Source organism: Pseudomonas sp. ME-P-057, assembly GCF_030208975.1.
GTDB lineage: Bacteria > Pseudomonadota > Gammaproteobacteria > Pseudomonadales > Pseudomonadaceae > Aquipseudomonas > Aquipseudomonas lutea.
Genome location: NZ_JARVSX010000011.1, coordinates 1 through 57671 on the forward strand (window position 1 = coordinate 1; position 57671 = coordinate 57671).

The following is a 57671-nucleotide window of genomic DNA, read 5'->3' on the forward strand; positions in this document are numbered from 1 at the left end:
GCGCCAATGCTAACGGCCGTTAAAAAACTCGGCGAATTATGAACTAAATCAGTAGGTTATATTTTGTTTGATGGGAGCGCGCTTGCCCGCGAAAAATCGAACACCCGCCAAAGATGTGGTGACTGAACCGGCCATTCGCCAGCAAGCCGGCTCCTACAGAGGTCCGGGGTGTCGCAGCAAATGCAATCCCCTTGTGGGACCGGCTTTAGCCGGGAAGCTTTTCCAGCGAGTGCCGCTGAGGCCTCCCTCACGCCTGCCGCCAGTACCCCGGCCGGTTGTACACCTCTTTCAAAAACGCGATGAAGAACCGCACCTTTGCCGGCAGGTAATGCTGTTGCGGGTATACCCCCTGGATGTCGTAGCTGGGCAAGGCAAACTCGTCTAGCACAGTGAGCAGTTCGCCGCTTTGCACTTCATTCTGAATTTCCCAGGTCGAGCGCCAGCTCAAGCCCAGCCCGCGCCTGGCCCAGTCAAACAGCAACTCGCTGTCGTTACAGTAGAGATTGCCCGTCACCTTGATGGCCACCGGTTTGCCGTCGCGCTGAAACGTCCAGCCCCGGTGCTGTCCGCCCTGCAGGTTGAAGGACAGGCAATTGTGCTGCGCGAGGTCTTCAAGGGTCTGCGGGAAACCGTGCCTGGCGAAATACGCCGGTGACCCACACACCACGCGTTTATTGGCGTATAGCCTGATGGCCACATAATTGGGGTCGAGCACCTCGCCGATGCGGATGCTCATGTCGTAGCCCTCACGCACCAGGTCCACCACGTTGTCGGTGAGGTTGAAGGACAGCTGCAGGTCCGGGAACCGCGCCTGAAATTCCGGGGCATGGGGCGCGACATGCCGGCGTCCGAAACCGGCCGGTGCCGACACCACCAAGTGCCCGCGAACGCTGCTCTCGTTCTCGCTGATGCTGGCGTCCAGCTCTTCAAACGTCTGCAGCACCCGCCTGGCGTTCTCAAGGTACGACTCGCCAGCGTCCGTGAGGGTCAGGCCGCGCGTGGAGCGATGGATCAGCTTGACCCCCAGCCGATCCTCCAGCGCGCTCAGCCGCCGCCCCATGATCACTGGCGTGACACCCTCCACCAGCGCGGCGCCGGCAAAGCTGCCGCGCGTAGCGACAAGAACATAACTGCGCAACTCGGTGTAACGGTCCATTCGATACTCCAGATACCGATAGAACGGATTAAAACAGCCATTCACAACCAGGCGGTTTCAAATCACGCTGTTCACATACAAAAACTATCGAGTTCAGGAGAATACCCAATGCCCGTCATGAGAGCTATTGAGGCCGCCGTTCTGGTCATGCGCCGTGAAGGCGTCAGCGCCGCGTTCGGTATTCCCGGCGCCGCCATCAACCCGCTGTACGCCGCACTCAAGAAACTCGGCGGCATCGATCATGTCCTGGCGCGTCATGTCGAAGGCGCCTCGCACATGGCCGAGGGCTACACCCGCGCAGTGGCCGGCAACATTGGCGTGTGCATCGGCACGTCAGGGCCCGCGGGCACCGACATGATCACCGGTCTGTATTCGGCGTCGGCCGATTCGATCCCGATCCTGTGCATCACCGGCCAGGCGCCGCGTGCGCGCCTGCACAAAGAAGACTTCCAGGCGGTGGACATTGCCAGCATCGCCGCACCCGTCGCCAAGTGGGCGACCACGGTGATGGAACCCGGTCAGGTGCCGTACGTGTTTCAGAAGGCCTTTCAATTGATGCGCAGTGGCCGCCCCGGTCCGGTGCTGATCGACTTGCCGTTCGACGTGCAAATGGCCGAGATCGAATTCGACATCGACGCCTACGAACCTTTGCCGGTGATCAAACCCCAGGCCAGCCGCAGGCAGATCGAAAAAGCCCTGGCGATGCTCAACGCCTCCGAGCGTCCATTGATCGTCGCGGGCGGCGGGATCATCAACGCCGACGCGTCGGCCGCGCTGGTGGAGTTCGCCGAACTCACCGGCATCCCGGTTATTCCGACACTGATGGGTTGGGGCGCCATCCCTGACGACCACCCGCAAATGGCCGGCATGGTCGGCCTGCAAACGTCCCACCGTTACGGCAATGCCACATTGCTGGAGGCCGATCTGGTCCTCGGCATCGGCAACCGCTGGGCCAACCGGCATACCGGCACGGTTTCGGTGTACAGCGAGGGGCGCACGTTCATCCACGTTGACATCGAACCGACACAGATCGGCCGGGTTCTGACCCCGGACCTGGGGATTGTCTCTGACGCAGGCGCGGCGCTGGCGATGTTCATCGACGTGGCGCGTGAATGGCACACGGCAGGCAAGTTGAAAGACCGCAGCGCGTGGCTCGCCAGTTGTCAGGAGCGCAAGCGCACGCTGCAGCGCAAAACCCATTATGGGGACATCCCGGTCAAGCCCCAGCGCGTGTATGAGGAGATGAACCGCTACTTCGGCAAGGACACCTGTTATGTGAGCACCATCGGCCTGTCGCAGATTGCCGGCGCGCAGCTGCTGCACGTGTACAAGCCGCGCCACTGGATCAACTGCGGCCAGGCCGGCCCACTGGGCTGGACCATTCCGGCAGCACTGGGCGTGGTGAAGGCCGACCCGAGCCGCCGCGTCGTCGCCCTGTCGGGTGACTATGACTTCCAGTTCATGATCGAAGAACTCGCAGTGGGCGCCCAGTTCAAGCTGCCGTACCTCCACGTGGTGGTGAACAACGCCTACCTCGGCCTCATTCGCCAGGCTCAGCGCAATTTCGACATGGATTACTGCGTGCAACTGGCCTTCGACAACGTCAATGCCCCGCAGCTGGCGGGCTACGGCGTTGATCACGTTGCGGTTGCCGAAGGACTGGGCTGCAAGGCGATACGCGTTTTCGATCCAGCCCACTTGCAGGCCGCCTTCGCCGAGGCCTCGGGATTGATGCAGCAATACCGCGTGCCGGTGGTGGTGGAGGTGATTCTGGAGCGTGTCACCAACATCGCGATGGGCACCGAAATCAACGCGATCAACGAGTTCGAAGCGCTGGCCGAAACGCGATCCGACGCCCCTACCGCCGTCAGCCTGCTGGACTGATCGCGCTCCCCTTTGCCGCTTACAAACAAGGAGTACGCCATGCCGCGTTTATGCGCCAACCTGTCGATGTTGTTCACTGAGGTGGCTTTTCTGCAGCGCTTTGAAGCCGCCGCCAACGCTGGTTTCAGCGGAGTGGAATACCTGTTTCCCTACGATTTCAGCTCGGCTCAGATCAAAGCCGAACTGGAGCGCAACCGTCTGACCCAAGTGCTGTTCAACCTGCCGGCCGGCGATTGGGCCAACGGCGAGCGCGGGATCGCCTGTCATCCTGATCGGGTTGAGGAATTCTACGCAGGGGTCGATCTGGCCATCGCCTACGCCAAGGTCCTGGGCAACACCCAGATCAATTGCCTCGCCGGGATCAAGCCTCCAGGGGTGGATGAAGGACTGATTGAAAAAACCTTCGTCGACAATCTCAAATACGCCGCCGACCGGCTCCAGGCCCAAGGGATCGGACTGGTCATGGAAATGATCAACACCCTCGACATTCCGGGCTTCTACCTGAACACCACGGCCCAGGCGCTGGCGATTCGCGACAAGGTCGGCAGCCAGAATCTGTCGCTGCAATACGACCTCTACCACATGCAAATCATGGAAGGCGACCTGGCCCGCACCCTGGAAAAACACCTGCCGGTGATCCGGCACGTGCAGTTGGCAGACAACCCTGGTCGACATGAACCGGGGACGGGCGAGATCAACTACGGCTTTTTGTTCAGGCACCTGGATCGGTTGGGCTATCGCGGCTGGATCGGCTGTGAATACAAACCCCTGACCACCACCGAGGCGGGACTGGGCTGGTTGAAGGCACACAATCTGGTGTGACCTGCGCCCTGTCGGCGCGCGCTTGCCGGCAATTGCATGTGTCATGCGAACTCCGGCGTCAGGCGCCAATTGCCCTCGCGGGTAAGCGCGCGCCTACACGAGCCTCACTGCGCAGCCTCACTGCGCAACTGATTCGCGAACACGTCCGAGCGATTAATCCGGGCTATCCAATCCGACCTGTCTCACAAGAGGAACACCTCATGGCCACCATCGGCTTTATCGGCACCGGCATCATGGGCCTGCCCATGGCGCAAAACCTGCAGAACGCAGGTCATCAACTCATTCTTTCCCGGCATTTCAGTTCGCCGCCTGCGCCTTTGGTGGACGGCGGCGCCATGCTGTTGGCCAATCCGCGGGAAGTGGCGCAAGAGGCGGAGTTCATCATCGTCATGCTGCCCGACACACCGCAGGTCAATGACGTGCTGTTCGGCGAAAACGGGCTGAGCGAAGGCTGCAGCGCAGGCAAGTTGGTGATCGACATGAGCTCGATCTCACCATCGGCAACCAAAGGCTTCGCCGAGAAGATCAACGCGACCGGCGCGCGCTACCTTGACGCTCCGGTGTCCGGGGGTGAGGTGGGCGCAAGGGCCGCAACGCTGAGCATCATGGTCGGTGGCGAGCAGGCCGCGTTTGACCGCGCCCTGCCCCTTTTCCAGGCCATGGGTAAAAACATCACCCTGGTCGGGGGCAACGGTGACGGGCAGACCGCCAAAGTGGCCAACCAGATCATCGTCGCGCTGAACATTCAGGCGGTCGCCGAGGCCCTGCTGTTTGCCTCGAAGAATGGCGCTGATCCGGCCAAAGTGCGCGAGGCGCTGATGGGCGGATTCGCCTCGTCGAAAATTCTGGAAGTGCATGGCGAACGGATGATCAACGGGACGTTCAATCCGGGCTTCAGGATTGCCCTGCATCAGAAGGACTTGAACCTGGCGCTTGAGGGCGCACGCGAACTGGGGCTGAACCTGCCCAACACCGCCAACGCGCAGCAAGTGTTCAGCACCTGCGCGGCGCTGGGCGGGAGTGGCTGGGATCACTCGGGGTTGATCAAGGGCCTGGAGCACATGGCCAACCATTCGATTCGCGGTGATCACACGCCAAACTGACTGCGCTCACAGAGGTGTTGCACGTTCCGGCCCCTTCCCGGCTGAAGCCGGTCCTACAATGTTCATGCCGCTGACCGCACGCGTAGCTTTGCTTTGCTTTGCTTTGCTTTGCTGTCAGTGGGACCGGCTTCAGCCGGGAGGGGGCATGCCCTCCTGCCGCATCCCGGAGTGCAGACGATAAAAAGCCAGGCACCTCTCGGACTACCTGGCTTTTTGTCAGAGCGAAACGGTTACATCAAACTGCGAATCCTCAAAAGATATTGATCGGGTAATCGGCGATCAGGCGAAACTCTTTGACGTCGCCGTCGGGCTGATCACCATTAGCGGTGTGCCACGCCTGACGCATGCGCAACGACAAGTCCTTGGCCGGGCCGGATTGCACCACGTACTTGGCCTCCAGGTTAGTCTCATGGTGATCACCGTCATCGCCATAACCGGTGTAAGTGCTGTTGGACGGGATATGCGAACCGTCAATGTCGTCACCGTGGATATACCGCACCATGAAACTCAGGCCGGGCGCACCGTAAGTCGCCATGTTCAAGTCATACCGGGCCTGCCAGGACTTTTCACCCGGACCGTTGAAGTCGGAGTATTGAACAGAGTTGGCCAGCAATATCGAATCGCCCGTATCGCCTGCGCCGTTATTGCCAAACGCCACGTAGTCGAAGGGGGTGTCGCCGTGAACTTTTTGATAGGCCAGCGTCAGCGTGTGGGCGGTGAGAAACGAATACGCGGCAGCCAGCGACCACGTCGTGTTGCTGATATCCCCCGCCTTGGCGGCGCCAGTGTCATTGGTGCGGTAAATATTGAAATCGAAATTCACTGACTGCTGGTCGGACAGCGGTAAGGTGTAATTGGCATTACCGTAGTACTGACGCCAGACATCTTTAAGGTCCGAGCCGTAGAGACTGACCGTGAAGTTATCGTTGATCGCGTATTTGCCGCCAGCGTAATCAATGCTGCTCGCTTCAACGTTGGCGTACGCCGCCCAGATACCATGATCGTTGTTGGTGGTCACCGGGCCGTTGCTGCCGGTGAAGTGGCCGCCGTCCAGTTCCAGGTTGGCGATGTCGCTGCTGCGCAAGTTGAAGCCGGTGGCCGTTTGTGGAAACAACCGGGAGCCCCCGGCCGCGAACACAGGCGCCTCTGGCTGGAGGTTGCCGTAACGCAGTTCGGTCTTGGAGATACGCATTTTCAGCGCGCCGCCTGCCGTGCCGTATTCATCCTGCGGATCGCCATGGCTGTCCACTGGCAGGTTGCCAGTGCCGGTGGTACCGCCACCGCCATCAAGCTTCAGGCCCCAGTAACCGTAAGCGTCGACACCGAAACCTACCGTGCCCTGGGTAAAGCCGGAACTGAAGTTGCCGAGGACGCCCTGGGTCCAGTCCTTGCTGTCGTCCTTGCCATTCTTGTTGTCGCGGTTGAAGTAATAGTTCTTCAGGTGAACGGTCAGGCTGCTGTCGTCGACAAAGCCTTTGGCCTCTGATTGATCACTGACAACCCCTGCCGTTGCCCATTGACTCACACCGAGCGAGACGGCCAGCGTCATCAGATTCCATTTTACGAACGTCATTGTTATCCCCTGTCTTATTAAGGCCCAGCACATCCGCACTTCGATGCGGCGTTCAGTTTCGAGTTCATATGAAAGTTCAACGCCGGGCCGGGCGGTTGGCAGATGGTGACCGCAAAAAATCCAAAGCACGACACACTGTCTTTATAGGTATTGCACGCCCTGGCACTCACCGCAGTACCGGGTTAGAGCGCTCGCGGTCCTGCGGCAGTCTTTTAGCACCGTAAGACGCGGCGATAGCCACACCGCTCTTGATAGTCACTATCGATCTTCGTAATAGTCCAAAGCTTTCAGCCGGTGTTACCGTCGTCGGCGATGAAGAACACGACTCAATTGCTTGATGACTCCGCAGCGTCAGGCGACTGGATCATGCTCCGCTTCATCATTCCTTTGGTAAGACTTTTAGCCACCCACGTCAGTGCGGTGGCTTTTTTTATGCCTGCGCAAGGCAACTACCGTGAATCGCGCGACACAGCTGAATGCAGAAAATTCCCGCTCGATGCCTGAATGGTCTCTATGGGCACGATAGATAAATAACGAGGCAAATGAGAGTGAACTTAGATATAAGGTGCGCCTCATAGTAGCACTCTAATATCACGCAATGTATTTCTCAGGTGCCTCCATGTTCAAAGATCTCACGATAGCCAAGCGTCTTGGCCTGGGCTTCGGGCTCGTCCTCGCACTGATGATCCTGCTGACGCTGGTAGGCGTGAACCGGGTCAGGGTGATTGAATCGACGCTCACAGACGTCAGCGAAGACGCCACCATCAAGCAGCGTTACGCGATCAATTTCCGCGGCAGCGTTCACGACCGCGCCATTGCGCTGCGGGATGCCGTGCTGGTGCGCAACGATGCAGGCCTGGCCACGCACTTGCGCGATATCGAGCGCCTCGACGGGCTTTATCAGGCATCCGCGGCGCCCATGGACCGGATCTTCCAGAGCAAGGGCGCTTCACCTCGTGAACAAGAATTGCTGGCGAACGTGAAGTCGGCCGAGCGCACTGCACTGGCAAGCACCGAAAAACTGCTCAAACTGCGCCAGCAGGGCGATATTGACCAGGCCCAGACGGTGTTAATGGAGCAGGTGTCCGGCGCTTACAAAGACTGGCTCGCCCGCATCAATGCGTTGATTGATCTGGAAGAGTCGACCATTGGTGGGCATATCACTTCGGTACGGGCCACTGCGTCGCAATTCGCCTCGCTGATGCTACTGGCCACCGGCGTTGCCGTGGTGTTGGGCATCATTGCCTCGCTGCTGATCATCCGCAGCCTCAAGTCGACCCTGGGTGCCGAACCCCACCAGATTGCGTCCTCCATCCGCCGCCTGGCAGCCGGCCAGCTGACCGACAGGATCGAAACGGCCTACCCCGACAGCGTCATGGGCGCGCTCAAAGCGACCAATCTGCACTTGTCGGCCACCATCACCGAGGTACGTTCGGCAGCGACAGCGTTGACTCATTCTTCCGCGCAGTTGCTGTCCAGTTCCGACAGCAACAGCGAGCAGATGCGCCTGCAGGCCAGCGAAACCCAACAGATGGCCACCGCGATCAATCAGATGGCCAGCACGGTCAAGGAAGTCGCGGGCTATGCCAGCCAGGCAGCCAACGCTACACAGACGGCCGACGAAGAAGTCGAGAACGGCAAGCGCATGGTCGAAGGCACGGCGCAGGCCATGGACCTGTTGGCGCGCAAGCTGGAAAGCGCTGCCGATTCCGTAGGACAGGTCTCCAGCGACAGCCGGGCGATTGAAAATGTCGTGGCGGTGATCAACTCGATCGCTGAACGCACCAATCTGCTGGCGCTCAACGCGGCCATTGAAGCGGCACGCGCCGGTGAAGCAGGCCGCGGTTTTGCCGTGGTAGCCGATGAGGTGCGCTCGCTGGCCAACCGTACCCAGGAATCGACCCAGGAGATTCGCGAGATGGTCGGCCAACTGCAAAGCGGCGCCGTGAAAACCGCCGATTTGATGCGCGAAAGCCGCGAGATGGCCCAGCGTACCGTCGAGCAGACCACGACGCGCAGACTGCTCTGGTGAAGATCCGCCACGAAGTCGGTGCACTCAACGACATGAACGCGCAGATCGCCAGCGCCGCCGCGCAGCAACGGGCAGTGGCCGACGACGTCAGCGTTAACATCAATCGTATCCACGATTCAGCGCTCGAAACCGCAGTCGGCTCCAACCAGGTAGCACGCTCAAGCCGTGAGCTGTCGACCCTGGCCGACGTACTCACCGAGCGGGTCAGCTTCTTCAAGGTCTGACACAAGAGGCCCGACTCAAGCCTTTCACCCCCACGCCTGCGCCGCCCTGTGGCGCAGCCTGCGATCATCCCATATCAACGCCTCTACGCCCCGATCCGCCCCGTTCCGCAACGCACGCCCTCGCCGCATTCGGCACATTCGCTGGAGTCCATCAGCACTTTCTGCTCTAGTAGCGATCCATTATCGCGAGTCGGCTGCGGCCGACTCCGTCATCCATCCGCTGCAAATCGCTGCCGCCAAACCAAAGGTCCCGCTGATGTCTGCCCAACGTTTCAAGCACGCCCTCTCCTGCCTGTCCCTGCTGGCCTGTCTGACTTCCACCGCCGCCTTCGCCCACGCCCACCTTGAGAGCCAGCAACCCGCTGCGGACAGCGAAGTCACCGCGCCTAAGGAGTTGCGCCTGACCTTCTCCGAAGGCGTCGAGGACAAGTTCACCAAGGTCGTCATCAGCCTGGACGCGGCCGACGCGCCGACAGAAATCATTCAGACGCGCAGCGTGGAAACCGACCCCGCTGACAAAAAAATCCTGATCGTGACCCCCGCCGTACCGATGGTGCCGGGCAAGTACAAAGTGGAATGGCATGCCGTGTCGGTGGACACTCACAAGAGCGAGGGCACGTACCGTTTTCAGGTGACGCCATAACGCCATGCACGAAGGATTGATCCTGTGCCGCTTCATCCACTTCGGCGCAGTCCTGTTGCTGTTTGGCATGGCGCTGTTCCGCAGCCGGCTATTTGGGCCCTGGCTGCGGGCGTTTGACGCCGGGCCGGCCGGCCTCCAATTGCAGCGCAGGACCGGAGTTCTCGCTGGCATTGCCCTGGCCAGCGCGCTCGCATGGCTGATGCTGACCGCCGCCTACCTCAGTGGAGAGTGGGCCAGTGCGGTCGATCCGCAAACCCTTGGGCTGGTGCTCGGCAATACCTGGTTCGGGCACGTCTGGGTCGTGCATCTGATGCTTAATGCGCTGCTGGTCATTTTCTGCCACCGCTCGACGCCCGGCGCTGTCCTGACGCTCAATGCCTTGTTGCTGATGACCCTGGCACCGGTTGGCCACGGGGCGATGTTCGACGGGATCAAGGGCCAACTGCTGATCGTCAACCAGATGCTGCACCTGCTCGGCGTCGGTACCTGGCTGGGCGGGCTGGCCATGCTCGCCGTGCTCCTCAAATCCGCCAAGAGCGTTGATCTCGCGGCGGTGTTACGCCGCTTCAGCGGTATTGGCTATGGGTTGGTGGCCGTGATTATCGCCACGGGGTTGATCAACGTGCGCGCACTCACTGGCGGGCTATGGCCCGTACCGGCATTCGACGGATTTGGTCTGGTGCTGACAGTGAAGGCGACGCTGGTGCTGGGCATGTTGGTGCTGGCGGCACTCAACCGGCGACTGGCGCACATGGCCGAGCTGCCGGTGGCACGCTTGAAGCTGAGCATCTTCGCCGAAAGCCTGCTGGGTGCGGGCGCCTTGGCCGCGGTATCGCTGCTGGGCACCTTGCCACCGATGCTGGCCTGAATTTGAGCGCAAGACTCGGAGTGTGAGGTTGGGGTGAGGCGGCTAGTGTTCAGTGACGTGAGCCGTCCGTGGAAGATTCCCGCAAGGCGCCTCACGTGACGTTCAGATGCGTCCGACACCTGCCCACACGGGCCTTGACCAGCAGCCTTGACCAGCAGCCTTGACCAGCAGCCTTGACCAGCAGCCATGACATGAGTCCTGACATGAACCGCGACATAAGCCGCCCCTCCACCGACACGACACCCCGAAGCGCAGTCCACGATGCGCGCTGGAACGCTGTGGTCACCCGCGACGCCAGCGCCGACACCTCATTTGTTTACGCTGTGCGCACCACCGGCGTTTATTGCCGGCCGGGCAGCGCGTCGCGTTTGCCGCGTGCAGAAAATGTGGTGTTTTTCGATGATGCAGCCCAGGCCGAAGCCGCCGGGTATCGCCCAAGCAAACGGACCACGCCCGACCGCCGCGAGCTCGCTGCCGCGCATGCCGCCGCAGTCGCCGCCGCATGCCGGCTGATCGCCGAGGCTGAGCCGTTACCGTCCCTGACGGAGTTGGCGGCTGAGGCCGGGATGAGCCCGTGGCATTTCCATCGCGTCTTCAAATCGGTTGCCGGGGTAACCCCCAAGGCCTACGCCAATGCTCACCGTGCCGGCAAAGTGCGCAGCAAACTGGCAGACAGCGGGCGCATCACCGACGCGCTGTACGACGCCGGGTTTAATTCCAACAGCCGCTTTTACGAAGCCAGCAGCGGCTTGCTGGGCATGACCCCGACGAATTACCGCAAAGGCGGCGCGAACCTCAAAATTCACTTTGCCGTAGGCCAGTGCTTTCTCGGCGCGATTCTGGTGGCGCAGAGCCCTCGCGGGGTGTGCGCCATCCTGCTGGGTGAGGACCCGGATCGACTGGTGCAGAGCCTGCAGGATCAATTCCACTGCGCCACGCTGATCGGCGGCGATGCAAATTTCGAGCGACTCATGGCCCAGGTGGTGGGATTTGTCGAGGCGCCGAAGCTGGGCCTGAACCTGCCGCTGGATTTGCAGGGCACCGCGTTTCAGCAGCGGGTCTGGCAAGCGCTCAGGCAGATTCCACCGGGGAGCACTGCCAGCTACGCCGAGATTGCCCAGCGCATTGGTGCACCGACCGCCAGCCGTGCGGTGGCCCTGGCCTGCGCAGCAAACAGCCTCGCCGTGGCGATTCCCTGCCACCGGGTGGTGCGCAGTGATGGCGCCTTGTCCGGTTACCGCTGGGGCGTCGAGCGTAAACGCGCCCTGCTCACCCGCGAGCGTGACAGCGTCGTTCATAGCCCTGCCGATTTGACGTGCGCCTCAAACGGGCTACCGGCCGAGGCCGGCCCCACGCAACCAGATTGCCCTGCAAACGCCGGTAACAGCTCGGTGCTTGAGAAACCCTGACAGCGGCGTAAGGTCCTTGCACCTGATCTCACAAGGAGCATGGACGTGCCTTCGACCCTTCACGCGATAACCGACACCGCCCCTTCATTCTGGCTGATCGCCGATCAACTCAACGCGCGCAACGAAACCGAACGGCTGGACTACATCCGCTCGGGCTTCCCTCCCGGCTGGGTCAAAGTGCTGCGCAACGCTTTTCGGCTGAGCAACAGCCAGCTCGAAACGCTGCTGGCCACCTCGGTCTCGACCCTGGAGCGCCGCCAGCGCCAGCAACGCCCGCTTGACGTGGTCGGCTCCGAACGCCTTGATCGGGTCGCGGCCCTCGCCACCCATGCCGCCGAACTCTTTGAAGACCAGAACACCGCACGTCGCTGGATGATCGTGCCCAACCGCGCCCTCAACGGGCTCACGCCCCTCGCCTTGTGCGAGACCGAGATCGGCGCGCGTCAGGCTCGCCGGGTGCTGAGCGCATTGCAGCACGGCGCGGTGGTCTGATGCAGGCCTGGAGAATCTGCAAAGGGCGCGAAGCCCATGACCTGTCCGGAAATGGCGCCGCGAGGTTCGGTGGGCGCTGGAATCACGCCGATCAGCCCGCCGTGTATCTGGCGTTAAGCGCGGCGGGATGCGCGTTGGACACGCTGACTCAATCCACCGGGCTGCCACAGCGGGGCTTTCAGCTCGTGCACGTGCAATTGCCGGACGACCCCGCGTTGTACTGGCAGCCCGCGCTGAGCCACCTCCCGCCCGGCTGGGACCTCATCCCTGCGGACAGGGCGAGCATGGATTTTGGTGGGGCATGGTTGGGGCGGCGTGAGCAACTCGGGCTGATTGTGCCGTCAGCGGCGATCACCCACACACGCAACCTGTTGCTCAATCCGGCCCATCCCGCCATGGCGCATGTCAAAGTGCTTGCTGTGCATCCCTTTACCTAAGGCTGAACCGCCACTTGCACCGGCTTAACGCTGGGTATCAACCACAATGCGCCCGCGCACTTGTCCATCCATGAGCGCGTGCGCGGTGTCGATCACTTCGCTCAAACCGATCTCGCGGCTGATCAACGGCAGCAGTGACACGTCCAGGTCCCGAGCCAGACGCGCCCAGGCGTCAATCCGGTCCTGACGGGGACGCATCACGCTGTCGATTCCGGCCAGGGTCACCCCGCGCAGGATAAACGGTGCCACCGACGCCGGAAATTCCATCCCTTGGGCCAGACCACAGGCAGCCACGGTGCCCCAGTAGCGGGTGCTGGCGCAGATGTTGGCGAGAGTGTGGCTGCCAACCGAATCGATCGCCCCGGCCCAGCGTTCTTTGGCCAATGGACGGCCAGGTTCGGCCAGGGTGGCACGGTCGATGATTTCGGAGGCGCCGAGGGACGTGAGGTAGGCGCTCTCGCTCACGCGGCCGGTTGAGGCCACAACCCGATAGCCAAGCCTGGCCAATAAGGCGATGGCAAAACTGCCGACGCCGCCATTGGCGCCGGTCACCAGCACTTCGCCCTTATCCGGCGTCAGCCCGTTTTTCTCCAGCGCCATGATCGCCAGCATCGCGGTGTAACCTGCCGTGCCAATCGCCATGGCCTGAGCCGCCGAGAATGCGGCGGGTAGCGGGATCAGCCACTTGCCCTGCAGGCGTGCCCGTTGGGCCAGTCCGCCCCAATGGGCCTCACCGACGCCCCAACCGTTGAGCACGACCTGATCGCCCGGCTTGAAGTCGGGGTCGCTGCTGTGCTCCACCGTCCCGGCCAAGTCCACCCCCGGCACCATGGGAAACTGGCGCACAATCGGGCCCTTGCCGGTGATCGCCAGGCCGTCCTTGTAATTGAGCGTGCTATGACTGACGCGCACGGTGACGTCACCCTGGGGCAGCTGAGTGTCATCGATGTCGCTCAGTTCGGTGCAATAGCCGTTGTCGTCTTTGTGGATCAGGATGCCTTTGAACATGCCACTTGCTCCTATTTAGACCGCTCGTCTATGTCCAGGCCTTAAAGCATCAGCGCGGCAAGCCGCGCAGAAACCCGATGATGAAAGTGTCCAGTGGTTGTGCGTTCTGCACCAGGCGTGCGCGCAGCACGGCGCCCTCCCAGCCAATCCAGAAATACGCCGCCAACTCTGCACAGTCAGTGCGGGCGGGCAGTTCACGCACGGTCACCGCCGCCTCAAAGCAGACGCTCAGCCGCGCCTGCCAGTCGAGGAATACGTTTTCCAGTGCTTCGCGAAATCCGCTGGGCAAGACACTGACTTCCTGCCCCATGTTGCCCACCAGACAACCGCGTCTGAACGCATGGCGGGCGATATTGACCTTGGATTCCTGGACGAATCCTGCCAGGCGCTCCAGTGGCGACAGCGACTCATCCAGCAGCCAGCGGTCAAGGCGCCGTGCGAAGTAATGGGCGTAGCTGTCCAGCACCGCGAGGCCAAACGCCTCCTTGCTGGCGAAGTAGTGATAAAAGGAGCCCTTCGGCACGCCGACGCGTTTGAGGATGGCGTCAATGCCGGTAGCCATGAAGCCCTGTTCGGTCAGCACCTCGACCCCGCAGCGGATAAGCGCCTCGCGGGTATCGAAGTCATCAGGGCGTGGCACTTTGGGAGGTCGCCCGGGGCGCCTGGGTTTTGCAATGATCTCGTTCATGGGGTTGCATATTAGACCGAGCGTCTATTAAATCAACCGCAACGTTGCATTCGCTGCCCTCTTTGCTTTGGAGACCCTGCCGATGATCGCCTGGCCCGACACCCGCCTGCTCAAGCTGCTAGACATCGAACTGCCGATTCTGCAAGCGCCGATGGCCGGGGCATCAGGCTCGGCAATGGCCATCGCTGTCGGCAAGGCCGGCGGGCTTCCCTCGCTGCCTTGCGCCATGCTCACCCGCGCGCAGATTCGTGAGGAGATGGCGCGCATCCGCGCAGGCACCCATGCGCCGCTTAACCTGAACTTCTTCTGCCACCAGACGCCCGCCGCCGATCCGCAGGCCGATGCCCGCTGGAAGGATCTGCTCAAGCCCTACTACGACGAATTGGGCGCAGATTTCGAGGCGCCCACGCCGGCGTCCAGTCGCGCACCGTTTGATGAGTCTGCCTGCGCACTGGTGGAGGAGTTGCGCCCGGAAGTGGTCAGCTTTCACTTCGGTCTGCCCGACCCTGCTTTGGTGGCGCGAGTAAAGGCCGCGGGCGCCAGGGTGCTTTCCTCCGCCACCACGGTCGAAGAAGCCAGGTGGCTGGAAGCACGCGGGTGCGACGCCATCATCGCCATGGGTTACGAGGCCGGTGGGCACCGCGGGATGTTCCTCAGTGAGGCGCTGCACACTCAGGTCGGCACCCTCGCGCTGGTGCCACAGATCGTCGACGCGGTGTCGGTGCCGGTGATTGCCGCCGGTGGCATCGCCGACAGCCGCGGGATTGCCGCCGCGTTCATGTTGGGCGCCTGTGCTGTGCAAGTGGGTACCGCTTACCTGTTCACCCCGGAAGCGAAAACCTCGTCCCTGCACCAGGCGGCGCTGAGCCGCGCCCAAGACAGCCAGACTGCGGTTACCAACCTGTTCACCGGGCGCCCGGCACGGGGCATCGTTAATCGGATCATGCGCGAGATCGGTCCGATGGCGGACGCCGCGCCAGCGTTTCCGAATGCGGGTGGTGCGCTGGTGCCGCTACGCAGCAAGGCCGAAGCCCGGGGTGACGACGGCTTCATGAATCTGTGGGCAGGCCAGGCTGTCGGCATCAAACATTCGCTGTCAGCGGAAGACCTCACGCGCCAGCTCGCCATTGGCGCGCTTGAGCGCCTCGCCGGTCGCTGACCGGCGGTTGATTGGCCTCTGCGGGAAGATCCGGCTTTCACGCCGGGGCTAGTCGCTATATATTTCGCTGCATAGCGCCTGATGGATGTCCGGTTGCTCCCCCTTGTCCCCCATTTGCAGCCCCGGAGTTGTTCATGCGCACCGTGCCCCATCGCCTCTCTCTCACTTCGCTGGTCTTCGCCGTTGCGGCCCTTTCGTCGGGCATGGCCTCTGCCGACGTAGTCCAGGTCGCCGTGGCGGCCAACTTCACGGCGCCGATTCAAGCCATCGCCAAGGACTTCGAAAAGGACACCGGGCACACACTGGTGGCCTCGTTCGGCGCGACCGGCCAGTTCTATACCCAGATCAAAAATGGTGCGCCGTTCGAGGTCTTCCTGTCCGCCGACGACACCACGCCAGCGAAGCTGGACAGCGAAAACGAGACCGTCAAAGGCTCGCGCTTTACCTACGCCGTCGGCACCCTGGCCCTGTGGTCGCCCAAAGAGGGTTACGTTGACAACCAGGGCCAGGTGCTCAAACAAGGCAAGTACGCGCATCTGTCCATTGCCAACCCAAAGGCTGCGCCGTATGGGCTGGCCGCCACGCAAACGCTGGAGAAGCTGGGTCTGACCGCCGCCACCAAAGACAGGATCGTCGAGGGACAAAGCATCGCTCAGGCCTACCAGTTCGTGCAGACCGGCAATGCCGAGCTGGGGTTTGTCGCGCTTTCTCAAGTGTTCAAGGACGGCAAGCTCAGCGGCGGCTCGGCGTGGATCGTACCCGCAGATTTGCATGAGCCGATCAAGCAAGACGCAGTGATTTTGTACAAAGGCAAGGACAATGCCGCTGCCAAGGCCTTGATGGACTATCTCAAAGGGCCTAAAGCCACTGCGATCATCAAATCCTTCGGGTACCAGCGGTAAATGCTGCCGGGCAGTGCCGACTTCGCGGCCATCTGGCTGACGCTCAAACTGGCGTCCCTGACGACAGTGATTCTGCTGATCGTCGGCACACCCATCGCGCTGTGGCTGGCGCGCACGCGTTCATGGCTCAAGGGCCCGATCGGCGCCGTGGTGGCATTGCCGCTGGTGTTGCCGCCCACGGTGATCGGCTTTTACCTGCTGCTATTGCTCGGACCCAACGGCGCGGTCGGGCAACTGACCCAGCGGCTGGGGCTCGGCACGCTGACCTTCAGCTTTACCGGACTGGTGATTGGCTCGGTGCTGTATTCCTTGCCGTTCGTGGTGCAGCCCTTGCAGAACGCCTTCGCTGCAATCGGCCCCCGCCCGCTTGAGGTTGCCGCGACGTTGCGCGCAGGGCCCTGGGACAGCTTTTTCTCGGTGATCCTGCCCCTGGCGCGCCCCGGATTCATCACCGGCGCCATCCTGGGCTTTGCCCACACCGTCGGCGAGTTCGGCGTGGTGCTGATGATCGGCGGCAACATCCCGGACAAGACCCGCGTGGTGTCCACGCAAATCTACAACCACGTCGAATCCATGGAGTACGCTCAGGCCCACTGGCTCGCCGGCGCCATGCTGGTGTTTTCCTTCCTGGTGCTGCTGGCGTTGTACTCCAGCGGCAAGGCCAAATCGCCCTGGAGCAGCGCGTGAGTTCAAACCTTGAAGTGCGCCTGAACCTGGCATTTGCCGGGTTCACGTTGAATGTGGACCTGACCTTGCCCGGGCGCGGCGTGACCGCACTTTATGGCCCGTCCGGCTCCGGCAAGACCACGTGCCTGCGCTGCATCGCCGGGCTGCAAAATGCTCCCGGCGGCTACGTCAGGGTGAATGGCGAAGTCTGGCAGGACGCCGCCAACGCGGTGTTCGTGCCTGCACACAAGCGCGCCCTGGGCTACGTTTTTCAGGAAGCCAGTCTGTTTGCGCACCTGAACGTCGAGGGCAATCTGCGGTTCGGTTTCAAGCGCATTGCCGAGCGCGAACGCCGTATAACGCTGGAGCAGGCGACCGCGCTGCTGGGGATCGATCACCTGCTGCAGCGCTCGCCCGACACGCTTTCAGGTGGCGAGCGCCAGCGGGTCGGTATCGCTCGCGCACTCTTGACCAGCCCGCGTTTGCTGTTGATGGACGAGCCGCTGGCCGCACTCGATGCGCAACGCAAAAGCGAAATCCTGCCCTACCTCGAACGCCTGCACGACGAGCTGGATATCCCGATCATTTACGTCAGCCACGCTCAGGATGAAGTGGCCCGGCTGGCCGACCATCTGGTCCTGCTCAGCGAAGGCAAGGCGCTGGCCAGCGGGCCCATCGACGAAACCCTGGCCCGGCTGGATTTGCCGCTGGCCATGGGCGATGACGCGGGCGTGGTGATCGCCGGCAGCGTGCTGGCTTACGACGCCGCCTACCAGCTGATCACCGTCGGCTTGCCTGGCAGCGAACTGAGTATCCGCGTTGCGCACTCGGCACTGCTGCCCGGCAAGCCGCTGCGTCTGAAAGTGCAGGCGCGAGACGTGAGCCTCAGCCTGCAACCCGACGCGCAGAGCAGCATTCTCAATCGCCTGCCGGTGACCGTCGTCGAGGAGATTGCGGCGGACAACACGGCCCATGTGCTGGTGCGCCTCGACGCGGACGGCACAGCGCTGCTGGCACGCATCACCCGTTATTCGCGGGACCAGTTGCAGCTGCAGCCCGGCCAGCGGCTCTGGGCGCAAATCAAATCGGTGGCATTGCTCGCCTGACCGGGCGGCCTTCGCAAAGCCTCTTTTGCAATTATTCGGCACGACTGCGCAGCGCAACGGTCAATGCAACAAGACCCGCGTTCAGGACTGCCTTTCATGCCGGACACCATCCACAGCGAAGATTTGCCCAAAGATTTGCACTACGTCGATGACAGCCAGCCGGGCTTCAGCCGCAAGATCCTGCGCGGCAAATTTGCCTATTTCGACACCGACGGCCAGCGTATCCGCGACGAGGACGAGATCAAGCGCATCAATGCGCTGGTGATCCCGCCGGCCTACACCGACGTGTGGATCTGCGCTGACCGCCAGGGCCACTTGCAAGCCACCGGCCGCGATGCACGTGGGCGCAAGCAGTATCGCTACCATCCGCGCTGGCGCGAGATCCGCGACGAGAACAAATACTCGCGGATGATTGCCTTCGGCAAGGCGCTGCCCAAAGTGCGCAAGCAGCTGGAAACCCAGTTAGCCAAGCCCGGCATGGGCCGCGAGAAAGTCATGGCGGCGGTGTTGTCGCTGCTCGATCAGACGCTGATCCGTATCGGCAACAGTCAGTATGCGCGGGACAATCGCTCGTACGGCCTGACCACGCTGCGCAACAAACACGTGGACGTCAAAGGCAGCAAGATTTACTTCGAGTTTCGCGGCAAAAGCGGGGTCGAGCACCGGCTCAGCGTCACCGACCGGCGCCTGGCGAACATCATCAAGCGCTGCATGGAATTGCCCGGTCAAAACCTGTTCCAGTACCTGGACGACGACGGCCAGCGGCATTCCGTTTCCTCCCACGACATCAATCAGTATCTGCACAAGCTGACCGGTGCCGATTTCACCGCCAAGGACTATCGCACCTGGGCCGGCAGTGCGATGGCCCTGGCGACCCTGCGCAAGCTGCACTGGGAGCCGGAAGCCGACGCGAAGAAGCACGTCGTGTCCATGGTCAAGGAGGTGGCGCGCCTGCTGGGCAATACCCCGGCGGTGTGCCGCAAGTGCTACATCCACCCGGCAGTGCTCGAAGCCTTTGCGGTCGGCGAGCTCGCCAAATTGCCGCGCATCCGGCAGCGCAAAGGCCTGCGCATGGAGGAAGTCGCGCTGGCCGGTTTCCTTCAGGGCCTGCAGGCTGCAGAAGTCATTCGTGAAGCATCAGAAGAACTGGCAGGAGAAACATCATGAAACCCGATAACGCCCACATCCCTGGCGAAAAGCTCAATGACCCGGACGCGCGTCCCGCCGACGTTGCCGACGACCGCGAGCGCACCGACGACGTCCGCGAAGACGAACCGCTCACCGGCGGTGAACACGACGACGCCGGCCACACGCCCAAAGCGCCCCTCGCTGAGTAAACCGCTCTCGCTTTCCCGGATTCAAAGGCCTCACCCATGACCACTGCTCCACGCACGCCTGACGACGCTCGCCTATCCTCTTTCACTGTTGACCCCGACCTTCCCGGATTCGTCCGGGTCCGCGGTGCCCGGGAGCATAATCTCAAGGATGTTGACGTCGACATCCCCCGCGACGCGCTGGTGGTCTTCACCGGCGTCTCGGGCTCGGGCAAATCCTCACTGGCGTTTTCCACGCTGTATGCGGAAGCCCAGCGGCGCTATTTCGAATCCGTCGCGCCGTATGCCAGACGCCTGATCGATCAGGTCGGCGTACCGGACGTCGACTCCATCGAAGGCTTGCCACCCGCCGTCGCGCTGCAACAGCAACGCGGTACACCGAGCACGCGCTCTTCGGTGGGCAGTGTCACCACCCTTTCCAGCCTGATTCGCATGCTCTATTCGCGCGCCGGCAGCTACCCGCCGGGGCAGCCGATGCTCTACGCTGAGGACTTCTCCCCCAACCTGCCCCAGGGCGCTTGCCCGGAATGCCACGGGCTGGGCCGGGTCTACGAGGTGCCTGAAGAGTTGATGGTCCCGGACGACTCGCTGACCATCCGCCAACGCGCGATCGCCGCCTGGCCGCTTGCCTGGGGCGGCCAGAACCAGCGCGACATTCTGGTGACGCTGGGTTACGACGTCGATACCCCGTGGCGGGACCTGCCGAAGAAGGACCGGGACTGGATTCTGTTCACTGACGAACAGCCCACGGCGCCGGTCTATGCCGGGTTGACTCCGGCAGAAACCCGTATGGCGATCAAACGCAAGGTTGAGCCCAGCTATCAGGGCACGTTCACGGGCGCTCGTCGGTATGTGCAGCACACCTTTGCGACCACCCAGAGCGCACTGATGAAGAAGCGCGTTGCACGGTTCATGCGTGGCAGTCCCTGCCCGCTGTGCGAGGGCAAGCGACTGAAACGCGAGGCCTTGTCCGTCACGTTCGCCGGTCTCGACATTGGTGAGCTGTCGCAGATGTCCCTGCTGCGGCTGGCGGAGGTCCTGCGCCCCGCCGCTGCGGGGCAATTCGATGATGCGTCCGACAACGCAGTTCTCGACCCCAAGCTGAGGGCCAGTGCGCGCAAGAAAAGGATCGACGCCGGTGGCTCGGGCCATGACGCGGCGCCGGACGTGCGCGCAACCCCGAACCTCTCCGTCGAGAAGCGCCTCGCGGCCCAGCGCATCGCCCAGGATCTGCTGGCGCGGGTCAGCACCCTGACCGAGCTGGGCCTGGGCTACCTGGCCCTTGATCGCAGCACGCCGTCGCTGTCGTCGGGCGAACTGCAGCGCCTGCGTCTGGCGACGCAACTGGGCTCGCAACTGTTCGGCGTCATTTACGTGCTGGACGAGCCATCGGCAGGCCTGCACCCCGCCGACAGCGAGGCCCTGTTCACGGCATTGCAGCAGCTCAAGGCGTCCGGCAATTCGCTGTTTTTGGTCGAGCATGATCTGGAAACCATGCGCCGTGCTGACTGGCTGATCGACGTCGGGCCGGCTGCCGGTGAGCATGGCGGCCACGTGCTGTACAGCGGCCCACCTGAAGGCCTGGCCAAGGTCGAAGCGTCACAAACGGGCAAGCATCTGTTTGCCTCGCACACCGAGCTTCGGGCCGAAAGAAGGCCTGCCACCGACTGGTTGCGCCTGGAACGCATCACCCGCAACAATCTCACCGAGCTGAGCGCGGAATTTCCGTTGGGCTGTTTTACATCGGTCACGGGTATTTCCGGCTCGGGCAAATCCAGCCTGGTCAGCCAGGCGCTTCTGGAGCTGGTGGGTGCCGCGCTCGGCCGGCCTGCGGTCGAGGCCGATCAGGAAGAGTCCAGCCTCGAAGATGATGCGCCTCAGCCCACCGGCGGGCACATTGCTGGCGGGCTGGCCTCTATCAAGCGGCTGGTGCAGGTCGATCAAAAACCCATTGGCCGCACGCCGCGCTCCAATCTGGCGACCTACACCGGGCTGTTCGACAACGTCCGCAAACTGTTTGCCGCCACCCCGGAGGCGCAGAAGGCTGGCTACGATGCCGGGCAATTCTCGTTCAACGTCGCCAAGGGCCGGTGCCCGGTGTGCGAAGGCGAAGGGTTCGTCAGCGTTGAATTGCTCTTCATGCCCAGCGTCTACGCGCCCTGCCCGACCTGTCATGGCGCGCGCTACAACCCGGACACACTCGCCATCCGCTGGAACGCGCTGAGCATCGCCGACGTGCTGCAACTCACCGTCGAGCAAGCCGTAGATGTGTTCGCCGAGCAGCCGGGCGTGCTGCGTTCGCTGACCGTGCTGCGCGACATCGGCCTGGGCTACCTGCGGCTCGGCCAGCCAGCCACTGAGTTGTCCGGCGGCGAAGCCCAGCGCATCAAGCTGGCAACCGAGCTGCAGCGTAACCAACGCGGCGCCACACTTTACGTCCTCGACGAGCCCACCACAGGTCTACACCCCACCGACGTGGATCGCCTGCTGACGCAGCTGAACGCGCTGGTTGACGGTGGGCACAGCGTCATCGTGGTGGAGCACGAAATGCGCGTTGTGGCGCAAAGTGACTGGGTCATCGACATCGGCCCAGGCGCCGGGGACAAGGGCGGCAACGTCGTGGCCTGTGGCACGCCTGAAGAAGTCGCCCGGGTGGCGGACAGCCGGACGGCACCGTTTCTGAGCAAGGTGCTGGGGGGTGAGGCTTGAGCCCCGGCGTAATTCATTGCCCGAGCGCTCATCAATAAATGAGGACATTCAAGGAAAACCCCGAAATTGACGCCTTTGTGGCGGATTGGTCTGCGACTTCTTCGCAGGGCGTCATTGCCTGGCTGGTTACTCAGGACTGCGAACGTCAGGTCCAGGCGTTGATGCCGAACCTGGGACCGGGCTTCCGTCGCGTCGGCGACAGCGCCATCCACGAAACCGCCGTGGTGGAGGCAGGCGCGGTGCTCAAAGGCCCGGTCATCATCGGGGAACGATCGTTCGTAGCGGCAGGCGCCTACTTGCGTGGCGGCGTTTACTTGAGTAACGACTGCATTGTGGGTCCAAGCTGCGAAATCAAAAGCAGCTTCATGCTGGACGGGAGCAAACTCGCCCATTTCAACTTCGTCGGCGACTCCATCATCGGCGAGCGGGTGAATATCGAGGCGGGTGCCATTGTGGCCAATTACCGTAACGAACTGGACGGTGCCCCGATCCGAATCCTCTTTGAAGGCAGTGTTATCGAGACCGGCGTGAGGAAATTCGGGGCGCTGATCGGTGATGGCTGCAAGATTGGTGCGAATGCAGTGATTGCTCCCGGCGCGATACTCCGGCCAGGCACCCTCGTGCCGCGTCTGGCGTTGATTGATCAGTACGCCGCCCTGTAGGAGCTGGCATGCTGGCGAACACGGGGTTTGATAGCACCGCCCGATGCGGGGTTTGGAATCGGAGATGTCTGGGTCAACCGCGCGGTGGCGCTTTGTTGCGGCTGAGCTAGGCGGGAATTGCGGCAATGTTGGAGGATTGCGGAAACCCGGACACAAAAAAGGCGCTTCGGATTGCTCCGTAAGCGCCTGATTTTAAATGGTGCCCCGAGCCGGAGTCGAACCGGCACATCCTTTCGGACGACGGATTTTAAGTCCGGTGTGTCTACCAATTTCACCATCAGGGCGGTAGCACTTCTGATGCTGAACCTTCACAAACCGTGTCGCGAGGTCAGCTGACAAGAGCGGGGAATATATACACCCGCGGTCGGTGAGGCAAGGCCAAAGCGTTCTGATTTCAATCGGTTACCTTGCTTCAGGCTTGCTTCGGGTTGAGACAAGGCAAGAGGCCTCACGCCCCGGTCTTGCAAACCAAGGGGGCCCAATTCATTGTGTTTCCCCGGCACCCGCCCCGCCCACCATAGCCCCGTCAGGCATTTATCCACCCCGATCAGGCCCTACCCTATGCATCCTCGACCACCCGTGAACAGTCACCGCCGCCTCGCGCGCCGCTCGCCGAAACGAAGGTCCACCGCTTTCGCAGCCTCCGCACTCCTGATTCTGATATCGCCCTGCTCGTTTGCCGCCGACACCCTGCCGCTCAAGCACGGCATCTACGTAGACGCATCGCAGACATGCCAGGATCCGGCGAACGCCGGGATCAAGCAGTATGACGGCAAGGGTTTGAGTACGGCGCATACGCATGGCTGTGTTCTGCAAGTGCAGGGCAAGAAAGGTACGACTTATACCGTTGCGCAGCGCTGCATCGACGCCGGCGCAGGCCCGGCGCCTTTTGTGAATGAACGTATGGACGTTACGGTGGTTAACCCAGGCAAATTCGTGTTCAAGCAGGGCAAAACTGCTACCGCCTTCAACCACTGCTCGCCTTCCGAGTTGCCCCCGGGCTTGAAGTAACCACCGGCGGCGGATGAAAAACTGCCCAGACTGATCAGCGCTCAAAGCGACGCCAGGCATCACAAGGAAGCCTGGCGTCACTTATTTCAGAAGCCAAACGTGTCCCCTCAGGCGAGCGAGCGATCAAACCTGCGCTTGCCCGCCGTCGACAAACAGCTCGGTACCGTTGACGTAGCTTGCATCGTCCGAGGCGAGGAACAGCGCGGCTGCGGCAATTTCCTCCGGCTCGCCGACACGCCCCATCGGTATCTGCGAGGCAATATGGTCAAGCAGCCCCTGTTGATGGTCAGCATCCGGTCCCGCAAGGCCTACCAGGCCAGGCGTTCTTGTCGCGCCGGGGGTCAACGTGTTGATGCGCACATTGCGGTCTTTCAGGTCCAGCATCCAGTTGCGGGCGAACGATCGAACCGCAGCTTTGGACGCGGCGTACACGCTGAAAGCAGGCGTGCCCATGCTCGCGGCGGTCGAGCCAGTGAGGATGATCGAAGCCCCTCTGGCCAGGACCGGAAGCGCTTTCTGGACCGTAAACAACAGCCCTTTCACGTTACGGTCAAAGGTGTCCTGATATTGCGCTTCGCTGATGTCACCCAGCGGCAGCATCGACCCGCCGCCTGCGTTGACGAATAGCACGTCTAGGTGACCTTTCTCGGCGCTGATCTTCCGGTACAGCCCGTCGAGTTGCTCAAGGCTGGTTGAATCCACCTGAACGCCCGTGGCGTTTCCAACCGCTGCTACGGCTGCGTCCAGTTCGGCCTGACGACGGCCAGTGATATAGACATAAGCGCCTTCTTCGGCGAAGCGCTTTGCGGTGGCAAGGCCAATGCCAGATGTGCCGCCGGTAACCAGGGCGATTTTGCCTTCAAGTCTGTGACTCATGGTGATTCTCCTGCACGTTTCAATGTGTTGATGAGGATGTGAAACGAGCATATCGACCCGGTGATCTTTTCAAAATAGAATCCTCTGCAACTCATCATTGCAGATTTGAAATGAGCAAATTACCGGATTTTGAAGGATTGGCCTTGTTCGCCAAGGTGGCGGAGGAAGGCTCGTTTGCCGCAGCCGCCAGGGTGACGGGCGTGTCAGTGCCGACCGTATCGCGTGCCGTGGCACGGCTGGAGGAGCGCTTGGGCGGGCGACTGTTCAACCGTACGTCCCGGCAACTGGCCTTGACGGAATTCGGCGCAAGCCTGGCCGCCCAGGCCGGGGAAATATGCCGCCAGGCCGAAGCGCTTGAATCCCAGGCGCAAGACCTTTCGATGTTGCCCCGCGGGCAGGTGCGGCTCGCGGTGCCACTGGCGTTCGGCGTGCGCTGGGTCGCCCCGCTGCTGCCGATCCTGATGCGCCAGTACCCCGAGCTGTCGGTGGATTTGCACCTGTCCGACGCCTCTGTTGATCTGATTGCCGAAGGGTTCGACGCCGCGCTGCGCATCGCGGTCATGCCGGATTCATCGCTGGTAGCACGGCGGCTGTGCGGCGTGACGCAATATCTGGTGGCGTCGCCCGGTTACATTGATACCCATGGTCGCCCCGCTCACCCGCGAGAGTTGGCCGATCGGGCGTGCATGAGCTACGCCTACCGCGCGCGCACGCAGGTGTGGCGGTTCACTCATGCAGACGGCACCGAGGAAGATGTGGTGCCCACCGGACCGCTGCGCGTCACCAATTCGAACGCCCTGATTCCGGTGTTACTGGAAGGGCTGGCCGTCGCCGAACTACCTGAGTTCATCGCCAGCGAATATCTGGCAAATGGAAGCCTGGAGCTTCTGTTGCCGGACTGGCACATGGCGCAGGGCGGGCTGTATTTCGTGACCCCATCGACCCGAAGCCGCTCGGCGAAGGTCAAGGCATTGTCGGACTTCTTTGCGCTGCATTTATCGAACCCGTCGTGGAGGTGGCCGAATGATCGCCGATGAGACATTTCAGGGGAATAAAACCACCCACTGATTCGTTATCCCTCAACCGACAGCCACCGCCAATATCGGCGGTGGCCCATCGGCGCTGCGCTATGCCGAGCATGGCGCTTTTGACTTTGACGGGGTGCGTATGCGATTTACGAGTGCTGTGGTCTACATTTGGTATCCCGAAGGCGAAAACGTTGGCCACGCCGCGATGTACCTGGGCGATCCAACGGTCGGGCGAGTCGTGGAGCAACGATATGATCAATACGTCAACCCGGTGGTCCGCAAAGCGAACATCAGCTTGCTCGAAAGATTCAATGAAAACTACGTGAGCTGGTGGCCTCTGGACGGAGCCGGGATGATGGACAAGAAACCCCAGGCCAGGAAATTCTTCCTCGAAGAAGATATCGTACTCGAGCAAAGTGACCCGCACGTCGTTTACGAAATTGACGGCCTGGATCTGGCGGCGATGCGAACCGCATGGTTTCAGATCAAGCGCAAGCAAGGCGCACACTACCAGATGTTCAGGAAAAGCTGCGCGACCGTCGTGCTGAGGGTACTCAAGGCTGGAGGGGCTTTCAGCAAGATTTCTGGGGCTAAAGCGTTGTGGCTCTCCCATAACAGTTACGTCACGCCGAAAAATGTTGCGCAGCTGTGTAATGAGCTGCGCGACGCTGGACACGCAACGAAGTCCAAAAACGCAAACTGTCCCGAGAAAGGCCCATTCAGGTTTGGGCTGCGTTAAACAGCCCACCTTCCCGACCGGGATAACGCCAATTGCTCCGACAAGCCCGGGCGATCCGTGATGTGGGTCACAGCTCCCCGCTGAGAACCTTCTAGGGCAAGACCCAAGATGGCGCAGCTTCAACTTGGGTCGGTTGCAACTTTACTTCGCATAATAAGAGGGGTGATAAATTCATTACCCCTACGTGGTTGAGGAGTACGCCAACGTAGACGCTTTAACGGGCGCTTCTGCAAGACGGGACATGATCGTCCCTTTATTTCTAAACAAGACTGAGCCTAATCAGCGGCGAAGGTGCGGCGAGCGTCAGAGCAGCGCGTCAAATGCGAGGCCATCATTTCATTGGCCCGGCACAGGCGATAGCTCAGGTCGGCGAGAGAGATACCCAGAATATTCGAAGCCTCTGTACAGGAAAACTGGTCGAGCAGGACGAGCAAAACCACCAAACGTTCTGCATCGGGTAATTGATCTACGGCCTTTACCACACGCGGGTACGGCTGTTGGGTTTCAGGCACAGGTGAGGAGACACTTATTGGACAGCTGGCGACCTGTATCTGCGCCGGCGCAAGGCGGGGGAGATACATACCACCCGAGCGGGCAGTCCAGACTGATATGAGAACGGAAAACATCCAGTTGATCGGTGATGTCCCGAGCGGCACTTGATCGTCCCGCTCAAGCGCCCAAACGCAGGCCGAATGCACCAAATGCTCGGCATCACGCATATCCCCGGTGAGGCGTACTGCGAACGTCCACAGACGGGGCAGCAGGGTTGGCATGAGCATCGCAAGCGTCGTGCTGATGATAGACATAACTTCTCGACATAAAGAATTGAAGACAGCGTCGCAGGACGTCCACGCCACTGGACGCTGGCCTGCGCACTGTCAGTATTCGCTGCGCTTGCCGCCAGCGGGCGATAGAGGTGCGCTTATCTCTTCATAGGCATCGCAGGAGTAATCGGGATTAACGGATCGCCACTGGGTTGATATTTACTTGGGTAGATCCTTTATATAAGGGCTGCCCCAGTACAAATAGAAATTCCCAGGCCTGGTCTTTCACGAGTGCACGGCTATCAATCAACTCCAGATTGTAAATGCCGTTCTTCGCCAGCATGAACTGGTTGACCGGAAACTCCTGGCCGTCGGCTGCTGGATAGATTTCCGACGCCCAAGTGTCGCCACCAAATGCAACGATGCCTTTATCAACCAGCCACTTCGCTGCCTCCATCCCAATGCCCGGTTCAACTTTCAAAAATTTCTCATCGTCCTTGCCGATCAGTTCCAGCCAGCCGGTATTGAACAGCACAACGTCGCCTTTGCGAATTTCCACGTGTTGACGATCAAGCGCCTTCTGCAGGTCCGCTACAGAGAACTCGGTATTCTCAGGAACAATCGCTTTGCCATAAATGGCCGTCATGTCCAGCACCACGCCCCGAGCCACGATAGGCGGCACCTTTTCAACGCCCAACTTTTCAACGCCTTCCACCGTCACGAAATCGGGCGCGCGGTTGCCGTTGTAGTACACATTGTCGATGCCGATGTGCCCTATCCCGTTGAGTTGCGTGCCAACACCGGTCCAGCCAACGACCAACTCGTCGTTGAACGTGAATTTATTGGGACCTGTACTCGTGCCGCCTGCTTCTCCCGGCTGCACGTTGGTGAGATGAAAGCTGCGGTGACGAAATGCAGGGAGGTGCTTGTCGATGGGCACCGCCAGTGGATAGGTTTTCCCGGTCTTAACCAGTTTCACGGCCTCCAGTACCGACTGCGGAGTGATCAGATTAGCCGCACCTATCTCGTCCTGAGCGCCGTATTTTGACGGACCCCACTCCTCAGCCAGGACGGGAGCAGACATAGCCAGCGCTGTAAGGGTCGCTATTGTTGTCTTCTTCATTTTGTTCTCCGGGTTCAATTAGCGGGCGGCCTCAGTAAACACAAGCAAGCAGCTGCAATTAAGCCTGCAGCGGACAAAATTGATTTGCTTCACAAGCAAAGACGGCCAGCTGGGGAGCGGACCGATGAATGCTTCGCACGGCAGGTCGCTGGGTCAGCACGTAGGCACAGTTCCACCATCGATAACGAATTCACTGCCTGTGATGGACGCTGCACGAGGCGATGCCAGGAATGCGATGAGGTGGGCGACCTCCAGCGGCGTCGAAGGTCTGCCCAATGGAATGCCGCCCAGTGCATCCATGATGATTCGCTTGCCCCCTTCGTAATCGGTCCCTGCCTCTTGCGCGAGTCGCTCGGCCAATGCAACCGACGCCTGTGTTTCAATCCAGCCTGGCGCGACGCGCACTACGCGCACTCCCTTCGGCGAGACTTCCTTGGACAGGCTTTTGCTGTAGGTTGACAAGGCCGCTTTGGCGGCAGCGTACGCTGTGGTGGACTCGGGCAGCGGCAAGCGGCTTTGAATGGAGGTCACGTGAATGATGACCCCCGCCCCCTGTGCAAGCATTCCCGTCAGCAAGGCGCGGTCCAGACGTACCGCAGGAAAGAGGTTGAGGTCAAACTCCCGACGCCACTGATCTTCACCCAAGGACGCGAAGCCACCACCAGGCGCCGACGAGCCGCCCAACACATGGACGATGATGTCTACGCCACCCAGATGGTGTTTCGTTGCCAAAGCGAGCGCGTCGCAGCCTTCTACAGTTCTGAGATCAGCCGCAACGAACAGGCAATCGGGCATGTCAGCGGTGGCCTGACGCGCTGAAGTGACGACCTTTGCCCCTTCCTCAATCAGCAGCCTTACCAATGCGGCCCCTACACCTTTGGTGCCGCCGGTGACCAACACTCGCTTGTCCTTCAGGTCGAGGTTCATGGCGTGATCTCCAGAGAGAGGATTAGCCCGTTTTCGAGCTGGAAGGCGTAGCTCAGGTCCACCGGACTGCCGGGGAAGTTACCGGCGACGCTTGCAATTACCACCAGTGGATCGTCTCGCTGCGCCACACGAAGGGGTTCAACGCGGTAGGAAAACGAGCGGCGTACGGCATTGCACCAGGTTTCGATCGCACGGGGTCCGTGGTGCGTGACCTTTTCATCGGTGACAGTGCCATGCGCGCAGAAACAGTTCACAACGCGGGATGCGTCATCGTCATTGCTGCTTTGAAAATACGTCTGCACGATGTTCGGTAGCTGAAGGTTCATGGCGGCTTCCTCGGGTTTGGATGATCAATGAGCACAGGTCAAGCTTGCCGCCCCTCCATCATTTGCTCAACTGGGGCAATCCTTCATGCCTCATCCCGATATACAGGACAATCCGTGCTCGATTCCCGCGTGACGCTTAACGAACTGGAAGCCGTCATGGCCGTTGCCCGCCGCAGCTCCTTCCGTCAGGCGGCTGTCGACCTCAATGTGTCGACCACCGCCCTCAGTCAGGCGATTGCCAGGCTGGAAGCGAATCTTCAAACACGGCTTTTCAACCGCACCACACGCAGTGTGGCGCTCACCGCAGCAGGCGAGATGTTTTTGCTGCAGGTGGGGCCCGCGCTGAGTGATTTGCGCATGGGCCTGGACGCCGTGCGTTCGCATAATGCCGAGCCTTCCGGCGTGCTGCGCATCAACGCATTTGCGACGGCGGCCCGCGCAGCACTGTTGCCTCTGGTCCTGGAGTTTCTGCGGCAGTACCCGCAAGTCCATGTCGACCTGGTGACGGAAGGCCGTCTGGTGGACGTTGTCGCCGAAGGGTTTGATCTGGGCGTAAGGGCTGCCAGCCTGGTTCCCAGCGACATGATTGCTGTCGACCTGGGCCAGGCTCAGCGCTACGCAGTGGTAGGCACACCTGCCTACTTCGACATACACGGCCGGCCGCAGACGCCTGCGGACCTTCATAAGCATGCGTGCCTGCGGATTCGTTTGCCGAACGGGGCCATTTACCCGTGGCACTTCGAGCGCAATGGAGAGGTGACGCGAATTGAGGTGAGCGGGCCACTGACACTGGACGAATCGAGCGTGGCCAAAGCGGTTGTGCATGCAGGGATCGCGCTTGGCTTTTTCATGGAGCAAGACGTTCTGGCCGAGACAGAAGCAGGGCAACTGGAACGGGTGCTGGAAGCCTGGACGCCGCCGCGAGACAACCTGTGCCTGTACTATGCCAATCGGCGCAATCCCTGCGCTGCGCTCAAGGCATTCATCGCCATGGCGCGCGCCCATCCGTCTTCAAGTCATCCCGGCTAGCCAGCGGCGCCAAGCGTCAGGCAATCAACCCCAGCGTCAGGCCCTTCAACGTGGCGGACGCCCGGGTTGAGCAACCGAGTTTGCGAAAGATGCTCTCGGTATGCGTACGCACGGTACTGCCACTAATGCCAAGAATGCGCGCGACCTGTTTGTTGCTGGCGCCGCGGCTGATTTCAAGCAGCACGCTGCATTCCCTGGGCGTCAGCAGCGCACTCCTCGGCTGACAGAACTTGCGTTTCCCATGCGCAGCTGCGATGACTGCCTCGCAAACGGCGCCGTCGAACAGACCCTTGCCGGCGTGCGCTTCGAGCATCCGCGCAGCCTGCGCTTCGGTATACGCAGGCCGCCAGGGTCGGTTTGCGGTCAATGCGGCCCATGCCACCGTGGCCGCGAGCAGCCGATGGTCTGCGCAAAGCGAGTCGGCGAGCGCTCCGCGAAAGTAGCCACTGCCGTCAAGACGTTCGTAGGCGTGCGCGGCGACTTCCCCGGGGCGGATGAGCTCACTGATCTGTCGCGTGGCTTTCTGTGTCCAGTACGGGACAAGCTGTACCCGCTCGACTGCGCCATAGGGCAGCGATCCGTTGCAATTCCAGACGGCATTGGACACAGCGGCCCGGCCAAGACCGTGGATGAGCGACGCCTTGCCAAGGTCGGCCAGGGCAGGCTCCGGCAGCCCCCACAAACGCCCGGCCTCGACGCCGACATCCCGAACGCGCCTTGAATGCCCGGCCAGCCACGGCAACTTGAGGTCAATAACGTCACCTACCAATGTCAGCGAAACGTGCTGACCACCCTGCCCCCTGTTTTCCAGCGGCACGTCGCCAATGGCATCCAGTTCCATCAACCAATGTTCGGCGTTGCGTATCACCATCTCCGCAAGCGCAGCGGGGTAGCGTCGATCGGCCTGCTGTGAAATCCAGCTTAACGCCGCCTCAAGGCCATGCGCTCGAGCGAGGATATCCAGATCTCCCGCCAAAACCACCTGATACGCCGACAGCGGTATGTGCTCGTGGCTCAAACCGAACGGCCGCCCGGTTCCGTCGTAGGTTTCAAATACCCGACACAAGCCCGATTCAACGTCTGCGCCAAGCCCTAGCGTGCGGGCAATCTGATACGACACCTCGCAATGCACGACCGCAAGTTGCGCCGTTTTAAGCACCGCTGCCATGTCCCCGGCCGCCAGAGTGTGGTCGAGCATCGCGCGGCGACCCTCCACGTCATCACCGAGAAGGTGAGCGAACCCGTCGGCGTTGGCGGTGCAGCCGGACCAACGCAACAGGGCGATCTGCTCCACCACGCGCAGATGTTCGCCCTCGCCCTGGGCCTGTTGCGCGAGCATCCGGGCGAGCCGGGCGACGCGTCGGGAGTGGCCCAGCGGCTGCCCCATGCTGAGGTCGCCCACCTGAGCGATGGCGGCCAGTGCCCCATCCAGTGAAATCTCGAACCGCTGTGCCTCATCCATAAAAAGCCTTCGCATCGGATAAATGACCGATACCCGCCATGCAGGTCCGTGGGCAAAACTTGAGCCTCATTTACAGGAGCTCACGTCATGAAAACAAGCATTTCAATATCAGTCATCGCCGCTTTTGCCCTGGTCGGGACGCTGGGCGCCGGTGCAAGCCAGGCCGCTGAAAAGCCGACCTCGGTGGTCATCGTACACGGGGCATTCGCCGACGGTTCGGACTGGGCCAAAGTGGTGCCTCTGCTCCAGGCCAAGGGCGTAGCGGTCACGGTTGTGCAGAACCCGTTGACCTCGCTTGCCGATGATGTCGCCGCTACACGCAGGGCGTTGGATAACCAGCCGGGCAACGTGGTGCTGGTCGGCCATTCCTGGGGCGGCTCGGTGATTACCGAGGCCGGCGCCCAGGCGAACGTCCACGCGCTCGTCTACGTTGCAGCGTTCGCTCCGGACGCCGGCCAGACCAGCGGCGAGCAAGGTAAAGGTGCCCCAGTGCCGCCCGGCCTGAGCCAGATCAAGGCCGACGGCAACGGCTTCCTTTATCTCACGCCACAGGGCATGGCGACCGACTTCGCCCAGGACCTTGCGCCGGCTCAGACAGCCGTAATGACGGCGACGCAGGGCCCGATCAAGGCGACGGCATTCGACGACAAAACGAGCGTCGCGGCGTGGAAGACTAAACCCTCCTGGTACGTACTCGCCACCCAGGACCGCATGATCGCCCCTGACGCCCAGCGCTCTACCGCAAAGCGTATTGGCGCCCGGCTGACCGAATTGCCGAGCAGTCACGTGCCGCAACAGTCCAGGCCTGCCGAAGTGGCTGCCGTGATATTGAAGGCGGTGCAACAGGTGGGTGGCCAGTGATGAGGGCTCGCTCAAAACTGCTGCCAGTATGCGTTGCGGTGGGCTTATGAAGACGGTTGCTCAGGGTTTTGACTACATCGTGTGCGGGGCCGGCACGGCGGGGTGTGTCGTTGCCGCCCGTCTTGCCGACCAGCCCGACGCCCGTGTGTTGTTGATCGAAGCGGGAGATCATTGCGCCGGGCCGGAGGTGACTGACCCGGCGCAGTGGCCTGCCAACCTGAGCTCGGCGCGCGATTGGGCGTTCGAGGGAGAAAGCAACCAGCACCTCGACGGGCGCCGTCTGGCGCTTAGCATGGGCAAAGGGCTGGGAGGCGGGTCAAACATCAACGTCATGGTCTGGGCCCGCGGGCATCAATCGGACTGGGACTTCTTTGCCGCAGAGTCAGGGGACGCAGGCTGGGGTTACGCATCCGTGCTGGATTACTACCGCCGGATCGAGAGCTGGCATGGCCATCCCGATGCCGACCGCCGTGGCGTTTCCGGGCCGCTGTACATTGCCCCGGCCGCCGCCCCACAGCCTCTCGCGCTAGCGACGCTGGAGGCGGCCCGCCGGCTCGGCATTCCGGTGTTCGGCAGCGCCAATGGCCAGATGATGGAAGGCAGCGGCGGCGCGGCGCTCACCGATCTGTGTATCAGGAATGGTCGGCGGGCATCCATCTACGACGCTTACATCGCGCCACGCAGACATTGTCCGAATCTGACCATCCTGCCCGGCGCTCTGGTCAGCCGGATACTGCTCGAAGGCAAGCGCGCGATTGGCGTGGAGGCTATCGTTGATGGGCAGTGCCAGCGCTTTTACGCGACCAGCGAAGTGATCCTGTCGATGGGCGCGGTGAACACGCCGAAAACCCTGATGCAGTCAGGAATAGGCCCGGAGGATGAGCTGCGCGTCCACCAGATTGAGCCGATAAACGTGTTGCCCGGCGTGGGCCAGAACCATCAAGACCATGTGGCTTTTGGTTGCACCTGGGAGTATCAGCGACCCCTGTCGATAGGCAGCGGCGGATGCGAAGCAACGGTTTACTGGAAAAGCGACCCGCGGCTCGATGCCCCTGACCTGCTGCATTGTCAGCTTCAGTTCCCGGTGCCGTCGCCGCCTGAGGTGGGCATCGCGCCCCCGGACCATGGCTGGACCATGTTCGCCGGCCTGGCCCGCCCCCTAAGTCGGGGACGCTTGAGGCTTGGCGGCGCAGGACCCATGGACCGCATGCGGATCGAGCCCCATTCCTTGAGCGCTCCCGAGGACATGGAGGCTGCGCTGGCGTCCGTAGAGCTGTGCCGCACGCTTGGCAACAGCCCGGCGTTCGACGATCTGGTCAAGCGCGAAGTGATTCCCCGACAGCAGGCGCGGCGCGACATGGAACGCTTCATTCGTCACTCTGCCGTGACCTACTGGCATCAGTCCTGCACCGCCAAAATGGGCCGCGATGAGCTGTCCGTGGTTGACCATGAGCTCAGGGTCTACGGCATCGAGCGCTTGCGAATCGCGGATGCGTCGATCATGCCGCGCATCACCGTCGGCAATACTATGGCGCCTTGCGTGGTGATCGGCGAGCGTGCAGCCGATTTGATCATGGGAACGACAGCCAGTTGAGTCGTGGTCCCGGCGCCCGCTAACCGCCCAGGAAGACATACCGGGCGGTATAGGGCTCCAGATGAAAGCCGCCCACCTTCGAGCACTCCCCCGAGTACGCCCCGCCGTGGGTATCAAGCCGTTCCACGGTGGTAACCCGGGACATCATTCCATCACCCTCGCGGGTCGATACGTCGAGTTTCAGCAGCGCAATGTCTTGCGCCGTCGCTCCGGGCTTCTGTGCCACAAGCCTCCCCACAACCCCGCTGCCGTCGTTCAGCTGCCAGGAGGGGCCGGCGAAATGGCGGCCAACCGTCTTCGCATCGGCGGTTAGAATCGCCATGGGTTCACGAAATACCCAGAGCAATCGACCTGCCTCGTCCGGCCGGCATTCGTATACCTGCACGCCGGTGGCTTCAACCGAACGCAATACGGTCAACCCCCGCGTGTCGAAGCTATCTTGAGCTGGCACCTGAGCCGCTGCAGCGGTCGTCAACAGCACACCGCTCAGTACCGCCGATTGGCAAACCCTGGTCAGCGCATTGCATGTTGCGTGCGCGCCTCTGCATAAGGTGATACCGGGACCAGCATTCAAATGAGGCATGGGATTTTCCGACAATGATTGAGCCGTGAGGAACGCACCTCCAAAGCACAACAACCGACGAGGCGGATCTATTCCACGCTGCATGCCGATTTGAATACGCCATAGCCCCACGGAGAGATCCTCGCGCACGTCGTTGAATAACACTTGCCTGCACGCCCTTATTCCATGATTTGGTTCTATGCAAGGTGCGGGAAAAGATAGAAAGAATTGTCGTTCCTCAGGCGCATCGACTGGTTAGTCTCCCCAGACTTTTAGCGACTGAGCGCCAGCACCTGCGGCCCAATCGCCTCGACGATGGCGGAACCGTGAAGCGACTTTCAATTGTGATAATGATGACCGGGCTGCTGCACATTCCCAACGTGTTTGCAGCCAGCGCCAACCTTGGAGTCCTCGCGTTGGCAGAAGGGCCGGTAGCGCTGATTCGGGGTACCGCACGCTATGAGGCCGCCGCCGGTACGCCTTTGCAGCCCGGCGACTTCATCGACTCGGATGAGTCGGCGGTGCAAATCGAAGGGTTGGCCGGCGCCCGAATTGCGACAGGACCGCACACCCGCCTCTACCTCGACCGCAAAGGCACGGCTACCCAAGTCATCTTGCTCAGCGGTTGGCTGAAGATCGACGCCCTACCCGGCATCAAAGGGGGAAGACTGGTCGTCGATGCCACCGGCCTCAGTGTGGATATGAGCCACGCTGTGAGCGTGGTTCACACCGATGGCACCGATACCGAGGTGTTCTGCGACGCCGGAACACTGCCGCTGAGCGTAGCCAGCGCCGGTGGTGTGGACGGGCATACCTTGAGCCTCCGGCAAGAGGAATACGCTCAGCGCAAAGGCAACGGGCCGGTTGACAGCACCGGTCGGCCAGACGCCGGTTTTTTGCAGTCCATGCCGAGCGCTTTTTTCGATCCTCTGCCGGCTGTGGCGCTCAAGAAACAACCGGCGCCGGTGCCGGGCAAACTGCGAGAGGTCAGCGTTGAGGACGTGGCCCCGCTCCTGAGCCAACTGCCCAAAGCGGACATGCGCGCATTGGCGAAGCGTTTCGCCCCGCGCCTGGCGGATGCTTCGTTTCGTGCGGCAGTCACTCAGCAGTTCGGCGGCACCCTGGAATGGGAGACCGAGTTGTACCGCTTCGAGCGCAATGCCGTCCGGCGCTGATGGCAGCTCCCCCTATTCGCAACAAGAGGTCGTCGCATGAAGCTGTCGCTGGCTGTCAAATTCAACGTTGTGTTCTTGATCGTGTTCATTGTCGGCTTCGTCGCCAGCAGCCTCTTCGCCAATGCCTTGCTGCAGCAGAGCGCGCGGGACGAGTCTCTGGACAAGGCGCGTATGCTGATGGGCGCGGCGGCGGCGACCAGCGTCTACACCTCCGACCAGATCGTGCCGTTGCTGGAGAACCGCCTGAAGTTCGGCTTTCTGCCGCAATCGATTCCGTCCTTTGCCGCCACCGAGCAGTTGCAGCAATTGCTCAAGTCCTACCCTGACTTTCTCTACAAGGAAGCCACGCTCAATCCTACCAATCCGCGCGACCGCGCGACCGGTTGGGAGGCGAATGTCGTCAATCAGCTGCGAGGCAAACCTGAAACCAAGGAGTTGATCGGCGAGCGCGCTGACGACAATGGTCCGTCACTGTTCGTGGCGCAGCCGATCCAAATCACTGACCCGGCGTGCCTGGCTTGCCACACCTCGCCGGAAACCACTCCAAAGTCGGTGGTTGACCGCTACGGCCCCCTCAACGGTTTTGGCTGGAAACTGAACGAGATCATTGGAGCTCGGCTGGTTTCGGTGCCGCTGGCGGTTCCCCTCCAGCGTGCCAGCGACATGCTGCATACCTTCATGATCGCGATGCTGGGGATCTTTGTATTTCTGTTCTGTGCGTTGAACGTCATGGTTTATCTATTCGTGACCCGCCGTTTGAAACACATGTCGGCGCTGGCTGACCGCGTCAGCCTCGGGGAAGACGATGTGCCAGAACTGGACGTACGCGGACACGACGAGCTCGCTCGCATGGGCCAGTCATTCGTTCGGATGCGCACCAGTCTGGTCAGCGCCATGCACATGCTCGAAGACTAGGCGGGAGCACAGCATGATCGAACAACTGGGCAAATACCGCATCGACAGTGTCCTCGGCAAAGGCGCGATGGGTACGGTTTACAAGGCGTTCGACCCCCACATAGCCAGGCACGTCGCGCTCAAGACGATTCGCCAGGAGCTGCTCGGCGACACTCATCATCAAGAGCTGCTCAGCCGGTTCCAGAACGAGGCGCAGGCTGCGGGCCGCCTGAGTCATCCCAACATTGTCGGTGTTTACGATTACGGCGAGCTAGACGGCACGGCATATATCGTCATGGAGTACATCGAGGGCGTCGCCTTGAGTACTCGCCTGCAACTCGAACCGGTGCGACAGATCGCACAAGCCATTGGCTGGATGCGTCAGCTGCTGGGCGCGCTCCATTATGCACACGCCAAAGGCGTCATTCACCGTGACGTCAAACCGGCCAATCTGATCATCACGCCCGACCACCAGGTAAAAGTCAGCGACTTCGGGATCGCCCGACTCGACACCTCAGTGCTGACGCAAACCGGCTCGATGATCGGAACCCCCAGCTACATGTCTCCCGAGCAGTTTTGCGGTGGGCTGGTGGACGGCCGATCGGATGTGTTCTCGGCCGCAATCGTGATGTATCAGCTGATCACCGGGGAGCGCCCTTTTTCGGGCTCGGCGACCATGGTGATGCAGCAAATCCTCAACCAGTCACCCGTCCCTCCGTCGAGCCTAAACCCGACGCTGGCCCCCGAGCTGGATGTCATCTTAAGCAAAGCGTTAGCGAAACGACCCGAAGACCGTTACGAGTCGGCGCTGGATTTTCTCTGCGCCCTGGAGTCGCTGTCCGCAGATCAGTCTTCCACTACCTCCCCACTGGACGACGACAGCACGCGCCTGATAGCGCCAGGCTGGCTCAACACGCGCGCCCTGCACGGCACCGCCGCGAGCACCGGCGGCAGCGCGGTTCTGGACACGTTGACGCCCTGGAAACATCAGGTCAGGCCTGAGCTTGAATCCCTGCTTTCGCAGCAGATCGGCCCGCTTGCCCGGCTGCTGGTAAAGAGGACTCTGGGGAGCACCAGTGACTTTGAAGCGACGCGAAACGCGCTGCTGTCTCACATCCCGTCCGAGCGCGGGCGCGGGCAATTTGTGGCGGCCACTGCCGCGCTAAAGCTGCGCCTAGAGGCGATGACGTTGACGTCCGCCGTCCAGGCTCCGCAACCCACGGCCATCAACGACGCGGTAGAGCCCTCGACCACTCTGTCAAGTCCACAAGGGGTCGATGAAGCCTTCCGTCAAAACGCAGAGAAGCAGCTCACTCGCTGCATTGGCCCCATCGCGCGAGTAATCGTCAGTCGCGCGCTAAAAACCGTCCCCAACCGTCAGGCATTGCTGGAAAGCCTGGCGGCACACATCAGCGATCCCATCCAGCGCAGCGATTTTCTGCGCCACTTGGGTGCGCCATGAGAGACCGCATGAATCGAGCGCAAAACGGCAGGGCAGCTTCGCTGTGCGTGCTATCCGGCGCCGTCGCGTTTGCTCACAGCGACACCGGCAGCGTCAGGCAGCGCAATGAAGATCACTATTTGCTGGCACCGGAGCTGCATTTGCTGGCGGTCGCTGATGGCATGGGCGGTCATGAGGCCGGCGCACTGGCCAGCCTCCTCGCTCTGGAAACCCTGCAGGACTGCCTCGCAGGCCGTAGCGCTGAAGCCACTTGGCTTGCGGCCGACCCGGACGCAACCTGTCGGGAGCCCTCGATGCAAGCGGTAGCGGTGCTGCATGAAGCACTGGCCTCGGTCAATGCGCTGTTGTATGCCCGCAACGCCGCGGATCAGATGACTGAAGGCAGCGGCATGGGCACCACGTTAACGGGGTTTTGGCGACCGCACGTCGACGGTCCGTTGCTGGCGTTTCATGTGGGGGACAGCCGTATGTATCGCTATCGAGCAGGGAGTCTGGAGCAGCTGAGCCGCGACCAGACCTGGTACCAGCAGGCCCTTGACGCCGGGCATCTGGACCGCCTTCCCGCGCGCAATGTGTTGCTGCAAGCGATCGGACCCGCCCCGCGCGTGGAACCCGAGATTCGCGCTCATGCGGTGCAAACAGGTGATCTGCTGTTGCTGTGCAGCGACGGCCTGCACGGCAGCGTTGCGCACCACGAAATCGCCCGCGTATTGCACAGCGCCGACGACACGAATCTGCCAGCCAGCAGCGACCGACTGATCCGGCTGGCGGCAGATTACGGAAGTCGCGACAACGTCACCGTTGTTCTCGTGCGCTATACCTAAGGCGCAGCCACACAGCTATCTGTCACGGTTTGTCCCTGCCCCCTGCCCGCCAGCATGTCGACGAGTGTTTGCGCGGATGGCAGTCCGCGAGATAGCGAAAGCGTGGGTGGCTGCTGAGCAGAGCCTTCGGTCCAGAACAGCGAGTGCCCCGCCCAAGGTCGCCCTGATAGCACGCGTTCCAAGAGGGACAACCAGTGCGAGATGGCATGGTCCATGGGCTCATCCGCCGGTCGCTCCAGCCACAGGGGTGGCGCGCCAATGCCGGGTTGGGCGCAAAGCGTGTCGACTGGCGGAGGTGAAGGCTGCGGCAACGCGCTCAGCGCGGCATCGAAGAGCGCGAGCGAGAATCCGTTTTGCAACGATGACAACGCGAGTTTCTCCACCTCCGTGTACCACGCAGCGTCGCAGCGCAGACGCTGATCAACCCGCACGGACGGACCACCGTAAGCGATAGTCAGCGGGAAGTGGCGCCCGACACGGTCCACGCTTGGCATCAGCACGCCAGACCAGGCGATTTCACCACACACGCCAGCTGCCAATGCGAAATGCCAGACCGGGCTGCACAGGTACGCGTCGAGCCATTGTTGCCCAAGTTGATCGCGACTAGTGACAAGGCCGGCCTGTAACCAGTCATCCCATTGCCGTACAAAGGCAGGCGACAAACGACGACTGACAAAATCCCCGTGGCTGGCGAGCTTGCCAAAAAAACCGGTTCGCGAGTGCTTCAACTCCATCGTGTCGCTGCCTTAGAGTTGGGTCGGGCAGCGGAACTGCTCGAGGGTGTCCCGCCGAAACGGATTGATCACACTGCTGGCGCGCAGCTCGTAGGCGACCTTGCGACCGCCAAGCGCGAAGCTCACCTGATAACGCTCACCTTGAGCACCACTGACCACGCCCTGATCAAGCAGGTGCAGCCAGGCCCAAGGCCCGTCACTGCGCAAGCCCGAACCCACTGCGGGGCTCACTTGCAGCTGGACCAGATCGGTGCCTTTGCCGCTGGGCAAAACGATCGGCGTGAAGCTGGCGGCGCTGCTCCTGTCGAAATTCACCGGCTGCCCGGCAATGTCGAGGGACGCGGAGTCCAGGGCCGGGTCTGCGCTGACTGGTTTGAGATCAAACCGCAAGGAAGGCTGGCGCGCGCCCGCCACGAAGAACATGTCACGCAGCCGGGCGCCTCTCTGAAACTGGTTGAGCACGTCCTGGGAAATGTTCATCGGCGCGCTCCCAGTCGTCCGCCAGCGCCATTGCGCACCACTCATGTCGACATAGGGGGCCAGGTTTTTGCTGAAGAAATCATCCATCACCCCGCCTGGGCCGAAGAACTTGCCGAAATCATCTGCCGTTGCATCCCGCGTGGCGTTCTTGACCAGCGGGTAGCGGCCGGCAATGGCGTCGCGGCAGAATGGCGCGCCAGTCGACGCCCATAAGGCGTTCAAACGCTCCCGTTCATTACCCAGCGTGAGCGCCCCGCCGCCGCTCTCCACGTCACGCAACACCGAAGCAAGTGGCGCCGGCTGCTCGGCTGCTGCGCGCTTGATGCGGCCCAACACCTCGCCGGAAGGTGCGGGTGCACCGCTGCGCCGCGCACTTTCGGCACTGTCGAAATACTGCGCAGCGTCTTTGAGCATGGCGATGACCGCATCCAGCGGCGTCGGTGCAGCGCTGCCTACCAGCGCATGCAAGGCGGCGAAGTGCTGATCCACCGGACTGTGCGCCGGTTCGATGGCTGCCGCTGGCGCGGAATCGTCCAAGGCGGCCTCCAGCCGCTTGCGAGCGTCGTCGATTTTGGTGCGCGCCACCCGGTCAACCGGGTTTCCAGCCTCATTCTCCTGAGCGCCATCAAGCGTGGTTTCCCGGGCGGCGGCTTGCAGGAAGGCACGCATCGGCGAGTCAGCGGAGGCCAGCGCACTGGTCGCTCGCGCCGCCTGCTCAAGGCCCGTGAGCGGCACCAGCTGCACATCCGCCAGGTAGGCATCCCACTGCCTGATGTAGTCGGCGTAATAGAGCTCAAGCACAGCGGCTTTCATGTTTGCAGGGTTACCGGCGTCCAGCGCCGCCTCTTGACGGTCGAGCACCCAGCTGTCGTTCGCCATGTCGAGCACGGCGCGATCAGCCTTGCCCAGCAGATCGCGATAGCCGGCCACGCTGTACACGCCGCTGACACCGCGGGACAAAGGCGCGCCGCTGCGTCGCACCAGCACCGATGACACGTCGCGGCCCACGGCACCGTTGACGCTTACTTTAGGCAGATTGTCCTGTTTGACCTGACGCTTGAGACGGTTATAGACACGCTGCGACAAGGGCATCCCGGCCAGCGTGAGCCGGGTTTTGGCGATCAACCCGGCGTCCAGCTGAACTGGCTGCGTGTCCTCGTCATTGGCATCGAGCAAAGCGCCAACATGCGCCCACAGCTGTTGCCGCTCCTGCTCGGAGGCCTGCGGCAGCTCACGCCGCCAGTCGACATCGACCCAGGCTTGCACCGAAGCTGCATCAAAAAACTGCCGTTCGCCCAGCATCAAGTACGCCCGCAGCGTTTCATAAAGAAAATCTTGAGTGCCGGCGTCGCCCCGGCGCAACGCGCTTTCCATGTCCGCAACGATCTGCGGCAGCAGCGTGCCGCGCAGCAACCGGCGATACAGGTTCACGGCCCCGACACCCAGCTTGGCGCCTTGGTACAGACCCAGCCGAGTGAGAAGCGGCACGCCGTCATCTTGATGGGAGAACCCTGCCGGCAGATCCCGCGCGGCATTAAGCACGGGCAACGTGGCGCGAACATCCCCGTCCCTGGGCAGGGCTTTGGCCAATTGCGTGACTTCGGCTGTTCGCGCAGCGGCAAGCTCGACGAACGTTATATTGCGCCGGTAACTGATGCTGATACCCACCACCAGCAACACGGTGGCAACACCGACCAGCACCATGCCCGCCTTTAGCCGCTGCTTGCGGCGGCGCTCCATCTGCGGGTCGACGCCGGCCAGCCCCGCTTCCTGGAAGATCACGTCGCGCATCAGGCGAGTAATGAAGTAACTGCGTCCTGTTGCGTAACCGGCGGGCAACACCCGGCGCGCCACGCCGAACGAGGCTGCCAGCGAAGCCATGACCCGGTCGATGGGATTGCCTTCCTGGGTACCGCTGGTGAAATACACCCCTCGTACCAGCGCAGGTTGCTGGAAACGATTGGGCTCGAAAACCGTCTGCAGAAATTCGCTCAACACGTCGCGCACACTGGCGAATTGCTGCGGGAAGCCATAGAGCAAAGCGCGTCTGGAAAGATCACGTTCCTGTTGCATCCGTTCAAGCACCCTGGCTTGCAACTGGTGCTCCAGCGCATCGAACTCGCCAGGGAAACTCGCCAGTGCTGTACCGGGCTGGTCTGCATCCCCATGCCCGACCACCGGGAAGGTGACCCCCCATACCTGCGCGCGCTCCTCTCGACCAAACGGCTCGAAGAATTCCGCAAAGCCGGCCAGCAGATCGCATTTGGTAATGACCACATAAACCGGAAAGCGCACGCCCAGCCGCTCGTACAGTTCAGTGATTCGAGCCCTGATGGCCTTGGCTTGGGTCAGTCGATCTGCCGCGCCTTGCCGCAACAAATCACTGACGCTGACGGCGACGATGACCCCATTCAACGGGCTGCGCCGACGGTATTTTTTCAGCAGATCCAGAAAGCCATTCCAGGCGGCCTTGTCTAGGTCACTGTCGCTGTCCTGAGTAGTGTAGCGACCCGCCGTGTCGAGCAGGACGGCTTCATCGGTAAACCACCAGTCACAGTTTCGCGTGCCCCCCACTCCACCAATGGCCGCAGCGCCCAACGCGTCGCTGAGAGGAAATTGCAGGCCGGAATGCGTTAACGCGGTGGTCTTGCCGCTGCCCGGCGCTCCGACGAACATGTACCAGGGCAACTGGTACAAGTACTGACCCCGCAGCTTCCAGCCGGGGCTGGCCTTGCGCAAAACAGCCATCGCGGCACGCATGCGCTCCTTCAGCAGCGCAATTTCCGTCTCCGATGCCTTGGCCTCGGTGGATCCGGCTGCGGCTTGCTCGTCGGCTACCCCGGCCATCAGCCTGCGATTGGCGCGCCACGCCGAATACGCGCGCCAGCCGACAAATGCGGCCCATGTTGCCATCAATGCAGCGATGACACGCCAACGAGCGTATTCGGCTTCCAGCGGCTCTTGCCCGTCAAACGACAGCAACGGGCCTTCGTACCAGACCAGCATCGACACAAACAGCACACCGAGCAATGACACCAGCCATAAGCGCGTCAGGCCGGCAACGGCACGCTTGATCACATTCACAACAGTTAGTACGGATGACATGGCATTGACCTTACTGCGGCTGGGCAGGCACAAGAACGGTGATGTCCACGCGCCGGTTGCGTGCACGATTTGTCGGCGAGTCATTGGGCACCAGCGGCTCGGTTTCGCCGCGGCCCTCGCTGCGATAACGCTCCGCAGGTCCGGCTCGCTGAGCGAGCATGCGTGCCACCGTCCTGGCACGGGCATCGGACAGGTCAAAGTTGGAGGACAGGCGCGAGGTCACCGAGGGTCTGACGTTATCGGTGTGGCCAACGATCACCACCTGCCCGGACACGGCGTTGAGGGCATCGCCGATGCGCGCCAGCAAGGGCTCGAAGCGACTGGAGACCTCGGCGCTGCCGGAGGCAAACAGGCCGTCGCCGCGCAGCGTGATGATCGAACGGTCGACGCTGTCCTGGACGCTTACCAGACCTTCGGCGATTTCCGGCGCAAGAAAACCCGAGAGCCGCACCGGAGCGGGTTCGGCCGGGGCCGCCACCTTGAGCGGGGAGACGAGTCGAATCTCGCCCATCTCGGCAAATACCGGGTCCGAGTCACGGTTGAGCAGCCAGTTGCAGGTCAGTTGCAGCACCAAGAGTAACGCGGCAGCGGCGGCTGCCGTCACCCACAACGGGACCAGGTCCAGCATCGAGCGTTGCGCGGCAGATGCGCCGCGCCAGCGCAGTGACAAGTCCTGTTCGATCGCACCGCGCTCCTGCCGAATCAATTGCAGCAGCCGCTCCCGTAACAGACTCAATTGATCCGAGCCACGCTCCAGCACCCGGTAACGCCCTTCCAGGCCCAACGCCAGGCACAGATAAAACATCTCAAGCACGTGAAGATGGGCCTTGGGGTCCTGGCTGAGCCGCTGCAGTATCAGAAAGAACTTCTCCCCACCCCAGGCCTCGTTGTGAAAGCTCACCAGCAAACTGCGGCTGTTCCATACCCCGGCGCCCCATGGTGTGCTGGAAATGGTTTCGTCGATCAGCGTGCAGAGCGCATAACGGGCGGCAGCGACCGTCTGGGTCTCCACTCGCAGATTGAGTGCCTGAGCCTCGAACAGCTGAATGGCCAGCACCAGTTTTTCGCGCAACGCTTCTATGTCCGGTGCGCGAATCATCGAGCGCAACGGCACCACGAGATCAAGCAGTGGATTGGCCGCGCTGACCAAGGGATTCAGTCCCTTTCCCGGCAGCACGTCCGACGGCGCACTCTCGCTCGTCGACTGTTGCGCAGCACCAGCCGTCGGCACCACACGGCGCACGCCCGGCGTCGGCATCATCACGGTGTGATCCGGGTCCTGCCCGGGCTCCAGAGAGTCGTTCACGTTCACAAAGATCTACCTGCTGGCGAATCGATCAGGAATGGCGGATGGCCCAGAACTGCATCTCCAGGCCAGGGAAACTGCCTGCCACGTGCATGGCAAAGCCTGCCGAATGAGTCAGCTGCTGCCAGTAGTCGCTGTTGCGGTCCAGTTCGAAATAAACGGAGCCGGCGTGAAACGGCAGCTGCCGAGGCGCAACCGGCAGCGCACGCAGACCGATGCCCGGGAGTTGCAGGTTGACCAGGTCACGAATCTTCTCCACCGAGCCCATCTTGACCTGAGGCGCAAAACCGCTACGCAGTGACTCGGCCGGCATCTGCGCGCGTACCGCCAGCACAAAGGTGGCGGCCTGCAGCAGAGCGCGATCGGGCAGCACCGCCACGCGAATACCGAACTGGCGCTCTTCCAGGGGAATCTGAATGGCGCGGGCATCGATCACCGTCGCCAGCGACCTGCGCAGCTCCAGCATGACCGGCGCGAAGGTTTGCGCCAGCGCATCGTGGCGATACTCGGGGTAGCGAAGGCTGCGCCTCGCGGCTTGGGTGAAGGTCGCCAGCTCGCCGGCCAGCTGCACCAGTTCGCGGTACAGGGTTTCGGGATGGAGCCCGGTCATGCCGACGCAGTGGCGTACCAAGGGCTCGCTGCGGTTCAATACTTGCAGCAACAAAAAATCGGCGATTTCCGCCACGCCGCTGTCGCCTGGCTGGGCCAGTCGCCCACTCATGCTCTCAGCGCGCTGATGCAACAGCCCGAGCAACTCATCAATGAACTCGGCCAACGGGGGTGTAGCATGTATGTCCAGACACGGCGGGCAATACACCGGATCCAGCACTATCCGCTGATCGGCACGGCGCTCCAGTACCCGCACCACGCCCACCACCGCATAGGCGTCTGCGACATCGTCGGCGAACGCTAGCCGCAGGCGCAGCTTGCCGACATTCATCAGCGCGCTGTTGTCCAGGCCGTTGCTGTCCCACGCCTCATACTCGACGCTGCGATGGCGGGCGAAATTTTCCGGTCCGAAACGGTCATCGACTTCAGCCACGCCGTGCCGGGCGGTGGGCAGCGCCAGCACGACGGTTACATCGCGGGCATCGACCGGCACTTCGAGCGGCAACGGCATCTCGTCAAAAGGAAGCCCCACCGGTGTGCCGTCGGGCAGCACCGCACTGAAGGCTTTTAGCGAAATCTTGCCCAGCGCCAGATGATGTTCGTCGAGCTCCAGGCGCGTGAAGCCCCAGGCGTAGGGACGCAGAGCCTCCACCCGCGCCTGCAACTGGGCGTTCAGGAAGCGGTCATGCTGCTGCAGGTGCTGGGGCTGCAGCAGCATGCCTTCCGACCAGACGACTTTGTTGTTCCAGGACATAACGGAATCTCACATAAGCACGGAAAAGGTTGAGCGAATGACGCTCAGGGCGTTGCACGCAGCCTGGCGACCTGCTGCTGATAAGCTTGGGAAAATGTGTCACCGAACATCCGGTGCAGGTCTTCCTCGCCGTCACGGACCAGTTCGCCGTACAGCTCGTTGAATCGCTCCCAGAGTCGAGCCTTGCGCGCCGAAGGCAGCAGGCCGTCAAACGGGCGCCCGGGCATACGCTCTTCCATTAGCGCGGGCGAAATGCGTTGCGCCACCTCGCTCAACGCTTCGCGCATGCCGGCAATGACGGCCAGTTCGTGGGCCTTGAGGTCGTCGAATGCCGCCGTGAGTGCCTGCACGCCCGGCAAGTAAGCAGGCGCGTCGGTGCTTAACATCTGACTCAACGCACTGGCGGCATCGGGGAAGAATTTGAGGGGGTTGTTGGACCGTGCGCCAATCATCGTCATGTCGATATGGCTTTCACGCTTGGTCAAAGCCCGCGCCATCAGCACTGCCATGGTCCCGCCGGTGGCCTCGCGAAGCATTTCGCCGACCAGTTGCGCCAATGCTTCGGGGCTGCGTGAAGTGCGCAGGTCGGGCACGCCCAATCCGTGCAGCAGTGCTCGAAGCACACTGTCATTCGCTGGCACGACGTCGGACGAGGCAGCGGGCTGAGAGAGCTGACTGGCCTGCCGACGCGTGCCCTGAATGGCATCACGGCCGGGCATCTGAACGCCCATGTCAGCGACCACCGCAGCCTCGGCTGCGGCCGGCGGCGGCGGGCCGGCGGCCTCCACCTCCGTCGCCGTGACCGGGGCTTGGGCTTGGGCGTCACCAGGTTTATCACCGGCAAACGATGGCCGCATCGGGGCGAGCAGATCAGCCAATGCATCATAACGGTCGGGTATCAGGCCGAGCCCGAGCGGCGGAACCTGTGGTCCGAGAGCCAGTGGCAGCGCCTGTTGTTCCGGAGAAAGATGGTCGCTCTCCGCGCCCCTGAACGAGGGCAGAAGCTGCTGAGTGTCTTTCACCTGCAACGGCTCGCCGTGGCCGGCAGGTACGCTGCCCGCCAGCCAGCCCAACCCTAGCGGGTCTGCTGGAACAGAAACAGGCTCGACCCTGGCCGGCCCGCGCAAAATGCTGGCATCGGCCAGGGCATCAACGGGCACATCGGGCTGGTGGAAGCCGGCGTGGATGTGTACTGCTGGCAGTGCTGGTTGTGTTCGGAGGACAGCAAGAGGCTCAGGCCCAACCCCGGCCGGCGGGGTGAACACGGCCAGCGTCTGAGTGGCGCTAATACCGGAGGTGATGTCGCTTTGAGGTACCCCGTTCGAGGGCTGATCCAGCACGCTGACAGCGATCCGGTAGTCTCCGATCACTAACTCATCGCCGTGCCTAAGCGGGGTTTCACGTCCGTTGCCCAGCAATCGCTCGTTGACTACGCTGGGGTTGCTGCCCACGTCCATTAGGTAATAGCCACCCTCACGCCATTCGATACGAGCATGGCGTCGGGAGATATATTTGCCCGGATCACTGAGCAACAGATCATTATCGGCAGCCCGTCCAAGAGTGCCCCGCTCGTCAATGAGGCAAAAAACCTCACTCTCAGGCGACTGGCCCTGGTAGCTGTCGATGCGCAATTTCATCGGCATGGCAGCCTCCTGCCAGGTGCGAAGCCGACGCTGTCAGTGTTGGCCATCGTCTGCCTCCTTGGGTTCGAGGGGCACCCCGGCAGGCCCCGGACGCGTGGCCAGTACCAGCGCGTTGGCTGCCGCAGACGCCTGCGGCAATGGCACCGGAATCATTGACGCAATGATGGCCGGCCCGATGGTCAGAAAAGAGCTGCCAGCCTTGAGCGTGATGCTGGCCCCCGCTTCGATGACCACGTTCATCCCGGCCTTGATGTGCAAATCCATGCCGGCGCTCAGGCTGGCGCGCAGCCCGCCTTCGAGTTGCAGGCTGCGGCCGGCGACTAATGACACACTGCCGCCGGCCTTCTCGTTCCGATTGCCGCCGACCTTCTGGTGCCGGTCTCCGCCGACGTGTTCGCGCAGGTCCTTGTTGACCCGCGAGTGGCGATCACCCCCGACCCAGTCCAGCGCGTCGCGCTTGATGCGTTGGTCCATGTCTCTCTCGGCGTGGATGAACACCTGTTCGGAGCCCTTCTTGTCCTCAAAGCGCAGTTCGTTGTAACCGCCGCCGCCCTGGGAAGAATTGCTTTTGACGGTCGACCGGGTTGCATGCGCGGGGAGCGAATAAGGCGGCATGACCTCCGCGTTGTAGACGCTGCCGGTGATCAATGGACGATCCGGATCGCCTTCGAGGAAACTGACGATCACTTCCTGTCCCACTCGCGGCAGGAACACGCTGCCCCACCGCTTGCCGGCCCAGCCTTGCGCGACGCGAATCCAGCAAGAACTGTTTTCGTCGTCCTTTCCCTCGCGGTCCCAATGAAACTGCACCTTGATGCGACCGTACGAATCGGTCCAGATCTCCTCACCGCGCTTGCCCACTACCCTGGCGGTCTGCGGGCCGTGGACCACTGGCCGGGGTGTGTTGCACGGCGCACGGAATTCCTGCTGACGGGGCATGGCAGTGAAATGGCACGTCAGCACCGGCGCCGGGTCTTCAGGCCGCGTGGGTTCGTAGGTATCGGACGACAACGCGTAGCACGCGCTGAGGACCAGCACCTGGAGGTTCTGGTCATTGCGAGGGTGGTCGGTCAGGGTGAACAAGGCGCCGGGGAACAGCCCACGCGCACGCGTTGCCGCGCTGATGCGCTGGTAACTGGTATGGCGCGCTTCGCCGAGATGCCGCGCATACGTCTCACCGTGTTGGCGCTCGCGATATCGACCGGGGTAATCGTAGCGCTCGTGCCGGGACTGACCGTAGTTGCGAACCTGCGCCGACTTGACCAACAAATTGGCCGACGGCTTTTCAAAGTCATAGTCCTGCAAGGCCCAAGACCCCGGCTCCACCTCGCCGCCCATGCGCCAGTCGTAAATCACTTCGCTGTCACGCATGGCATGATCTTCACCAGGCATGTACCGAATGCTGGCGTAGCCCGATGCTGGTTCATGCGCGCCGTAAGAGTCGGCCAGCACCAGGGTGTGGCGCCCGGCCGTGCTCTTGAAGAAGTAGTAGATGCCCTCCTGTTCGAGCAAGCGGCTGACGAAATCGAAGTCGCTCTCGCGGTACTGCACGCAGTACGTGACCAACGGGTAATTGCCGCTGAGACCGGAACTGTCGACATCGGCGATGGTGTACGCCGCAAACACGGCCTTGACGATGTCCGGAACGCTTTTCTCCTGGAAAATCCGGCAGTCGCTGCTACGGGTGAGGAACCACAGCCACGGCCGCAACACCGCGTGATACGTGGCAAAGCGGCCCTGGCGGCCGGTATAGACGAACCGCGTGACCATGCCGCTGAAATACCGCTGGGCGCCCTTGGGCAGCTCGACCGAAACAGTCATCTGCGTGGCCAGTACATCGTCGATATCTAGATCACTGCGTTCGCTGTAAAGGTCGACGTTGTACTCACTGAGGGTCGACAACTCCTCGGTCGCGGTCATGCGCCGGAACAGCAGGACGTCGGGGCCGAGCACGCTGCTGACGGTGATCTCGCGATTGGCTTGAGTGAAATTCATGACACCCGACTCCAGGTGCCAAGCTGACTCGCGATCAAAACAGGCATCGATGACTCCTTAACGCTGAAACGACGCGGTGAGGGTCAATCGAGCCCCCTCCGCAAGCTCTGCAAAGAGAACTGGCTTGCTGATACAACGGGCGGCGGTGGGCATTTATTCCGCGAGTAAAGCAAAAAAGCCAGGGGAAGCTCCTGACTTCGCTTTTGTCATGCCATCGTCGAAAACCATCAGGCGACTGCGGGCACCGGCCGTTCCAGCACTAGCGTGATGCCGGTGTCGCCGTAGAGCTTTGACCACGTGTTCATCTGCTTGAAGTCGGGAAAGTCATTACCATCGCCCGGGTCCATGTAACCGCCGTCAGGCCGCTTCATGACGTAATGCAGCCCGATGCCGAAGGTCGTCACCACTTGCAAGGCTCGCCGATTGGCAGCAAGCGCCGGAGCAGCCTCGTGGATGACCGGGAAACCTGCCCGGCGGCACTGCTCCTCGCATTTGGGGTACACCGCCGACAACGCGCTGGCCAACAGACCGCTCATGTAGATCTGCACAGTCAGGCCAAGCTCCCGTGCCGCAATCGCGATGTTGTGAGGGTAGGAGTAGCCCAGCTTGCTCATGTCTTGCTGCACCATGCGCCCGCCGGTGCTCGAGCCTGATGTGATCTGGTACAGCGCCGCCTCACAGGTGTAGCTGGGCTGCAGGGTTTGCCCCCTCGCTTTGGAGCCGAGGTCGGGCAAATGAGTGACGCCCAGTTCCATGGCCGCGCAGAGCAGTGACGCCGCGCCACAGGAAAAGTCGAAGTCTTGTTTCTTCCTCATCAAACACCTGGCCTCATTCAGTAAGACACCCGATCAAACCGGCGTCACCGGGCGGGAGTTAGAGACCCGGTACACCATCCCGCCGTGGCCACTTGCGACACCGGGGAGCATCACAAAACCGATTTTTTTCCAGAACGCACAGGAAGCTGCATCCAGCGAAATCAGACGAATTTCACAGTTGGGCGTGCGGCCGTAGTCGCGAATGGCGTGGGCCATGCCGTAGCGCGCCAGCAGGGTTCCCAAGCCTCGACGCAGAACACCGGAGAACAGATCCTCAATTGTCCAGACCCCGCTGGCCTTACTCATCACCATCAAACCTACCGCGTCATCTATGCCCTCGTAGGCAACGAAATACGCGACATTCGCCTGGGCTTCGGCGTTGTCGTTGGCTCGCATATTGGTGAGGGTATTGATACTCGCCACGACCTCGCTGCCGCCGGGTATGTCAAGAGCGAGGGTTGAGGCCTCACCCAGCGCTTCACGGAATTTTTTGGAGTCGACTTTTTCGCAACGTATTTCACTACCGGAATCAGGCATAACAAAGCTCCTTTTGTGCCGATAGATCAGGCAATGGGATAAAACGTCTGGATATGGATGTCACCGGTACTGAGGCGGTCGACCAGCATGTACGCCTCGCTGATGTCAGTCAGAACTGGCGTTTCACCGCCGATCGTGTCTCGGCTGGACAGGTGAATTTTCACCGCCACGTCATTTAGAACGTTGGGAACGGACACTTTGATTTCAACGCGTTTGCAGAGAATGTCCCGATCCATCCTGGCCAGAGCGCTCTGTCCCTCAGGGCAATTGAGCAGGTCGCGGGCAATTTGCACGGCCTGCTGGCGATCAGCAAATGCCCCGGAAAACTCCTTGCCTTCGAAGTCCAGGGCGTAGTTCAGTTTAAGCTCGCCTTCCTTGTTTCTGCTGATGGCCGTCAGCGGGGGCTCATTTGCAAGCTGGGCGCCCTTGAGGACACTTTTCTTTTTATTGGATGCGCTCAATTGTGCGATGTGCGCCACCCTGGCTATCTTGGCTTGCTCCAACTCAAAGTTGGCCCAGGTATTGAGTACATCCTGCCTGTTGGCGGGGCCGGGCGTTTTCAACCAGCCCATGACAAATGACCGACCTAGTGTGGTGATGGATTGATGCCCCGGATTGCCGATTGGTCTGGGCAGCGGTACTCGGACCTTTGAAGGGCTACGCCCGTCGGCAGCGTCCAGCTCGGCAATCCTGTCTTCTGATAACCCCCCTGTGATAGCACGACCACCCGGCTGCAATCGGTCGGAAAGTTGCAGCCCCCTTGCATTTACATGCAGTGCCAGGGCATGGCCCGGCTCCTGATTCGTAGGGCTGGGACGACCTTCGCTTTCCTGCAGGATGCGATTGACCTCACTAAAGGTGTAAACCTTTGCGAACGGCATGTTGGGACTCCTGATGTTGGTGGATGGTGGTTAGGCCGATCATTCAAACGCGTACGCAAACTCACCCCGCTCGACACGTACGTGCACCGTGCTCACCGGCTCCGAGCGCATAAGGCGCCCCAGAAACTCACGGCTGATCGTGGGCAAGACCGAGTTGGTGAGGATTGCGTCGATCATCCGTCCGCCGCTCTCAAGTTCGGTGCAGCGGCTGGCGATCAACTCGACGACCTCATCATCGAAGCTGAAGGGCACCTGGTGACTGTCGTGCAGGCGCTTGCCGATTCTCCCCAGTTGCAGCCGGATGATGCTGCCGAGCATGGCGTCACTCAGCGGGTAATACGGGATCACCACCACACGCCCGAGCAGCGCCGGCGGGAAGACTTGCAGCAGCGGCTGACGCAGGGATTTGCCGATACTTTCAGGGTCAGGCATTAGATCAGGGCTGCTGCACAGGCGGGTGATTGTCTCGGTGCCGGCATTGGTGGTCAGCAGGATCAGGGTGTTCTTGAAGTCAATCACCCTGCCCTCGCCATCCTCCATCCAGCCCTTGTCAAAGACTTGGAAGAACAGCTCATGCACGTCCGGGTGGGCTTTCTCGACCTCATCAAGCAACACCACGCTGTAGGGCCTGCGGCGCACCGCTTCGGTGAGCACGCCGCCCTCGCCATAACCGACATAACCCGGCGGCGCGCCCTTGAGGGCGGAGACGCTGTGGGCTTCCTGGTATTCGCTCATGTTGATGGTAATGACATTGTGCTCGCCGCCGTACAGGGACTCGGCCAGCGCCAGCGCGGTCTCGGTCTTGCCGACGCCCGAGGTCCCGGCGAGCATGAAAACCCCTACCGGCTTGCCGGGGTTGTCCAGCCCGGCCCTTGAGGTCTGGATGCGCCGGGCGATCATCTCCAGCGCATGGCGCTGACCGATGATGCGGCGCGACAGGGTCTCAGCCAGATTCAGGACGTTATCGATCTCGTTGCGCACCATCCGGCCCACCGGGATGCCGGTCCAGTCCTGCACCACAGAGGCAATCACCTGCTCGTCGACGGTCAGCAGCATCAGCGGTGTTTCGCCCTGGGCTTCGGTCAACGCCTGTTGCTGCGCGCGGAGATGCTGCAGCGTGTGCCCGCGGTCCTGCCCGGTTTCGGCGGCTGCAGCCGCCCCGTCGCGCAGTTGCGCGCGAAGCTCAAGAATCGAGGCGACTTGCGTCCGCTCGCCGCTCCAGCGCGACTCAAGCTGGTCCAGCCGCACTCGCTCATCGTTTAGCCGCTGCGACGCGGCCAGGAGACGCTCATCGGTGTCTGCGCCCAGATTGCGCTCCCGCTCGATGATCGCAAGCTCGGTCTCCAGCGCCTCGATGCGTCGGCGGCAGTCGTCTACTTCCGCGGGCGTGGCGTGAAGGCTGATGGCGACCCTGGCGCAGGCCGTGTCCAGCAGGCTGATGGCCTTGTCCGGCAACTGGCGGGCGGGAATATAACGATGAGACAGGCGCACAGCCGCTTGCAGCGCGACGTCGAGAATCTGCACCTGGTGATGCTGCTCCATGGCGCTGGCGATACCGCGCATCATCAACAGTGCCCGGGGCTCGTCAGGTTCATCGACCTGCACTGTCTGAAAACGCCGGGTCAGGGCCGGGTCCTTCTCGATGTGCTTCTTGTACTCGGCAAAGGTGGTCGCGCCTACCGTGCGCAACGTTCCCCTGGCCAGTGCCGGCTTGAGCAGATTCGCAGCGTCGCCGGTACCGGCAGCGCCTCCGGCGCCGACCAGCGTGTGAGTCTCGTCTATAAACAGAATGATGGGGCTGGCGCTGGCCTGGACTTCGTCGATCACCGAGCGCAGCCGCTGTTCAAACTCGCCCTTCATGCTCGCCCCGGCCTGGAGAAGGCCGACGTCCAGCGCCAGCAGCTGCACCTCGCGCAGGGCAGGAGGAACGTCACCGCGCACGATGCGCTGGGCAAAGCCTTCCACCACCGCAGTCTTGCCGACACCGGCCTCGCCGACCAGAATCGGATTGTTCTGCCGGCGGCGCATGAGGATATCGATGACCTGCCGGATCTCGTCGTCGCGCCCCACGATGGGGTCCATGCTACCGCTGCGCGCCTGTTCAGTGAGATCAACCGTGAAACGCCTGAGCGCTTCCTGGCGTCCCATCGCGGCGGGGGCTAATGCGCCAGACGCTTCACCGTGCGCCGCCGTGCCGTCAATCTGAAAGCCATCGCTGGCCTGCAGGCGGGCCTCGGGCGAGTCTTTGAGCACCGCCTGAAAATGCTCAACCACATCGTCGGCTTTAAGTTTGACGAACTCGGCGGACATACCGAGCAGTTCACGGCGCAGGCGCGGGTCTTTCAGCAGTGCGACTAGCAGGTGACCGGAACGCACCTGCGTCTCGCCAAACAGGAGCGTGGCAAACACCCATCCGCGCTCGACGGTTTCCTCCAATTGCGGGGCCAGGTCGCTGATCGACGTCGACCCTCGGGGCAGCCGATCCAGTGCCGCAGTCAAATCCCCCGCCAGCCGCGCGGGGTCGATTTCAAAGTGCCGAACAAAACGCAGCAGATCGGAATCGTTTGCCTGCAACAGCTGGTGCAGCCAATGCACCAACTCGACGTACGGGTTGCCGCGCAGCTTGCAAAACACCGTGCTGCTTTCGATCGCCTGGTAACACAGGCTGTTGAGCTTTCCGAACAGGGCAACGCGACTGATTTCAGCCATGGACTGATCCTTGAAGTAATGAAGATGCGGAAGAGGCTGTCCGGGGGTTGATCACCAACTGGCGGTCATCTTTGTCCGGCGTTTTGCTGGTGAGCCAACTGGTCCAGCCCAGCCGTGCGGTCTGGCCGAGCCGGGTATCAGGTATCTGCTCCTTTTTAACGATGAGGTTGACGTCCCACTCCAGCGCAAGTCCGGCGTATTGCCGCACCCAGGCGGTCAGACGCTGCATGCTCTGCTGACCCGGCAGCAGCCGGGTCAACTGGCCGATCTCCAGAGGGCCGATCAACAATCGGAATTTGTGCTGGGCGTTCCATACCTTCTTGCCAAGAACGGTGCTCACACCCAGACGCTCACCGCCCGACCCGCTGCGTAATGCGCACAACCCGTCGGCGGGCAGCGGCATCCAGTGACCCACGAATTCCTGCACCTGCACGGGTGCCTGGAAGTAATCGCTGAGCAGCGCTGCCAGCCCGCCCGCATTGCGCGCGTGCGGAGCGAGGCGGCCGGCGTAGTGTCGCTTCGCGGTATCAGGCGCGGCGTCGCGCTGCTGCAGCGACCGCATGCCCAGCCCAATAAGTGAGTCGACGTAGCCCGAGAAACGATCGGCGCCCGGGCGATCCAGACTCACCGCCGGTTGGCCAGAGGCCCACGCCCGGTAGAACAGGCTGATCATGCGGTGGTGAAACAGGTCGCTGAAGTGCGCCAGTGTCGGGTCGTTCATATGGCGTTGGCGGTCGCGAATGTATTCGGTCAAGTGCAGCGGCAATGGGCCGTTGGCGCCCAGCAGGCCGAAAAAATTCACCAGCAACCATGGCGCCCGCTCATCATCGGCCTGGTGCAGGCTGTCGATCATCGCCGGTTCGAAGGCGAGCGAGGGGCGCTGGCCGAAACGTACGGCGTCCCCGGCCGGCCGCGCCGACTGGCCAATGCGAGGCTTGTCGGCGAAGGCACACTCCAGTTGGCGCAATGCTGCGTAGAAGTCAAAACTCGCGGGTTGCTGCTCAAGTCGTTTCAACAGCGCTAGAGCATCTCGCATCGTCCGATCCTCGCTGGCCACTGCATGATCAATCCGCGCGCGGTGCTTGTGATGTGCGTCTCTGTGAACGAATTGAGTGCCACGTACTTGGCAAAGAACTGCTCAAGCACTGCACCGAAGACGAACACACTGCCGCCTTCAAACGCGCTTTCATCCAGGGTGACCGTTACCTGCAGTCCGCGTGCGTAAGTGATCGGTCCCGGGAGCGGCAGACGCCTGACGATTGGCTGGGCGCTTACCGAACGCAATCCCTCTATCTGCCGGTGGGCGGGAGAGTCTTCTGTCCCGCAGTACAGGCGCAGCAGATCGCGCAACGCCGCGGCGCCTTGCTCGGCATCCTGATCCAGCAGGGACAGGTAATTTAGGGACAGATGGCTGACCAGTCGCCAGGCGGTTTCGCCCTGAGCGAACGAAGGCTGGGGAGCGGTGGGACCCGCCACGCAGCGCACCGAGCGTACTGGCGCTCCGGATTCGACGGTAAAATCGGTCTTGCCGGTGCCCACGGGCATGCTCAGCACCAGATCTCTGTTAGTGCACAGCGTATCGACACCCAACTGACGCAAATCGCTGCGGTAAGGCGCTTCGTGAACGTCGACCAGCGTCAGGAAAACCTCGCTGCCGATGTAGCTCGAACGCGGGCCCTGACGGCGCTGTTGTTCGGACAACACCCGCGTGTCCCGGCGTAACTGATACCAGGCGCCATCGCTCTGGTCGTCGTGCAGGTCGTGCGCGCGATAAAACGGCTCGAAGCGCTGCGCGGCCTCGGAGCCACTGCCGTAACCGTTCACGCCCTTCACCTGATAAATCTCGTAATCCATCGGCCGGGTGCGGTCAGGCACGACGTGGTAGTCCACCTGCTGGTCCGACACGTGCACCCGGTCAGCGCGTTTGGGAAACAGATTGACGGCGGGCGTGCAATGCAGGGCGAACCGGGCCGCACTGACGGCCTGTTCCAGGCTCGGGGTGAAGCTCTTGAACACCACGGTGATGTCGATTTCTTCGCTGGCGCAGCGCTTGAAGGCGCTTGCCAGTCCCTGAAGCTCTACAAAGTGAAAGCGTTGCGGCAGAGCAAAATACTCCTGCAGCAGGCGGTAGCCTTCGAAGGTGCGCGGGCCGACGGGCAACAGCGCCTGACTGTCGTCATAGCCTTGGGGGCGGATCAAGGACTTGTCGACGATCTCGTGCCAGCGGTTGTCGTCCTGCACCGGCTGCACCAGCACGCCCGCCGCCTGGGCCAGTAACTGCTCAAGAATCCGTCCGGGGAGGCCTTCGGCGCCGGGCAGGTGCAATGCGAGGCTGGCCATCTCCAAATCGCTGAACGTGCGTCCGGCCGCGACCCGCAAGCGCAGCCGCAATGCTGCCTTGACCGGGCCTAGCCGGGACAGATCGACACCGCCGACCTGTCCCGAACAGGCGAAATAACGCGCTTCAACCAGTTCAACCGGCCACAGCGTGACTGCCTGGGCAGTACGGAATTCGCAGGCGGTGTGATCGTCCTTGCCCAGCTGACTGCTCAGGGCTGTCCCACGGGGC

General features: G+C 62.0%; 52 protein-coding genes, 1 tRNA gene and 1 pseudogene (1 of these 54 running past the window's edge). 30 read left to right on the forward strand and 24 right to left on the reverse strand.

Features of this window, described 5'->3' with window-relative positions; all coding sequences use genetic code 11:
* Nucleotides 1-247: 247 nt before the first annotated feature.
* On the reverse strand, nucleotides 248-1156 hold the full coding sequence (locus QRN48_RS04330; protein ID WP_285349088.1) for a LysR family transcriptional regulator: 909 nt from the start codon (nucleotides 1154-1156) through the stop codon (nucleotides 248-250).
* Nucleotides 1157-1264: 108 nt separating this feature from the next.
* Between QRN48_RS04330 and gcl the strand changes: the two genes are divergently transcribed.
* From gcl to QRN48_RS04345, 3 genes are all read left to right on the forward strand, one after another.
* A complete protein-coding gene (gene gcl / locus QRN48_RS04335) occupies nucleotides 1265-3040 on the forward strand; it encodes a glyoxylate carboligase (RefSeq protein WP_285349089.1) in 1776 nt (591 codons plus the stop codon).
* A 39-nt stretch (nucleotides 3041-3079) separates the two neighbouring features.
* A complete protein-coding gene (gene hyi / locus QRN48_RS04340) occupies nucleotides 3080-3862 on the forward strand; it encodes a hydroxypyruvate isomerase (RefSeq protein ID WP_191943937.1) in 783 nt (260 codons plus the stop codon).
* A gap of 200 nt (nucleotides 3863-4062) precedes the next feature.
* Nucleotides 4063-4965 carry a 2-hydroxy-3-oxopropionate reductase gene (locus QRN48_RS04345; RefSeq protein ID WP_285349092.1) on the forward strand — a complete coding sequence of 301 codons (903 nt, stop codon included), beginning with the start codon at nucleotides 4063-4065 and terminating at the stop codon, nucleotides 4963-4965.
* 250 nt (nucleotides 4966-5215) lie between these two features.
* Here QRN48_RS04345 and QRN48_RS04350 read toward each other — a convergent pair whose 3' ends face one another.
* Entirely contained in the window at nucleotides 5216-6538 is a 1323-nt protein-coding gene (locus QRN48_RS04350; protein WP_191943935.1) for an OprD family porin, read from the reverse strand.
* A gap of 312 nt (nucleotides 6539-6850) precedes the next feature.
* Between QRN48_RS04350 and QRN48_RS04355 the strand changes: the two genes are divergently transcribed.
* The 9 genes and pseudogenes from QRN48_RS04355 to QRN48_RS04385 all read left to right on the forward strand — a co-directional run bounded on the left by QRN48_RS04355 (nucleotide 6851) and on the right by QRN48_RS04385 (nucleotide 12643).
* On the forward strand, nucleotides 6851-7042 hold the full coding sequence (locus QRN48_RS04355; protein ID WP_285349095.1) for a hypothetical protein: 192 nt from the start codon (nucleotides 6851-6853) through the stop codon (nucleotides 7040-7042).
* A gap of 115 nt (nucleotides 7043-7157) precedes the next feature.
* A pseudogene (locus tag QRN48_RS25275) lies at nucleotides 7158-7619 on the forward strand (MCP four helix bundle domain-containing protein); the annotation flags it as partial.
* A 564-nt stretch (nucleotides 7620-8183) separates the two neighbouring features.
* On the forward strand, nucleotides 8184-8570 hold the full coding sequence (locus QRN48_RS25280; protein WP_502944570.1) for a methyl-accepting chemotaxis protein: 387 nt from the start codon (nucleotides 8184-8186) through the stop codon (nucleotides 8568-8570).
* A complete protein-coding gene (locus tag QRN48_RS25285; protein ID WP_502944565.1) occupies nucleotides 8567-8794 on the forward strand; it encodes a hypothetical protein in 228 nt (75 codons plus the stop codon). The genes QRN48_RS25280 and QRN48_RS25285 overlap by 4 nt, the downstream gene beginning before the upstream one ends.
* A gap of 256 nt (nucleotides 8795-9050) precedes the next feature.
* On the forward strand, nucleotides 9051-9437 hold the full coding sequence (gene copC / locus QRN48_RS04365) for a copper homeostasis periplasmic binding protein CopC (protein ID WP_191943932.1): 387 nt from the start codon (nucleotides 9051-9053) through the stop codon (nucleotides 9435-9437).
* A 4-nt stretch (nucleotides 9438-9441) separates the two neighbouring features.
* Nucleotides 9442-10305 carry a copper homeostasis membrane protein CopD gene (gene copD / locus QRN48_RS04370; RefSeq protein ID WP_285349097.1) on the forward strand — a complete coding sequence of 288 codons (864 nt, stop codon included), beginning with the start codon at nucleotides 9442-9444 and terminating at the stop codon, nucleotides 10303-10305.
* A 203-nt stretch (nucleotides 10306-10508) separates the two neighbouring features.
* A complete protein-coding gene (gene ada / locus QRN48_RS04375) occupies nucleotides 10509-11714 on the forward strand; it encodes a bifunctional DNA-binding transcriptional regulator/O6-methylguanine-DNA methyltransferase Ada (RefSeq protein WP_285349098.1) in 1206 nt (401 codons plus the stop codon).
* Nucleotides 11715-11759: 45 nt separating this feature from the next.
* On the forward strand, nucleotides 11760-12206 hold the full coding sequence (locus QRN48_RS04380; RefSeq protein ID WP_285349100.1) for an Xre family toxin-antitoxin system antitoxin: 447 nt from the start codon (nucleotides 11760-11762) through the stop codon (nucleotides 12204-12206).
* On the forward strand, nucleotides 12206-12643 hold the full coding sequence (locus tag QRN48_RS04385) for an RES family NAD+ phosphorylase (protein ID WP_285349102.1): 438 nt from the start codon (nucleotides 12206-12208) through the stop codon (nucleotides 12641-12643). Before QRN48_RS04380 ends, QRN48_RS04385 begins: the two co-directional genes overlap by 1 nt.
* A 24-nt stretch (nucleotides 12644-12667) precedes the next feature.
* Here the strand turns inward: QRN48_RS04385 and acuI are convergent, their stop codons facing one another.
* Nucleotides 12668-13651 carry an acrylyl-CoA reductase (NADPH) gene (acuI, locus tag QRN48_RS04390; RefSeq protein ID WP_285349104.1) on the reverse strand — a complete coding sequence of 328 codons (984 nt, stop codon included), beginning with the start codon at nucleotides 13649-13651 and terminating at the stop codon, nucleotides 12668-12670.
* A gap of 49 nt (nucleotides 13652-13700) precedes the next feature.
* The gene (acuR, locus tag QRN48_RS04395; protein ID WP_285349106.1) at nucleotides 13701-14339 is read right to left on the reverse strand and encodes an acrylate utilization transcriptional regulator AcuR; all 639 of its coding nucleotides are present in this window, start codon (nucleotides 14337-14339) and stop codon (nucleotides 13701-13703) included.
* A gap of 82 nt (nucleotides 14340-14421) precedes the next feature.
* Between acuR and QRN48_RS04400 the strand changes: the two genes are divergently transcribed.
* The 8 genes from QRN48_RS04400 (at nucleotide 14422) to QRN48_RS04435 (ending at nucleotide 22877) form a co-directional block, all read left to right on the forward strand.
* A complete protein-coding gene (locus tag QRN48_RS04400) occupies nucleotides 14422-15498 on the forward strand; it encodes an NAD(P)H-dependent flavin oxidoreductase (protein WP_285349108.1) in 1077 nt (358 codons plus the stop codon).
* Nucleotides 15499-15701: 203 nt separating this feature from the next.
* Nucleotides 15702-16400: a molybdate ABC transporter substrate-binding protein gene (gene modA, locus QRN48_RS04405; RefSeq protein ID WP_285349409.1), complete on the forward strand. Its 699-nt coding sequence runs from the start codon at nucleotides 15702-15704 to the stop codon at nucleotides 16398-16400.
* Entirely contained in the window at nucleotides 16401-17087 is a 687-nt protein-coding gene (gene modB, locus QRN48_RS04410) for a molybdate ABC transporter permease subunit (RefSeq protein ID WP_285349110.1), read from the forward strand. It abuts the gene before it with no gap.
* Nucleotides 17084-18172 carry a molybdenum ABC transporter ATP-binding protein gene (gene modC, locus QRN48_RS04415; RefSeq protein ID WP_285349111.1) on the forward strand — a complete coding sequence of 363 codons (1089 nt, stop codon included), beginning with the start codon at nucleotides 17084-17086 and terminating at the stop codon, nucleotides 18170-18172. Before modB ends, modC begins: the two co-directional genes overlap by 4 nt.
* 96 nt (nucleotides 18173-18268) lie before the next feature.
* Nucleotides 18269-19339: a DNA topoisomerase IB gene (locus QRN48_RS04420; protein WP_037009870.1), complete on the forward strand. Its 1071-nt coding sequence runs from the start codon at nucleotides 18269-18271 to the stop codon at nucleotides 19337-19339.
* Entirely contained in the window at nucleotides 19336-19509 is a 174-nt protein-coding gene (locus tag QRN48_RS04425) for a hypothetical protein (protein ID WP_285349115.1), read from the forward strand. Before QRN48_RS04420 ends, QRN48_RS04425 begins: the two co-directional genes overlap by 4 nt.
* A gap of 36 nt (nucleotides 19510-19545) precedes the next feature.
* Nucleotides 19546-22215 (forward strand): excinuclease ABC subunit UvrA, encoded by a 2670-nt coding sequence (locus QRN48_RS04430; protein ID WP_285349116.1) that lies wholly within the window; start codon nucleotides 19546-19548, stop codon nucleotides 22213-22215.
* 38 nt (nucleotides 22216-22253) lie between these two features.
* Nucleotides 22254-22877: a DapH/DapD/GlmU-related protein gene (locus QRN48_RS04435; protein WP_285349118.1), complete on the forward strand. Its 624-nt coding sequence runs from the start codon at nucleotides 22254-22256 to the stop codon at nucleotides 22875-22877.
* A 197-nt stretch (nucleotides 22878-23074) separates the two neighbouring features.
* Here the strand turns inward: QRN48_RS04435 and QRN48_RS04440 are convergent.
* Nucleotides 23075-23161, reverse strand: a tRNA-Leu gene (locus QRN48_RS04440).
* 295 nt (nucleotides 23162-23456) lie between these two features.
* On the opposite strand from QRN48_RS04440, the gene QRN48_RS04445 reads away from it, so the two are divergent.
* Nucleotides 23457-23888, forward strand: a complete 432-nt coding sequence (locus QRN48_RS04445; protein WP_285349119.1) for a hypothetical protein — start codon at nucleotides 23457-23459, stop codon at nucleotides 23886-23888.
* Nucleotides 23889-24011: 123 nt separating this feature from the next.
* On the opposite strand, the gene QRN48_RS04450 is transcribed toward QRN48_RS04445, so the two are convergent.
* Entirely contained in the window at nucleotides 24012-24764 is a 753-nt protein-coding gene (locus QRN48_RS04450) for an SDR family oxidoreductase (RefSeq protein ID WP_285349120.1), read from the reverse strand.
* A gap of 110 nt (nucleotides 24765-24874) precedes the next feature.
* Here QRN48_RS04450 and QRN48_RS04455 point away from each other — a divergent pair, with 110 nt between their 5' ends.
* Nucleotides 24875-25801, forward strand: a complete 927-nt coding sequence (locus QRN48_RS04455; RefSeq protein ID WP_285349121.1) for a LysR family transcriptional regulator — start codon at nucleotides 24875-24877, stop codon at nucleotides 25799-25801.
* Between the two features lie 130 nt (nucleotides 25802-25931).
* Nucleotides 25932-26531, forward strand: coding sequence for a hypothetical protein (locus QRN48_RS04460; RefSeq protein WP_285349122.1), 600 nt, complete (start codon nucleotides 25932-25934; stop codon nucleotides 26529-26531).
* Between the two features lie 275 nt (nucleotides 26532-26806).
* On the opposite strand, the gene QRN48_RS04465 is transcribed toward QRN48_RS04460, so the two are convergent.
* The 4 genes from QRN48_RS04465 to QRN48_RS04480 form a co-directional block, all read right to left on the reverse strand.
* Entirely contained in the window at nucleotides 26807-27337 is a 531-nt protein-coding gene (locus QRN48_RS04465; RefSeq protein ID WP_191943919.1) for an RNA polymerase sigma factor, read from the reverse strand.
* A 151-nt stretch (nucleotides 27338-27488) separates the two neighbouring features.
* On the reverse strand, nucleotides 27489-28418 hold the full coding sequence (locus QRN48_RS04470; RefSeq protein ID WP_285349123.1) for a cyclase family protein: 930 nt from the start codon (nucleotides 28416-28418) through the stop codon (nucleotides 27489-27491).
* Between the two features lie 153 nt (nucleotides 28419-28571).
* A complete protein-coding gene (locus QRN48_RS04475) occupies nucleotides 28572-29345 on the reverse strand; it encodes an SDR family oxidoreductase (RefSeq protein ID WP_285349124.1) in 774 nt (257 codons plus the stop codon).
* Nucleotides 29342-29671 (reverse strand): nuclear transport factor 2 family protein, encoded by a 330-nt coding sequence (locus QRN48_RS04480; protein WP_285349125.1) that lies wholly within the window; start codon nucleotides 29669-29671, stop codon nucleotides 29342-29344. The genes QRN48_RS04475 and QRN48_RS04480 overlap by 4 nt, the downstream gene beginning before the upstream one ends.
* Before the next feature lie 114 nt (nucleotides 29672-29785).
* On the opposite strand from QRN48_RS04480, the gene QRN48_RS04485 reads away from it, so the two are divergent.
* Nucleotides 29786-30700, forward strand: coding sequence for a LysR family transcriptional regulator (locus tag QRN48_RS04485; protein ID WP_285349126.1), 915 nt, complete (start codon nucleotides 29786-29788; stop codon nucleotides 30698-30700).
* A 16-nt stretch (nucleotides 30701-30716) separates the two neighbouring features.
* On the opposite strand, the gene QRN48_RS04490 is transcribed toward QRN48_RS04485, so the two are convergent.
* Entirely contained in the window at nucleotides 30717-32162 is a 1446-nt protein-coding gene (locus QRN48_RS04490) for an HD domain-containing phosphohydrolase (protein ID WP_191943914.1), read from the reverse strand.
* An 87-nt stretch (nucleotides 32163-32249) separates the two neighbouring features.
* Between QRN48_RS04490 and QRN48_RS04495 the strand changes: the two genes are divergently transcribed.
* Entirely contained in the window at nucleotides 32250-33023 is a 774-nt protein-coding gene (locus QRN48_RS04495; protein ID WP_285349127.1) for an alpha/beta fold hydrolase, read from the forward strand.
* A 46-nt stretch (nucleotides 33024-33069) separates the two neighbouring features.
* Nucleotides 33070-34617, forward strand: coding sequence for a GMC family oxidoreductase (locus tag QRN48_RS04500; RefSeq protein ID WP_285349128.1), 1548 nt, complete (start codon nucleotides 33070-33072; stop codon nucleotides 34615-34617).
* A 19-nt stretch (nucleotides 34618-34636) separates the two neighbouring features.
* Here the strand turns inward: QRN48_RS04500 and QRN48_RS04505 are convergent, their stop codons facing one another.
* The gene (locus tag QRN48_RS04505; RefSeq protein ID WP_285349129.1) at nucleotides 34637-35068 is read right to left on the reverse strand and encodes a DUF3455 domain-containing protein; all 432 of its coding nucleotides are present in this window, start codon (nucleotides 35066-35068) and stop codon (nucleotides 34637-34639) included.
* Between the two features lie 437 nt (nucleotides 35069-35505).
* On the opposite strand from QRN48_RS04505, the gene QRN48_RS04510 reads away from it, so the two are divergent.
* From QRN48_RS04510 to QRN48_RS04525, 4 genes are read left to right on the forward strand one after another with little or no spacing between them, the layout of a single operon-like run.
* Nucleotides 35506-36354, forward strand: a complete 849-nt coding sequence (locus QRN48_RS04510) for a hypothetical protein (RefSeq protein ID WP_285349130.1) — start codon at nucleotides 35506-35508, stop codon at nucleotides 36352-36354.
* A 36-nt stretch (nucleotides 36355-36390) separates the two neighbouring features.
* Entirely contained in the window at nucleotides 36391-37269 is an 879-nt protein-coding gene (locus QRN48_RS04515; RefSeq protein ID WP_285349131.1) for a c-type heme family protein, read from the forward strand.
* 13 nt (nucleotides 37270-37282) lie between these two features.
* A complete protein-coding gene (locus QRN48_RS04520) occupies nucleotides 37283-38710 on the forward strand; it encodes a serine/threonine protein kinase (protein WP_285349132.1) in 1428 nt (475 codons plus the stop codon).
* Between the two features lie 8 nt (nucleotides 38711-38718).
* Complete coding sequence (locus QRN48_RS04525) at nucleotides 38719-39534, forward strand: PP2C family protein-serine/threonine phosphatase (RefSeq protein ID WP_285349133.1); 816 nt, start codon at nucleotides 38719-38721, stop codon at nucleotides 39532-39534.
* On the opposite strand, the gene tagF is transcribed toward QRN48_RS04525, so the two are convergent.
* The 12 genes from tagF to tssF form a co-directional block, all read right to left on the reverse strand.
* Complete coding sequence (gene tagF, locus QRN48_RS04530; RefSeq protein ID WP_285349134.1) at nucleotides 39531-40268, reverse strand: type VI secretion system-associated protein TagF; 738 nt, start codon at nucleotides 40266-40268, stop codon at nucleotides 39531-39533. The genes QRN48_RS04525 and tagF overlap by 4 nt on opposite strands.
* Before the next feature lie 12 nt (nucleotides 40269-40280).
* Complete coding sequence (gene tssM, locus QRN48_RS04535) at nucleotides 40281-43853, reverse strand: type VI secretion system membrane subunit TssM (protein ID WP_285349135.1); 3573 nt, start codon at nucleotides 43851-43853, stop codon at nucleotides 40281-40283.
* Between the two features lie 10 nt (nucleotides 43854-43863).
* Nucleotides 43864-45165, reverse strand: a complete 1302-nt coding sequence (icmH, locus tag QRN48_RS04540; RefSeq protein ID WP_285349136.1) for a type IVB secretion system protein IcmH/DotU — start codon at nucleotides 45163-45165, stop codon at nucleotides 43864-43866.
* A 25-nt stretch (nucleotides 45166-45190) separates the two neighbouring features.
* Nucleotides 45191-46522, reverse strand: a complete 1332-nt coding sequence (tssK, locus tag QRN48_RS04545; RefSeq protein WP_285349137.1) for a type VI secretion system baseplate subunit TssK — start codon at nucleotides 46520-46522, stop codon at nucleotides 45191-45193.
* 44 nt (nucleotides 46523-46566) lie between these two features.
* Complete coding sequence (gene tagH / locus QRN48_RS04550) at nucleotides 46567-48165, reverse strand: type VI secretion system-associated FHA domain protein TagH (protein WP_285349138.1); 1599 nt, start codon at nucleotides 48163-48165, stop codon at nucleotides 46567-46569.
* 33 nt (nucleotides 48166-48198) lie between these two features.
* The gene (locus tag QRN48_RS04555) at nucleotides 48199-50160 is read right to left on the reverse strand and encodes a type VI secretion system Vgr family protein (RefSeq protein WP_285349140.1); all 1962 of its coding nucleotides are present in this window, start codon (nucleotides 50158-50160) and stop codon (nucleotides 48199-48201) included.
* A 227-nt stretch (nucleotides 50161-50387) separates the two neighbouring features.
* Nucleotides 50388-50975, reverse strand: coding sequence for a T3SS effector IpaJ family cysteine protease (locus QRN48_RS04560; RefSeq protein ID WP_191943902.1), 588 nt, complete (start codon nucleotides 50973-50975; stop codon nucleotides 50388-50390).
* Between the two features lie 33 nt (nucleotides 50976-51008).
* Nucleotides 51009-51512, reverse strand: a complete 504-nt coding sequence (locus tag QRN48_RS04565) for a GNAT family protein (protein WP_191943901.1) — start codon at nucleotides 51510-51512, stop codon at nucleotides 51009-51011.
* Between the two features lie 26 nt (nucleotides 51513-51538).
* Nucleotides 51539-52393, reverse strand: coding sequence for a hypothetical protein (locus QRN48_RS04570; RefSeq protein ID WP_191943900.1), 855 nt, complete (start codon nucleotides 52391-52393; stop codon nucleotides 51539-51541).
* A gap of 39 nt (nucleotides 52394-52432) precedes the next feature.
* Nucleotides 52433-55102 (reverse strand): type VI secretion system ATPase TssH, encoded by a 2670-nt coding sequence (gene tssH, locus QRN48_RS04575; protein ID WP_285349143.1) that lies wholly within the window; start codon nucleotides 55100-55102, stop codon nucleotides 52433-52435.
* On the reverse strand, nucleotides 55095-56138 hold the full coding sequence (gene tssG, locus QRN48_RS04580; protein ID WP_191943898.1) for a type VI secretion system baseplate subunit TssG: 1044 nt from the start codon (nucleotides 56136-56138) through the stop codon (nucleotides 55095-55097). Before tssG ends, tssH begins: the two co-directional genes overlap by 8 nt.
* Nucleotides 56123-57671, reverse strand: partial view of a type VI secretion system baseplate subunit TssF gene (gene tssF / locus QRN48_RS04585; RefSeq protein WP_191943897.1) — the 3' portion only. It continues 329 nt past the right edge of the window; 1549 of the gene's 1878 nt are visible here — the last part of the coding sequence; its start codon lies off the right edge, out of view; it ends in the stop codon at nucleotides 56123-56125. The genes tssG and tssF overlap by 16 nt, the downstream gene beginning before the upstream one ends.

Coding starts and splice junctions, on each gene's coding strand:
- QRN48_RS04330 (WP_285349088.1), bottom strand. CDS start 1,156: ATGGACCGTTACACCGAGTTGCGCAGTTATGTTCTTGTCGCTACGCGC.
- gcl (WP_285349089.1), top strand. CDS start 1,265: ATGCCCGTCATGAGAGCTATTGAGGCCGCCGTTCTGGTCATGCGCCGT.
- hyi (WP_191943937.1), top strand. CDS start 3,080: ATGCCGCGTTTATGCGCCAACCTGTCGATGTTGTTCACTGAGGTGGCT.
- QRN48_RS04345 (WP_285349092.1), top strand. CDS start 4,063: ATGGCCACCATCGGCTTTATCGGCACCGGCATCATGGGCCTGCCCATG.
- QRN48_RS04350 (WP_191943935.1), bottom strand. CDS start 6,538: ATGACGTTCGTAAAATGGAATCTGATGACGCTGGCCGTCTCGCTCGGT.
- QRN48_RS04355 (WP_285349095.1), top strand. CDS start 6,851: ATGAAGAACACGACTCAATTGCTTGATGACTCCGCAGCGTCAGGCGAC.
- QRN48_RS25280 (WP_502944570.1), top strand. CDS start 8,184: ATGGTCGAAGGCACGGCGCAGGCCATGGACCTGTTGGCGCGCAAGCTG.
- copC (WP_191943932.1), top strand. CDS start 9,051: ATGTCTGCCCAACGTTTCAAGCACGCCCTCTCCTGCCTGTCCCTGCTG.
- copD (WP_285349097.1), top strand. CDS start 9,442: ATGCACGAAGGATTGATCCTGTGCCGCTTCATCCACTTCGGCGCAGTC.
- ada (WP_285349098.1), top strand. CDS start 10,509: ATGAACCGCGACATAAGCCGCCCCTCCACCGACACGACACCCCGAAGC.
- QRN48_RS04385 (WP_285349102.1), top strand. CDS start 12,206: ATGCAGGCCTGGAGAATCTGCAAAGGGCGCGAAGCCCATGACCTGTCC.
- acuI (WP_285349104.1), bottom strand. CDS start 13,651: ATGTTCAAAGGCATCCTGATCCACAAAGACGACAACGGCTATTGCACC.
- acuR (WP_285349106.1), bottom strand. CDS start 14,339: ATGAACGAGATCATTGCAAAACCCAGGCGCCCCGGGCGACCTCCCAAA.
- QRN48_RS04400 (WP_285349108.1), top strand. CDS start 14,422: ATGATCGCCTGGCCCGACACCCGCCTGCTCAAGCTGCTAGACATCGAA.
- modA (WP_285349409.1), top strand. CDS start 15,702: ATGGCCTCTGCCGACGTAGTCCAGGTCGCCGTGGCGGCCAACTTCACG.
- modB (WP_285349110.1), top strand. CDS start 16,401: ATGCTGCCGGGCAGTGCCGACTTCGCGGCCATCTGGCTGACGCTCAAA.
- QRN48_RS04420 (WP_037009870.1), top strand. CDS start 18,269: ATGCCGGACACCATCCACAGCGAAGATTTGCCCAAAGATTTGCACTAC.
- QRN48_RS04425 (WP_285349115.1), top strand. CDS start 19,336: ATGAAACCCGATAACGCCCACATCCCTGGCGAAAAGCTCAATGACCCG.
- QRN48_RS04430 (WP_285349116.1), top strand. CDS start 19,546: ATGACCACTGCTCCACGCACGCCTGACGACGCTCGCCTATCCTCTTTC.
- QRN48_RS04435 (WP_285349118.1), top strand. CDS start 22,254: ATGAGGACATTCAAGGAAAACCCCGAAATTGACGCCTTTGTGGCGGAT.
- QRN48_RS04450 (WP_285349120.1), bottom strand. CDS start 24,764: ATGAGTCACAGACTTGAAGGCAAAATCGCCCTGGTTACCGGCGGCACA.
- QRN48_RS04455 (WP_285349121.1), top strand. CDS start 24,875: ATGAGCAAATTACCGGATTTTGAAGGATTGGCCTTGTTCGCCAAGGTG.
- QRN48_RS04460 (WP_285349122.1), top strand. CDS start 25,932: ATGCGATTTACGAGTGCTGTGGTCTACATTTGGTATCCCGAAGGCGAA.
- QRN48_RS04465 (WP_191943919.1), bottom strand. CDS start 27,337: ATGTCTATCATCAGCACGACGCTTGCGATGCTCATGCCAACCCTGCTG.
- QRN48_RS04470 (WP_285349123.1), bottom strand. CDS start 28,418: ATGAAGAAGACAACAATAGCGACCCTTACAGCGCTGGCTATGTCTGCT.
- QRN48_RS04475 (WP_285349124.1), bottom strand. CDS start 29,345: ATGAACCTCGACCTGAAGGACAAGCGAGTGTTGGTCACCGGCGGCACC.
- QRN48_RS04480 (WP_285349125.1), bottom strand. CDS start 29,671: ATGAACCTTCAGCTACCGAACATCGTGCAGACGTATTTTCAAAGCAGC.
- QRN48_RS04490 (WP_191943914.1), bottom strand. CDS start 32,162: ATGGATGAGGCACAGCGGTTCGAGATTTCACTGGATGGGGCACTGGCC.
- QRN48_RS04495 (WP_285349127.1), top strand. CDS start 32,250: ATGAAAACAAGCATTTCAATATCAGTCATCGCCGCTTTTGCCCTGGTC.
- QRN48_RS04500 (WP_285349128.1), top strand. CDS start 33,070: ATGAAGACGGTTGCTCAGGGTTTTGACTACATCGTGTGCGGGGCCGGC.
- QRN48_RS04515 (WP_285349131.1), top strand. CDS start 36,391: ATGAAGCTGTCGCTGGCTGTCAAATTCAACGTTGTGTTCTTGATCGTG.
- QRN48_RS04520 (WP_285349132.1), top strand. CDS start 37,283: ATGATCGAACAACTGGGCAAATACCGCATCGACAGTGTCCTCGGCAAA.
- QRN48_RS04525 (WP_285349133.1), top strand. CDS start 38,719: ATGAATCGAGCGCAAAACGGCAGGGCAGCTTCGCTGTGCGTGCTATCC.
- tagF (WP_285349134.1), bottom strand. CDS start 40,268: ATGGAGTTGAAGCACTCGCGAACCGGTTTTTTTGGCAAGCTCGCCAGC.
- tssM (WP_285349135.1), bottom strand. CDS start 43,853: ATGTCATCCGTACTAACTGTTGTGAATGTGATCAAGCGTGCCGTTGCC.
- tssK (WP_285349137.1), bottom strand. CDS start 46,522: ATGTCCTGGAACAACAAAGTCGTCTGGTCGGAAGGCATGCTGCTGCAG.
- tagH (WP_285349138.1), bottom strand. CDS start 48,165: ATGCCGATGAAATTGCGCATCGACAGCTACCAGGGCCAGTCGCCTGAG.
- QRN48_RS04555 (WP_285349140.1), bottom strand. CDS start 50,160: ATGAATTTCACTCAAGCCAATCGCGAGATCACCGTCAGCAGCGTGCTC.
- QRN48_RS04560 (WP_191943902.1), bottom strand. CDS start 50,975: ATGAGGAAGAAACAAGACTTCGACTTTTCCTGTGGCGCGGCGTCACTG.
- QRN48_RS04565 (WP_191943901.1), bottom strand. CDS start 51,512: ATGCCTGATTCCGGTAGTGAAATACGTTGCGAAAAAGTCGACTCCAAA.
- QRN48_RS04570 (WP_191943900.1), bottom strand. CDS start 52,393: ATGCCGTTCGCAAAGGTTTACACCTTTAGTGAGGTCAATCGCATCCTG.
- tssH (WP_285349143.1), bottom strand. CDS start 55,102: ATGGCTGAAATCAGTCGCGTTGCCCTGTTCGGAAAGCTCAACAGCCTG.
- tssG (WP_191943898.1), bottom strand. CDS start 56,138: ATGCGAGATGCTCTAGCGCTGTTGAAACGACTTGAGCAGCAACCCGCG.